At 61.9% G+C, this 55,010-nt stretch carries 46 protein-coding genes and 1 pseudogene; 26 read left to right on the forward strand and 21 right to left on the reverse strand.

Translation table 11 applies throughout. From position 1 onward, the window contains the following. Window positions 1–315: 315 nt before the first annotated feature. The gene (locus HX811_RS07230) at window positions 316–1,176 is read right to left on the reverse strand and encodes a Dyp-type peroxidase (protein ID WP_177045366.1); all 861 of its coding nucleotides are present in this window, start codon (window positions 1,174–1,176) and stop codon (window positions 316–318) included. 159 nt (window positions 1,177–1,335) lie between these two features. Here HX811_RS07230 and HX811_RS07235 point away from each other — a divergent pair, with 159 nt between their 5' ends. After that, a complete protein-coding gene (locus tag HX811_RS07235; RefSeq protein ID WP_102369501.1) occupies window positions 1,336–2,961 on the forward strand; it encodes an NADP-dependent glyceraldehyde-3-phosphate dehydrogenase in 1,626 nt (541 codons plus the stop codon). A gap of 154 nt (window positions 2,962–3,115) precedes the next feature. Next, window positions 3,116–4,177 carry an FUSC family protein gene (locus tag HX811_RS07240; RefSeq protein WP_003211716.1) on the forward strand — a complete coding sequence of 354 codons (1,062 nt, stop codon included), beginning with the start codon at window positions 3,116–3,118 and terminating at the stop codon, window positions 4,175–4,177. Here the strand turns inward: HX811_RS07240 and HX811_RS07245 are convergent, their stop codons facing one another. Then, window positions 4,178–5,041, reverse strand: a complete 864-nt coding sequence (locus tag HX811_RS07245) for a LysR family transcriptional regulator (protein ID WP_177045368.1) — start codon at window positions 5,039–5,041, stop codon at window positions 4,178–4,180. It abuts the gene before it with no gap. Window positions 5,042–5,146: 105 nt separating this feature from the next. Here HX811_RS07245 and HX811_RS07250 point away from each other — a divergent pair, with 105 nt between their 5' ends. Beyond that, complete coding sequence (locus HX811_RS07250) at window positions 5,147–5,992, forward strand: alpha/beta fold hydrolase (RefSeq protein WP_177045369.1); 846 nt, start codon at window positions 5,147–5,149, stop codon at window positions 5,990–5,992. A gap of 230 nt (window positions 5,993–6,222) precedes the next feature. On the opposite strand, the gene HX811_RS07255 is transcribed toward HX811_RS07250, so the two are convergent. Then, entirely contained in the window at window positions 6,223–6,975 is a 753-nt protein-coding gene (locus HX811_RS07255; protein ID WP_003211721.1) for a TetR/AcrR family transcriptional regulator, read from the reverse strand. A gap of 363 nt (window positions 6,976–7,338) precedes the next feature. Between HX811_RS07255 and HX811_RS07260 the strand changes: the two genes are divergently transcribed. Genes HX811_RS07260 through HX811_RS07275 form a run of 4 tightly spaced genes read left to right on the forward strand, consistent with a single transcriptional unit; the run spans window position 7,339 to window position 11,971 of the window. Then, entirely contained in the window at window positions 7,339–8,046 is a 708-nt protein-coding gene (locus tag HX811_RS07260) for an ABC transporter ATP-binding protein (protein ID WP_177045370.1), read from the forward strand. Continuing rightward, window positions 8,043–9,242, forward strand: coding sequence for an ABC transporter permease (locus tag HX811_RS07265; RefSeq protein ID WP_177045371.1), 1,200 nt, complete (start codon window positions 8,043–8,045; stop codon window positions 9,240–9,242). The genes HX811_RS07260 and HX811_RS07265 overlap by 4 nt, the downstream gene beginning before the upstream one ends. After that, window positions 9,235–10,716 carry a TolC family protein gene (locus HX811_RS07270; RefSeq protein WP_008432459.1) on the forward strand — a complete coding sequence of 494 codons (1,482 nt, stop codon included), beginning with the start codon at window positions 9,235–9,237 and terminating at the stop codon, window positions 10,714–10,716. Before HX811_RS07265 ends, HX811_RS07270 begins: the two co-directional genes overlap by 8 nt. After that, window positions 10,706–11,971, forward strand: a complete 1,266-nt coding sequence (locus HX811_RS07275; RefSeq protein WP_177045372.1) for an efflux RND transporter periplasmic adaptor subunit — start codon at window positions 10,706–10,708, stop codon at window positions 11,969–11,971. The genes HX811_RS07270 and HX811_RS07275 overlap by 11 nt, the downstream gene beginning before the upstream one ends. A gap of 103 nt (window positions 11,972–12,074) precedes the next feature. Here the strand turns inward: HX811_RS07275 and HX811_RS07280 are convergent, their stop codons facing one another. The 6 genes and pseudogenes from HX811_RS07280 to HX811_RS07305 form a co-directional block, all read right to left on the reverse strand. Continuing rightward, window positions 12,075–13,493 carry an FAD/NAD(P)-binding protein gene (locus tag HX811_RS07280; RefSeq protein WP_177045373.1) on the reverse strand — a complete coding sequence of 473 codons (1,419 nt, stop codon included), beginning with the start codon at window positions 13,491–13,493 and terminating at the stop codon, window positions 12,075–12,077. Window positions 13,494–13,585: 92 nt separating this feature from the next. Continuing rightward, window positions 13,586–14,167 (reverse strand): annotated as a pseudogene (locus tag HX811_RS07285) (AMP-binding protein); the annotation flags it as partial. 124 nt (window positions 14,168–14,291) lie between these two features. Next, window positions 14,292–15,707 (reverse strand): LLM class flavin-dependent oxidoreductase, encoded by a 1,416-nt coding sequence (locus HX811_RS07290; protein WP_003211735.1) that lies wholly within the window; start codon window positions 15,705–15,707, stop codon window positions 14,292–14,294. Beyond that, window positions 15,707–16,048 carry a hypothetical protein gene (locus HX811_RS07295; protein WP_003211737.1) on the reverse strand — a complete coding sequence of 114 codons (342 nt, stop codon included), beginning with the start codon at window positions 16,046–16,048 and terminating at the stop codon, window positions 15,707–15,709. The genes HX811_RS07290 and HX811_RS07295 overlap by 1 nt, the downstream gene beginning before the upstream one ends. 12 nt (window positions 16,049–16,060) lie before the next feature. After that, window positions 16,061–17,257 carry an SfnB family sulfur acquisition oxidoreductase gene (locus tag HX811_RS07300; RefSeq protein ID WP_177045376.1) on the reverse strand — a complete coding sequence of 399 codons (1,197 nt, stop codon included), beginning with the start codon at window positions 17,255–17,257 and terminating at the stop codon, window positions 16,061–16,063. 154 nt (window positions 17,258–17,411) lie between these two features. Continuing rightward, entirely contained in the window at window positions 17,412–17,975 is a 564-nt protein-coding gene (locus HX811_RS07305; RefSeq protein ID WP_177045379.1) for an XRE family transcriptional regulator, read from the reverse strand. A gap of 92 nt (window positions 17,976–18,067) precedes the next feature. Here HX811_RS07305 and HX811_RS07310 point away from each other — a divergent pair, with 92 nt between their 5' ends. After that, a complete protein-coding gene (locus HX811_RS07310; protein ID WP_008432448.1) occupies window positions 18,068–18,988 on the forward strand; it encodes a DMT family transporter in 921 nt (306 codons plus the stop codon). 6 nt (window positions 18,989–18,994) lie between these two features. On the opposite strand, the gene HX811_RS07315 is transcribed toward HX811_RS07310, so the two are convergent. Beyond that, the gene (locus HX811_RS07315; protein WP_177045381.1) at window positions 18,995–20,572 is read right to left on the reverse strand and encodes an ABC-F family ATP-binding cassette domain-containing protein; all 1,578 of its coding nucleotides are present in this window, start codon (window positions 20,570–20,572) and stop codon (window positions 18,995–18,997) included. 186 nt (window positions 20,573–20,758) lie between these two features. On the opposite strand from HX811_RS07315, the gene HX811_RS07320 reads away from it, so the two are divergent. The 10 genes from HX811_RS07320 (at window position 20,759) to HX811_RS07365 (ending at window position 30,420) form a co-directional block, all read left to right on the forward strand. Further along, window positions 20,759–23,680, forward strand: a complete 2,922-nt coding sequence (locus HX811_RS07320) for a monovalent cation/H+ antiporter subunit A (protein WP_003211746.1) — start codon at window positions 20,759–20,761, stop codon at window positions 23,678–23,680. Continuing rightward, entirely contained in the window at window positions 23,680–24,024 is a 345-nt protein-coding gene (locus HX811_RS07325; protein ID WP_003192163.1) for a Na+/H+ antiporter subunit C, read from the forward strand. Before HX811_RS07320 ends, HX811_RS07325 begins: the two co-directional genes overlap by 1 nt. After that, entirely contained in the window at window positions 24,021–25,703 is a 1,683-nt protein-coding gene (locus tag HX811_RS07330; RefSeq protein ID WP_177045383.1) for a monovalent cation/H+ antiporter subunit D, read from the forward strand. The genes HX811_RS07325 and HX811_RS07330 overlap by 4 nt, the downstream gene beginning before the upstream one ends. Beyond that, window positions 25,700–26,188 carry a Na+/H+ antiporter subunit E gene (locus HX811_RS07335; protein ID WP_003211750.1) on the forward strand — a complete coding sequence of 163 codons (489 nt, stop codon included), beginning with the start codon at window positions 25,700–25,702 and terminating at the stop codon, window positions 26,186–26,188. Before HX811_RS07330 ends, HX811_RS07335 begins: the two co-directional genes overlap by 4 nt. Further along, entirely contained in the window at window positions 26,185–26,463 is a 279-nt protein-coding gene (locus tag HX811_RS07340; RefSeq protein WP_003211751.1) for a K+/H+ antiporter subunit F, read from the forward strand. Before HX811_RS07335 ends, HX811_RS07340 begins: the two co-directional genes overlap by 4 nt. Next, complete coding sequence (locus HX811_RS07345; protein ID WP_177045385.1) at window positions 26,460–26,828, forward strand: Na+/H+ antiporter subunit G; 369 nt, start codon at window positions 26,460–26,462, stop codon at window positions 26,826–26,828. The genes HX811_RS07340 and HX811_RS07345 overlap by 4 nt, the downstream gene beginning before the upstream one ends. Before the next feature lie 106 nt (window positions 26,829–26,934). Beyond that, window positions 26,935–27,870 carry an alpha/beta hydrolase gene (locus tag HX811_RS07350; protein WP_177045387.1) on the forward strand — a complete coding sequence of 312 codons (936 nt, stop codon included), beginning with the start codon at window positions 26,935–26,937 and terminating at the stop codon, window positions 27,868–27,870. Between the two features lie 115 nt (window positions 27,871–27,985). Next, window positions 27,986–28,915 (forward strand): tetratricopeptide repeat protein, encoded by a 930-nt coding sequence (locus HX811_RS07355; protein ID WP_177045389.1) that lies wholly within the window; start codon window positions 27,986–27,988, stop codon window positions 28,913–28,915. Between the two features lie 133 nt (window positions 28,916–29,048). Continuing rightward, complete coding sequence (locus HX811_RS07360; RefSeq protein WP_177045391.1) at window positions 29,049–29,801, forward strand: 3-oxoacyl-ACP reductase family protein; 753 nt, start codon at window positions 29,049–29,051, stop codon at window positions 29,799–29,801. Window positions 29,802–29,832: 31 nt separating this feature from the next. Next, window positions 29,833–30,420, forward strand: coding sequence for a TetR/AcrR family transcriptional regulator (locus tag HX811_RS07365; protein ID WP_177045393.1), 588 nt, complete (start codon window positions 29,833–29,835; stop codon window positions 30,418–30,420). 8 nt (window positions 30,421–30,428) lie between these two features. Here the strand turns inward: HX811_RS07365 and lepB are convergent, their stop codons facing one another. Beyond that, window positions 30,429–31,097: a signal peptidase I gene (gene lepB, locus HX811_RS07370; RefSeq protein ID WP_177045395.1), complete on the reverse strand. Its 669-nt coding sequence runs from the start codon at window positions 31,095–31,097 to the stop codon at window positions 30,429–30,431. A 159-nt stretch (window positions 31,098–31,256) separates the two neighbouring features. Here lepB and HX811_RS07375 point away from each other — a divergent pair, with 159 nt between their 5' ends. Beyond that, a complete protein-coding gene (locus HX811_RS07375) occupies window positions 31,257–31,808 on the forward strand; it encodes a dihydrofolate reductase family protein (protein ID WP_177045397.1) in 552 nt (183 codons plus the stop codon). A 450-nt stretch (window positions 31,809–32,258) separates the two neighbouring features. Here the strand turns inward: HX811_RS07375 and cysS are convergent, their stop codons facing one another. Further along, window positions 32,259–33,647 (reverse strand): cysteine--tRNA ligase, encoded by a 1,389-nt coding sequence (gene cysS, locus HX811_RS07380; protein ID WP_177045399.1) that lies wholly within the window; start codon window positions 33,645–33,647, stop codon window positions 32,259–32,261. A gap of 20 nt (window positions 33,648–33,667) precedes the next feature. Next, entirely contained in the window at window positions 33,668–35,368 is a 1,701-nt protein-coding gene (locus HX811_RS07385; protein ID WP_008432425.1) for a glutamine--tRNA ligase/YqeY domain fusion protein, read from the reverse strand. Window positions 35,369–35,614: 246 nt separating this feature from the next. Between HX811_RS07385 and HX811_RS07390 the strand changes: the two genes are divergently transcribed. Both HX811_RS07390 and lpxH read left to right on the forward strand, forming a co-directional pair. Then, the gene (locus tag HX811_RS07390; RefSeq protein WP_003211783.1) at window positions 35,615–36,118 is read left to right on the forward strand and encodes a peptidylprolyl isomerase; all 504 of its coding nucleotides are present in this window, start codon (window positions 35,615–35,617) and stop codon (window positions 36,116–36,118) included. Next, on the forward strand, window positions 36,115–36,864 hold the full coding sequence (gene lpxH, locus HX811_RS07395; protein WP_003211785.1) for a UDP-2,3-diacylglucosamine diphosphatase: 750 nt from the start codon (window positions 36,115–36,117) through the stop codon (window positions 36,862–36,864). Before HX811_RS07390 ends, lpxH begins: the two co-directional genes overlap by 4 nt. Before the next feature lie 133 nt (window positions 36,865–36,997). On the opposite strand, the gene HX811_RS07400 is transcribed toward lpxH, so the two are convergent. The 7 genes from HX811_RS07400 to HX811_RS07430 all read right to left on the reverse strand — a co-directional run bounded on the left by HX811_RS07400 (window position 36,998) and on the right by HX811_RS07430 (window position 48,032). Continuing rightward, the gene (locus HX811_RS07400) at window positions 36,998–38,530 is read right to left on the reverse strand and encodes a DHA2 family efflux MFS transporter permease subunit (protein WP_003211786.1); all 1,533 of its coding nucleotides are present in this window, start codon (window positions 38,528–38,530) and stop codon (window positions 36,998–37,000) included. Window positions 38,531–38,594: 64 nt separating this feature from the next. Beyond that, on the reverse strand, window positions 38,595–39,812 hold the full coding sequence (locus HX811_RS07405) for an efflux RND transporter periplasmic adaptor subunit (protein ID WP_003211788.1): 1,218 nt from the start codon (window positions 39,810–39,812) through the stop codon (window positions 38,595–38,597). A gap of 15 nt (window positions 39,813–39,827) precedes the next feature. Beyond that, window positions 39,828–41,291, reverse strand: coding sequence for an efflux transporter outer membrane subunit (locus HX811_RS07410; protein ID WP_008432421.1), 1,464 nt, complete (start codon window positions 41,289–41,291; stop codon window positions 39,828–39,830). Then, entirely contained in the window at window positions 41,288–41,761 is a 474-nt protein-coding gene (locus tag HX811_RS07415; protein WP_003211792.1) for a MarR family winged helix-turn-helix transcriptional regulator, read from the reverse strand. Before HX811_RS07415 ends, HX811_RS07410 begins: the two co-directional genes overlap by 4 nt. A 145-nt stretch (window positions 41,762–41,906) precedes the next feature. Next, window positions 41,907–45,590 carry a translocation/assembly module TamB domain-containing protein gene (locus tag HX811_RS07420; RefSeq protein WP_177045401.1) on the reverse strand — a complete coding sequence of 1,228 codons (3,684 nt, stop codon included), beginning with the start codon at window positions 45,588–45,590 and terminating at the stop codon, window positions 41,907–41,909. Then, window positions 45,590–47,317 carry an autotransporter assembly complex family protein gene (locus HX811_RS07425; RefSeq protein ID WP_008432416.1) on the reverse strand — a complete coding sequence of 576 codons (1,728 nt, stop codon included), beginning with the start codon at window positions 47,315–47,317 and terminating at the stop codon, window positions 45,590–45,592. Before HX811_RS07425 ends, HX811_RS07420 begins: the two co-directional genes overlap by 1 nt. A 64-nt stretch (window positions 47,318–47,381) precedes the next feature. Beyond that, window positions 47,382–48,032: an N-acetyltransferase gene (locus HX811_RS07430; RefSeq protein WP_076014194.1), complete on the reverse strand. Its 651-nt coding sequence runs from the start codon at window positions 48,030–48,032 to the stop codon at window positions 47,382–47,384. A 203-nt stretch (window positions 48,033–48,235) separates the two neighbouring features. On the opposite strand from HX811_RS07430, the gene xthA reads away from it, so the two are divergent. After that, a complete protein-coding gene (gene xthA, locus HX811_RS07435; RefSeq protein WP_003211800.1) occupies window positions 48,236–49,048 on the forward strand; it encodes an exodeoxyribonuclease III in 813 nt (270 codons plus the stop codon). A gap of 201 nt (window positions 49,049–49,249) precedes the next feature. Next, complete coding sequence (locus HX811_RS07440) at window positions 49,250–50,590, forward strand: substrate-binding domain-containing protein (protein ID WP_177045403.1); 1,341 nt, start codon at window positions 49,250–49,252, stop codon at window positions 50,588–50,590. Between the two features lie 140 nt (window positions 50,591–50,730). On the opposite strand, the gene HX811_RS07445 is transcribed toward HX811_RS07440, so the two are convergent. Next, window positions 50,731–51,960: an acyl-CoA dehydrogenase gene (locus HX811_RS07445; RefSeq protein WP_177045406.1), complete on the reverse strand. Its 1,230-nt coding sequence runs from the start codon at window positions 51,958–51,960 to the stop codon at window positions 50,731–50,733. Between the two features lie 150 nt (window positions 51,961–52,110). Between HX811_RS07445 and HX811_RS07450 the strand changes: the two genes are divergently transcribed. The 3 genes from HX811_RS07450 to HX811_RS07460 all read left to right on the forward strand — a co-directional run bounded on the left by HX811_RS07450 (window position 52,111) and on the right by HX811_RS07460 (window position 54,418). Beyond that, window positions 52,111–53,040: a LysR family transcriptional regulator gene (locus HX811_RS07450; RefSeq protein ID WP_003211805.1), complete on the forward strand. Its 930-nt coding sequence runs from the start codon at window positions 52,111–52,113 to the stop codon at window positions 53,038–53,040. A gap of 67 nt (window positions 53,041–53,107) precedes the next feature. Then, complete coding sequence (locus HX811_RS07455; RefSeq protein WP_003211806.1) at window positions 53,108–53,506, forward strand: MerR family DNA-binding transcriptional regulator; 399 nt, start codon at window positions 53,108–53,110, stop codon at window positions 53,504–53,506. A gap of 12 nt (window positions 53,507–53,518) precedes the next feature. Next, window positions 53,519–54,418, forward strand: a complete 900-nt coding sequence (locus HX811_RS07460) for a hydroxymethylglutaryl-CoA lyase (protein WP_177045408.1) — start codon at window positions 53,519–53,521, stop codon at window positions 54,416–54,418. Window positions 54,419–55,010: the final 592 nt, after the last annotated feature.

Here is a 55,010-nt window from a genome sequence, read left to right on the forward strand (position 1 = left end):
TGTTTTCGCTCTGGTCTTTGCTGTAGCTCTTAACACTCAAGCCGGCCGGGAGGCCGCTGTGCTCTTGCTTTTGATTTTGATCTTGCTCTGACTGCCCCAATAAGCCCGAGGCCGAACGCAGGTGGTGCGGAGCGGGTAAACCGGCAGGACGCCGGTTTAGCCGCCGGAGTGAGGGAACACCGAGCCTAAGCGAGGTGCCGACAGGCGGGGCAGAGCCCTTTGGTTACTTTGGGGCTTTTCCAAAGTGACTCGCTGTAAGAGCGAAACCATAGGCAGCCGTTACCCAAATAACGGATATGTACTCCGTAAAAAACCTCAGCGCACCAAGCTCAAATCCAACCGCCCATCACGCACCGGCGGACACCAGTAATACCCCCCAGTCAACGGCTTGCTAATGCGATACAACCCATCAACAATCCCATCCTCAAGCCCACTCATCCGCCGCAGTTGCGCTTCAAACGCATCAAACGAATGCCCAAACGCCAGGAACATCAACCCCGCCTGACCATTCTCGGCCCAAGGCATCGACCGCCGCACCACAAACGCCTCAGGGGTAAAACTCTCCTGAGCCGTACGCTTGGTGTGCGCCGACTCCGGCGCGTCCTCCAGCTCCTCGTTATCACCATGGCGCCGACCAATAATGTGGTCCCGCTCCAGAGCCGGCAACGCCGCAAACCCATCCAGATCATGCTGCCACTGCTGGATCGCCGCAAAGCTCGCACCACCCTGCGCCACCGCCGCATCCACCGCCGCATCATCATGCGGATTCTCAGTGCCATCCTCATAGTCGGTCAGATCAAACCCGGTCTTGTAGCGAAACCCCTCGGTCATCTGCACCAGACCAAACCCCGGCGCCAGGGCCTTCTCGAACGCCCGGCTGCGCAACAGCAACTCACCGCGATCCACACCGTGCAACCAGACCCACAGCGCCTGCTGGGTCGACGGATTCTCCGCCCCCGGCCCGCTCACATGAGGGAACGCCCGCAACCCGTCAATCCGGGCGCCAAGGGCATTGACCAGCGGCTCACCAAAACCGACCACCGCACTGGCGTCCACCAACTGCACCAGCGCATCCAGTGCGGCAGGCACGGCATCCAGCGACTCAATGGCAAAAAACAGATGGCGTGCCTGCAACGGCACCGGTGCGGCAAGAATGCCCGGCTGGTACTGACTCATGTGAACTCCTTCAAGAAAGCCGCGCAGTTTACCCGGCGAGCTCAAGGTTGTGCTCAAGGTTTTCCAAGGTTCGCGGGTTAATGCGTCTAGCCCTTGCCACACGGGGCGTTGATGGGTGAATCTCTAGTCACGTTTTGCAACCATTCCAGGGGTAGCGACATGACCACCGACAACCTGCTCGCCCAGCTGTTTCCCACTGCCGCCGAGATTCCCGAGCAATTCCGGCTCGCGGCGCCCATCGAACAACGTGATTACCTGGTCGGCGGCCAGTTGCATGTGTGGAACGGCCCTTTGGCCGAAGTACGCAGCCCGGTGCAGTTGCGCGGCACCGACGGTGACACGCCGGTGATCATCGGCAGCACCCCGCTGCTGGACGCCGACACCGCCTTGACCGCCCTCGACGCTGCCGTGGCCGCCTACGACCGTGGCCAGGGCGCGTGGCCGACCATGCGCGTGGTGGATCGCATCCAGCATGTCGAAGCGTTTTTGCGGCGTATGCGCGAACAGCGTGACGCAGTGGTCAAGCTGCTGATGTGGGAGATTGGCAAGAACCTCAAGGACTCGCAGAAAGAGTTCGACCGCACTTGCGACTACATCACCGACACCATCAACGCCCTCAAGGAACTCGACCGCCGCTCCAGCCGCTTCGAGCTGGAACAGGACACCCTGGGGCAGATCCGCCGGGTGCCGCTGGGCGTGGCACTGTGCATGGGCCCCTACAACTACCCGCTGAACGAGACCTTCACCACGCTGATCCCGGCGCTGATCATGGGCAACACCGTGGTGTTCAAGCCGGCCAAGCTCGGCGTGCTGCTGATTCGCCCGTTGCTGGAGGCGTTCCGCGACAGCTTCCCAGCCGGCGTGATCAACGTGATCTACGGTAGCGGTCGCGAGACGGTCAGCGCGCTGATGGCCAGCGGCAAGATCGATATCTTTGCGTTTATCGGCACCAACAAGGCCGCCAGCGATTTGAAGAAACTGCACCCGAAACCGCACCGGCTACGCGCGGCGTTGGGCCTGGATGCAAAGAATCCCGGGATCGTGCTGCCGCAGGTCGACCTGGACAATGCGGTCAACGAAGCTGTCACCGGTTCGCTCTCGTTCAACGGCCAGCGTTGCACCGCGTTGAAAATCCTGTTTGTGCATGAGGATGTGGTCGACAGCTTTATCGAGAAATTCAACCGCAAGCTGGCGACCCTCAAGCCTGGCATGCCGTGGGAAGACGGTGTGTCGCTGACGCCACTGCCCGAGCAGGGCAAGGTGGATTACCTCGGCGGCCTGGTGACCGACGCACTGGCCCACGGCGCCAAGGTGGTGAACGAGAATGGCGGCGCCAGCCGTGGCTCGTTTTTCTACCCGGCGGTGCTGTACCCGGTGAACCCGCAGATGCGCGTGTACCACGAGGAGCAGTTCGGTCCGGTGGTGCCGATCGTGCCTTACCGCGACCTGGAGACGGTGATCGACTACGTGCTGGAGTCGGACTTCGGCCAGCAACTGAGTATCTTCGGCACCAGCCCGAGGGAAGTCGGGCGCCTGGTGGACGCGTTCGCCAACCAGGTGGGCCGGATCAACATCAATGCCCAGTGCCAGCGCGGGCCGGACAGTTTCCCGTTCAACGGGCGCAAGAACTCGGCCGAGGGCACGCTGTCGGTACATGATGCGTTGCGGGTGTTTTCGATCCGTACCCTGGTGGCGACCAAGTTCCAGGCGAGCAACAAGGAACTGGTCAGTGACATCCTGCAGGAACGCACGTCGAGCTTTCTGACCACTGACTATATTTTCTGAGCCCGACACCGATCTAAAAATGTGGGAGCGGGCTTGCTCGCGAAAGCGGTGGTTCAGTCGCCGGATGTATTGACTGACACGCCGCCTTCGCGAGCAAGCCCGCTCCCACATTGGAACTGAGTGAAGCCTGAACAACGAGGTTACCCTGATACCAATGAATCTCCCTCTCTTCGCCCGCCGCTTGCTGCGTCCGTTGCTGGACCCGTATCGGCGCTACCGTCACGCCAAGTTGATCCACGCGGTGCGGGTTTCCATTGGGTTGCTCGCAACGATCCTGCTCACCACCGGCATCAACCTGCCCCATGGTGAGTGGGCCTCGGTGACGATGCTGATCGTGATCGGCGGTTTGCAGCACCACGGCAATATCGGCAAGAAAGCCGTCGAGCGCGCCTACGGCACGTTGATCGGCGCCAGCGTCGGTTTGCTGCTGGTGCTGCAACAGGCGTATCTGGGGCAGCCACTTTTGACCTATTTGCTGATGTCGGTGGTGTGCGGGTTCTTTTCCTATCACGCCATCGGCAAGGGCGGATACATCGCGTTGCTGTCAGCCATCACCGTATTTATCGTTGCGGGCCATGGCGATAATCCGATATCGGACGGGTTGTGGCGCACGGTCGACATCCTGATCGGCATCGTCCTGGCCCTGGCGTTTTCCTTCGCCCTGCCGCTGTATGCGGTGTATTCCTGGCGCTACAACCTGGCCAGTGCCTTGCGCGATTGCGCGGCGATTTATAGCCGGATCATCAGCGGCCAATCGGTCACCGATGATGAACACCTCAAGCTGCTGAATCGCCTGAACGCCGCGATGCTGCAACTACGCTCGCTGATGCCATCGGTGTCCAAGGAAGTGCGGATTTCCATGACCGAGCTGGACACCCTGCAGCGCCATTTGCGGATGTGCATCAGCACCCTGGAGATCCTCGGCAACACCCGCCCCGACCCACGGGACAAGGAAGCCCTGGCGCGCATGCAGGTGGCGTTGAAAGCCGAGCACCGGCAGATTCGGGTGCAGTTGATCGGGATGGCGCGGGCGTTGCAATCCGGGGCCACCGACCGGCTGGAACGTCCGAGCACCACGCCGACCCACGAACAGACCTTTGAAGTGCCGGTGGTCAACGCGTTGGACGGTTACCGGTTATTGACTCTGCAACTGGCAGCCAATATTGACGCCATGCGCCAGCGCCTGGCCAAGAGCGCCAGCCACTGGAAAATCTGATCAGCCCCGGTGCAGCGCCTGTATCAACAGCTGCTGCAACGCCTGTAACCGGGGCTCGGGGCTGTCCTCGGCAAAGCGCAACACGTTCGCCACTTCGGGCAGCGGCATCCGCTGGTCGAAGGGGCGATACACTTCCACGCGCTTGTCGAGATGGTCACTGCTGAGCAGGCCGATGCCCAACCCGGCGGCGATGGCCGATACCACACCCTCCACCGACCCGCATTCCACCACCACCTGCCAGCGAATGCCCAAGGCGCTCAGGCGTTCCTGGGCCAGTTGCCGGTAAAAACAGCCGGGGCCGAAGGTGATCAGCCGCACGCATTCGTCAGGCGCAGGCTGCCAGCCGCGCCGGGCGCACCAGTGCACCTGTTCGGTCCACAGCAATTGGTCCCGCGCTTCGATACGCGGGATGAAATCCTGGTGCAGCGCCAGGTCCAACTCACGGTCCACCAGGGCCTGGCGAAGCACGTGGCTCTGCTCCACCACAATTCGCACATCCAGCTGGCGGTGTTGCCGGGAAAACTGGCCGAGCAAGTTCGACAACTCGGCCATCGGCACCTGTTCGGTGGCGCCCAGGCGGATGGAGCCTTGTAACTGCACCGGGTTGAAATGCGCCAGCGCCGCGTCGTGGGCCTCGATGATGCGCCGGGCGTGGACGAGCAACTGCGCGCCATCATCACTGGCCACCAGGCGCTGGCCCTCGCGCTGGATCAACGGCCGCTCGAGTTGTTTCTCCAGGCGCTTGATCTTCCAGCTGACCGCCGACTGGCTGAGGTTCAAACGCTCGGCCGCCCGGGTGACACTACCGGTTTCGACCACAGTTTGCAGGGCACGCAGCACATCGATGGGCAGTCGCTGGTTCATGATCAGACCTATGACAAAAACAGGATTAGCAGAGATTAAGTTGTCATTGGCGTCATGACCAGCCGGGCTTTAGGGTAAAGCCTTAATCAACCGCGAGGACCTGTCATGACTGCCCTGCTTAACGAAACCGCACTGATCAACGGTTGGCGCATCGCCACTGGCCGCCATGGCGAGGGGCTGCCGGTGCTGTTGCTGCACGGCACGCCCGCCCATTCCATCATCTGGCGCAAGGTGGTGCCGCGTCTGACTGCCGCCGGCATGCAGGTCCATTTGTTTGACCTGTTGGGTTTCGGCGCTTCGGAGCGTCCACTCCAGGGGGATACTTCGGTGGCAGTGCAAAGCCGCTTGATCGGCGATTTGCTGGACCACTGGGGGCTCGAGCGCGTGCACCTGGTGGGCCATGACATCGGCGGCGTCAACGCGCTGCTGTTTGCCCTTGACCACCCGCAGCGGGTGCACTCATTGACGGTCGCCGACGCCCCCAGCTATGACTCGTGGCCATCGCCCACTTGGCGCGGGATTCATCAGCGGTTTGCCGAACATGCACGCATGGCACCGGATGAACACCGCGCGTTGATGATCCGACAACTGGCCATGGCGGTGTTCGACAAGAGCGTGATGCAGGGCGCGCTGCTGGAGGAATACCTGGCGCCGATCAGTGGCGTGATCGGTCAGCCAGCGTTCTACCAGCATCAGGTGGCGCATTACGACTCGCGGTATACCGCCGATTTTGCGCAGCGCCTGCCGGGCATGGATTTGCCGGTGCAGATTTTATGGGGCGCTGAAGATGAATGGCAGCCGCTGGCTTATGCACATCGCCTGCGAAACGACATTCATGGGGCCGTGCTGCAGGTGGTGGAAAACGCCGGGCACTTTCTGATGGAGGATGCGCCGGAACGGGTGAGTGAGTACCTTGTAGACTTTATCGGCCAGGTTCACAGTAAACGCTGACTGCCATTTGTCGGGATTACACAAGCCAATAGACTTCACACTTTCTCTTACATATTTTTCACGTTTTATTCACATCCAGAGACGTAGGGTAAAGCCTCATCCGTTACAAACGTTGTAGTTAAAAACCCGCCGCCCCAGCGGGTTTTTTTTGCCCGGGATTTGAGTGGCCACACGGTTTCTGGAGAGAGGAGTCGAAGCAAACCGGCTCATTGCGAGCCGGTCTTGATGGGTCAACGAGCCACCTTGTTGACAGGCGACGCCGCTTGCTCACGTATCGCGCGCTGGGTATCGAGCACCCGCGCCAGGGCCGTTTCGGCTTCAGGACTTTGCTGCGGCACACGAATCGCCGCCGACACCAGGGTAATCAGCTTGGCCATGACCTCGGCATCCGTGGCCGGGCGTCCCAGGCTCATGGAGTTCATCAGCAAACGCAGCTCGGTACCGGCCATCACCCCGGAGATCGCCTTGAGGGCAAATTGCAGGCGTACCCCCAGCTCGTTGCGCGGCAAGTCCGGAAGCGCCAGTGCGAAGGCTTCGAAGAAGCGCTGGAACACCGGCTGGTAATGCACCTTGAGGTATTCCTGGATAAACGGCGACGTGTCGCTGTACACCCGCCCCAGGAACCGGATGAATGAACGCCCTTCCCCGCTGGCCGGGTCGCTGCGTTCCAGGCCCATGGCCGGGGCGAACAGCACCCCGAGCAGGGTGTCGCAATCCAGCGGGCCGTCGGACTCGGCTTCGCACCGGGCGAGCAACTCCAGGCGCTGCTCGTTGAGTGGCTCCAGGCGCTGCATCAGCAGGGTTTTCATCAGGGAGTCCTTGTCCCCGAAGTGGTAATTCACCGCAGCGAGATTGACCTGGGCCCTCTCGGTTATCTGCCGCAACAAAACAGCGTCATAGCCGTATTTGATGAAAAGAGCCTCTGTCGCATCCAGCAATCGGGTCTTGGTAACGTTTGGAGCGCTGAGTTTCTTCGCGACCATAAGGATTGGAGTTCCACTGCGGAAATATTGTTTTAAAAATTAATTTGATTTTTTATACCGGGGCCGCTGCCTGAAAGCAAGTAGTGACACTGCGCCATACTATTCAAAGCCAACAGCAACGGGCTCGTTGAGGGTAGCTGATGGATTTTTCCGGCGCCTGAAACGCCCCTTTGAAGAATCGTTTCAAAGGGTAAAACCGCTCTATATCCATGGCTGGCGGAACGGCTGGATCGCGGTTAGTATTCAAACAATATTTTAAAAACAAGAAATAAAACCAGTCCGTGACGTGTACCAGGCAGCTCCTGAACTTGTTACAAGGATTTTCGGGGGAAGCACGGCGCTGTCGAGGCTGCAGGCGTAGTCATGATGACAGATACCCCCGCGCACCCAGGCTTTATCTCCTTGCAAGGCATCGGCAAAAGCTATCAGCTGGCCGGTCAACACCTGTCGATTCTCAATGATGTATGCCTGGCCATCGAAACCGGTGACAGCTGCGGCATCCTCGGCGCCTCCGGCTCCGGCAAAAGTACCCTGCTCAATATTCTCGGCCTGCTGGATTTGCCCGACTGCGGCCAGTACCGCTTTGCCGGCCATGACATCTTCAGCGCCAGCCCCGATCAACTGGCCGCGATCCGCAATCAGCAGATCGGTTTCGTCTTCCAGAGTTTCAACCTGCTGCCACGCCTCAGTGCCCTGGACAACGTCGCCCTGCCCCTGAGCTACCGCGGCGTGTCACGCCACGACTCGGTGGAACAGGCCCTTTGCATGCTCGACCAGGTGGGCCTGGCCGAGCGCGCCCACCATCGCCCGGCCGACCTTTCCGGCGGCCAGCGCCAACGGGTCGCCATCGCCCGGGCATTGGTCGGCAACCCGTCGGTGATCCTCGCCGACGAACCCACCGGCAACCTCGACAGCACCACCGCCCAGGAGATCATGGACCTGTTGCTGGCGCTCAACCGCGAGCAGCAGGTGACGCTGATCATCGTCACCCACGACCCGCACATTGCCGAACGCCTGAATCGCAAGATCCTGGTGCGCAATGGCGTGGTGCAAGAGGCCGGGCGCCTATGAGCCTGCGGGTCGAACAAAGCCTGAGCCAATTGCTGCACGAGGCGTTTGTCAGCCTGCGCACCCTGGGCAAGCGCTCGATCCTGGCCTTGCTGGGCATCGTCATCGGCAGTTCCTCGGTGGTGGCGCTGATCAATATCGGGCACAACGCCGCCGAAGACGCGGCGATGATTTTCAAGGACATGGGCACCGACACCCTGGTGGCGCAATTCCCGCCCAGGGGGGCCAGCACTGCGCAAATGCCCGCCAGCCTGGACCTGGAAGCCGTGCGCCGCAGCGTTCCCGGCATTGCCCATATCGGTACGGTCTCGCTGTTCAGCGGGCCGGTGGTGTTCCATGGCCGTACCTGGAACGCAAGCCTCGTTGGCAGTACGCCGGACCTCAAGGATGCCATGCGCCTGTCGGTGCGCGACGGGCGCTTCCTGTCGAGTTTCGATGCTGGGGAAACCTATGCGGTCGTCGGTGACCAGGTCGTCCAGGCCTTGAGCGTGCCCGGCGACCCGCTGCAACTGGGCGACCGGGTACGTATCAACGATTACCTGTTCCTGATCGTGGGCATTCTGCACAGCCAGCCCCGGGCAATGCTGATTCCCGTACAGGCCAACGAATCGCTGTTCGTCCCCGCCCCGGGCATGCGCCGGATCTACGCCAGCCCGCAAATCGGCAACGTGATCATCCGTGCCACCCCCGGCCAGGATATGGAACGCCTCGCCCAGGACTCAGCCGTGGCACTGCGAGCCCAGCTCACCGACCACGATGTCGACATTCAGGTACCCCAGCAAATGATCGATGGCATGACCCGCCAAAGCCGGACCTTCGCCTACCTGCTGCTGGCCCTGGGCGCGATCTCCCTGGTGGGCGGCGGCGTCGGCGTGATGAACGTGATGCTGATGAACGTCTCGGAACGGCGCCGGGAAATCGGGATTCGCATGGCCCTCGGGGCGCGCCAGCGCGACATTCGCAACCTGTTCCTGCTGGAAGCCGTGACCCTGACCGCCGTGGGTGCGGTATGCGGCGCGGTACTGGGCATGACCGCCGCGTACCTGTATGCCAGGCTGTCCGGCTGGCAGTTTTCCCTGGCGGTAGCCGCGCTGCCGCTCGGGGTCGGCAGCACGTTGCTGGTGGGGCTGTTTTTCGGAATCTATCCGGCGGTGTCGGCCTCGCGGCTGCAGCCGGTGGAGGCCCTGCGCGATGAATAAACGGCTGCTGTTGTTGACCGCCTTGGTAAGCCTGCACAGCGTGGCCGCCGACGTGGTGATTCGCCCCTCCGCACCCAGTACCACCCGCAGTGGCTATGAACGCAGCGTGTCGCTGAATGCCCAGTCCACCACCCTGACCCTGGGGGATGCGGTGTACCTGGGCCTGCGCAACAACCCGGCGATTCGCAGCGCGTACCTGCAACGGGTGGCGCAGAAATTCGACCTGCGGGTGGCTGAAGACACGTTCAACCCCAAGCTGACCCTGAACAGCTACTACCGCACGACCAAAGGCACTGAAGACAGCTCCCGCAACGCTAACCTCGCGCCCAATGCCACCTTGCTCGGTGAGTACGGCACGCGCCTGAGCATGAACTGGACCCAACAACTGAACAACGCCGATCGCGCCGGACGCTACCGCAGCGACGGCCTCGACCTGTCGCTGATCCAACCGCTGATGCGCGGTGCCGGCTGGGACGCCACCACCGCCCCGCTGCGCCTGTCACGCCTGTCGGAACAGGCCAACCGCCTGAACCTCAAGGCCAACGTGGCGCAAACCATCAGCAACATCATCGCCACCTACCGCGAGTTGCTGCGGGCCCAGGAACAACTGAGCATCGTGCAGGACGCCCTCAAGCGCTCCGGCACTTTGCTTGAAGTGAACAAGGCACTGATCAGTGCCGGGCGCATGGCCGAGTTCGAGATTGTGCAGACCGAAGCCGATATCGCCACCCAGCAACTGGGGGTGGAAGAAGCCCAGAACCAACTGGACACCAGCCGCCTGGCCCTGCTGCGCCTGCTGGCCCTCGACCTGTCGACACCGATCCGCGCCACCGAGGCCCTTGAAGCCAGGCCCATGGACATCGATAAACGCCAGGCTTTCGTGCTGGCGCAGAACCAGCAGCCGGAATACCTCGCCACCCTGCTCGGCAGCCAGCAGGCCGACCTCAACCTGGTGATCGCCAAGGACTCCGGCCGCTGGCAAGTGGACCTGGTGGCCGGTGCCAACCAGATTCGGGCCGCCACCAATGACGATAACGGCTACAACAGCAACCGGCGCTGGGACAGCTACGCGGGCGTGCAGGTGCAGATTCCCATCGGCGACATCAGCACTCGCCAGGCCGAGGTGCACGCGCGGGTCGATGTGGAAAACCAGGAGATCATCATCGCCGACGCCCGCCAGCAACTGGAGCGCGACGTCAACGATGTGGTGCGCGACCTGGGCACTCGCTGGCGCCAGTATGAAATTTCCCAGCGGGCGGTAGAGTTGTCCAAGCGCAAGATCGAAATCGAACGGGAAAAACTCAGCGCCGGGCGCTCCACGAACTTCCAGGTATTGAGTTTCGAAACCGACCTGCGCAACGCCGAGAACTCGCGGCTCAACGCGCTGATTGCCTATTTGAACGCCCAGACTCAGCTCGACTTGACCTTGGGCATGACGCTGGAAAGTTGGGAAATCGCCCTCAATGACTACTAATAAGAAGCGCCTGTTGGGCGCCGTGTTGATTGTGCTGGTGGCTGGCGTCGGCATTTCGCTGCTCAGCCGTCAAAGCCCGGCCGCCAACCAGCCCGGCAACGCCGAGCAGTGGCTGGCGGTGAAGGTCGACCCGCTGGTGCATCAGATCGGCCTGGTGGGCAAGATCGAGCCTGACACCACCATCACCCTCACCGCGCCGTTCGACGGTAATGTGCAGGCCAACCTGGTGGAACAGGGCCAGCGGGTCGAGGCCGGGCAGGTGCTGCTGCGCATGGACCCGGCCACCCTCGAAGTGCAACTGCGCGACGCCCTCTCCGCCCAGCTCAAGGCCCGGCGCACGGTGCAGGAAATGCAGGACTGGGACAGCGGCCAGCAAGTCGGGCGCGCCCGCCGCACCCTGCGCACTGCCGAAATGACCGCCAGCAACACCCAGCGCAAACTCACCGAAAGCGAAAACCTGTTCAAGCGCGGCATCATCCCGCGCAACGAACTCGACGACCTGAAACAGCAGGCCACCCAGCAACAACTCGACCTGACGGCCGCCCGCGCTGAGCTGCAACAGACAGTTGAACAAGGCAAGGGCGAATACCGGCAGATCGCCGATATGGAGCTGACCAACGCCACCGTGAAATATGACGCCCTGCATACCCTGCTCGACGGCAAGGAAGTCAAGGCCCCGTTCTCCGGCATTGTGGTGCCGGCGCCGGGCAGTAACTCATCGACCCAGGGCAGCGGGAGCAATAACGCGCCGGTGCAGGCCGGGAGCAAGGTCAACCAGGGCCAGGTGCTGTTTGGACTGGCGAACATCGAGAAACTGAAAATCGTCGCCAAGGTGTCGGAACTGGACATCAACCAGTTGCACCAGGGGCAGGCGGTGGAGGTGATGGGCGACGGGTTTGATGGGGAACGGCTGACGGGGTCGGTCAGCGTGGTCAGTGGCCTGGCGATTACCAGCGACAGCCAGGGTAGCGCGCAGTTTCCGGTGACCCTGTCGATTCCCAAGCTGACCCCGCAACAGTTGCAGCGGGTAAGGTTGGGGATGAGCGCGCGGTTGACCATTGTGACGTACAACAATGACCAGGCGATTGTCGTACCGGCCCAGGCGATCAGTCGCGGGGATGGGGTGATGACGGTGGAATATCGGGCAGCGATGGATAAACCGGTGGAGCGGGTGACGGTGACCACCGGGCAGTCGACGGCCCAGGGGGTTGAAGTGTTTGGGTTGAAGCCCGGGTTTGTGAAGGTCGGTCCATGAACCCGACCTGTAGGCGCTGGCTTGCCTGCGATAGCAATCTCTCAGTTGATAAAGATGCAGCTGACCCACCGCTATCGCAGGCAAGCCAGCTCCCACATTAGATTCAGAGGTGTGCCAACCTCGCGGCCAGCGCCTTGGCCTGAATCGCGACATCCGTCACTGCGGTACTTTCCCACCACATCCCGCGCAACGGCGGGCCCATGGCAAACAGCCGCTGGCTGACATTCCCGTGGGCATCCAGCACCGCCCCCGACACATCCGCCGCAATCCCCAACGCCAACGGCCCGGGCTGAATCAGCCCGCGCTTGAGCAACTGCCGGGGCAACGGCCGGGCCACGCGCCGCCAGTCATATTCAATCCCGCTGGAGTTGATCAGCGCCGCCCCCGACACCTGCACCACGTCCTGCTCTCCACGATGACGCAGGCGGATCGTCACCTCACCTTGCGAAGGCACCAGCCCCTTGTACGAAGCCGCCCGGATCCGCAGCCGCCCTTCCCCATGCAACCGCGCCACCAACTCGGCACTCAACGGCGGCGAACGGTGGTGGTGGCTTTCCCACCAGGGCCGCACATGCCGCACGAACTGACGTTTCTCGCCCTCGCTGGCCTGGCTCCACAACCGCCCGATGTTGGCACGCACGGTGTCCAGCGGCGCTTGCCAGTCAATCCCCTCCGCCAGCGCGAGCCGGCATTGGCGCCGCACCTCCCGCAGCAATTGCCGGGGGCTGCGAAGGCTGTGGTCTTCTCCCAGGAAGTCGACCCAGCCCGGCGGCTGCCGACGGACATGGGGCAACAGGCCGTGGCGCGAAAAAATCTCGATGGGCCCGCGATGACCGGCCTGTTCCAGGGACACCACGGCGTCCACCATGGTCAGCCCGGAACCGATGATCAGCACGGTGGATTGCGGGTCCAGTTGGGTCATGGCCGGTACATCCCACGGGTCGACGGCAGCGGCATTCAAGCCGCTGGATTCGGTCTGTGGCGTGCGTGCCGCCGGGAACATGCCAGTGGCCAATACCGCACAGGCACCGCGCAGTTGCTGGCCGTCGCTCAAGGTCAGCCGCGTGGCGTGTTCATCCACCTCAAGGTCTGTCACCTCGGCGCGAATGTGCTCGACGGTCGACGCGGAAATCGCCTTGGCCTCGGCCAGCCGCTGCTGCGCGTACAGGCCAAAAATCCCGCGGGGCGGAAACAGTTCGCTGATGGGCACGTGCTGCTGGTCCGACTCGGGCCAGCCGCCGCCGGCAATGTAGGCGGTCAGCCACTGGGTCAGGTCATCCGCGTTGTCCGGGTCGACGCTCATGCGCGCGGCATTGCCGTTCAAGGTGTGCCCAAGCTCTACCGCACTGTAGGCCTCGCCGCGCCCCAGTTCCTGGCGCGGCTCGATCACCAGGATCTGCCGCGTGCCCGGCAGGCGCAGCAACTGCACCGCCAGCATCGTCCCGCTGAGGCCGCCGCCGACAATCAGCACATCGGCGTTGCGAATGGCGCTCGTCGCCTGTCCGCGTTCGGTTTCACTCATGAAATTGCGCCCTTACTGTCTGCCTGAATGGTTGTGGTAAAAATCGCCCCGTGCAGTATCCAGCACATCCACCCGGGACGCCTAGTTCAGCCCGACTGCGGGAAGCCCAGGCTCTGGCCGCTAATCAGCCATTGCTCCAGCACCGTCGCCAGGCCGCCTTGCCAATGGGTGCTTTCCCCGCTCCACAATTCGGTCTTGCCCGAAGGCTGCCACCAGCGACAGAGCCGTTGTGAGGTGTCCACAGGGTCGATCCGTCGCACCATCGCCAACGGCTGGAGCCCAGGGACATACGCGTGGGTAGGCCGGATGCGCCACACTTGTTGCTGCAGGGCAGCGGCCTCGAGGTCATCCGCCAGGGTCAGGATCTGGCCACCGATCACCTGGGCGGCCAGGGCCAGCAGCAATAGGCCGGGTTCGAAGGCACCGCTGAGGGCCAGCCGCGACTGCTCGGTAAAGCCCTGCTGACGCAAGCCATCAGCCAGGCGCTCGACATCCCGCAACGCATCGATCCAGCGCCAGGCATACCACTGGCCGTCACGTTTGTGGCGCAGGGCGCTGTGCAACGGGGTCACTTGTGCCCAATGGCGCAACTGCGCCAACGCCTCGGGCAACACCGTGACCCGTTCGGCGGGCCATTCCACATCCAGCGCAAGTTCAAGTTCATGCACGCTCATAGGGTGATGCTCCTATTGGTGAAACAAGCATGCGGTGGTCCGCTGGCCGGATTTATGTGGGCGGCGGTGGGACGGCTCGACTCGCTCGCGAAAACGGTGCGTCAGGCAACATCAATGCTGAATGTCAGTCCGCATTCGCGAGCAAGCCCGCTCCCACATTTGTTTTATGTACACCCGACAAATCACGATAGCTGGCCCCCGGATGGTTGTCCGCCAACCGCGCGCCGTCCCCAAACAATTTCTCCCGCAGGGTGCCCTGGGCATATTCGGTCTTGTACACGCCGCGCTTCTGCAACTCGGGCACCAGCAACTCGACCGCGTCGATAAAGGTCTCGTGGGTCAGTGCATAGGCCAGGTTGAAGCCGTCCACATCGGTCTCTTCAACCCATTCCTGCAACAGATCGGCCACGGTTTCCGGGCCGCCGACGAACAACGGGCCGAAGCCGCCGATGCCGACCCAGTCTGCCAGTTCATTCGGGGTCCAGACCTTGTTCGGGTCGGCAGTGGAGAAGGCTTCCACCGCCGATTGAATGGCGTTGGTATGCACATGCTTGAGGGGTTCATCGGGCTTGAACTGGCTGAAGTCGATGCCGGTCCAGCCGGAGATCAGGGCCATCGCGCCTTCGTAGCTGACATAGGATTTGTATTCGTCGAATTTGGCCTTGGCCTTGGCATCGGTCTCGCCAACGATCACCGTCTGCAAGTTGAAGATCAGGATTTTCTTCGGGTCACGCCCCGCCTCGGCCGCACGGCGGCGGATATCGGCAACGGTTTTCTTCAGCAGCACTTTCGACGGTGCGGCAACGAACACGCATTCGGCCTGTTCGGCGGCGAACTGTTTGCCACGGCTCGACGCCCCGGCCTGGTACAGCACCGGCGTGCGTTGTGGCGACGGTTCGCACAGGTGAATGCCGGGCACCTGAAAGTGTTTGCCGACGTGGCGGATCTCGTGGATCTTGCTCGGGTCGCTGAAGATCCGCCGTTCGCGGTCGCGCAACACCGCGCCCTCTTCCCAGCTGCCTTCCCAGAGCTTGTAGCAAACCTCCAGGTATTCCTCGGCGTAGTCGTAGCGCGCATCGTGTTCGGTCTGGGCTTTCTGGCCGAGGTTCTTCGCGCCGCTTTCCAGGTACGAGGTGACGATGTTCCAGCCGACGCGGCCCTTGGTCAGGTGGTCGAGGGTGGAAAGGCGCCGGGCGAACGGGTACGGGTGTTCGAAGGACAGTGAAGCGGTGAGGCCAAAACCCAGGTGTTCGGTGACCAGCGCCATGGGGGCGATCAGCGACAGCGGGTCGTTGACCGGCACTTGGGTCGCCTGGCGAATCGCTGCGTCACCGTTGCCGTTATAGACGTCGTAGATGCCCAGCACGTCGGCGATGAACAGGCCGTCGAACTTGCCGCGCTCGAGAATTTTTGCCAGGTCGGTCCAGTATTCCAGGTCCTTGTACTGCCATGAGCGGTCACGCGGGTGGGCCCACAGGCCCGGCGACTGGTGGCCGACACAGTTCATGTCGAAGGCATTCAAACGGATTTCACGAGGCATTAAACGTTACTCCGGGGGGCGACACCGTTGAGGTGGTAGTTGCCGACAATCTGGTATTTCCAGCGCAGGGGATCATCAAGGGTCGGCGGCAGCGCAGTACGCTGGCCGGTGAGTTCGAATTCGGCGTTGCTGACAGCGATGAGGGCCTCGGCAGCCGCTATCTGGGCTTCTGTGAGGGCCACCGGGCCTGGGTGGGTTTCGGCACGTTCAAACAAAGCAGCCGCTACCTCCACGCGAATCTGCAAATCGCCAAAGCGGCTGATCACGTAGGGGTCATCACTTTTCTCGACAAAGCGCCGGGTGCTTTCCAGCAGTTGGCGCGCCTGATTCAGTGCGGTCATGGATGCAGCTCCTCAGTTCCAGGCATGGCGTGCGGGCTTGACGCCGTTGAGCACGAAGTTGCCGATCAGGTGGTATTTCCAGCGGGCCGGGTCGTGCAGGGTGTGGGTACGTGCGTTGCGCCAGAAGCGGTCGAGGTTGTGCTTGCCGGACACCGAGCGGGTGCCGGCCAGTTCGAAGAGTTTGCTGCTGGCGAGCAAGGCGGTTTCCGCCGACAGCACTTTGGCCTGGGCGACGACCAACGAGGCATTGGCCACGGTGTCTTCGTTGGGGTTGGCCAGGGCCTGGTCGACGGCAATGCCGGCCTTGGCGAGGATCGCTTCGGTGCCGTGGACCCGCCATTCCAGGTCGCCGATGGCGGCGATGGTGAACGGGTCTTGCCAGCCGTGATCCTGCTGGCTGTCGATCCAGGGCCGGGCCTGGCGTGCATGAATCTTGGCTTGTTCCAGGGCCCCGAGGGCGATGCCGGTGTCGACGGCCGCCTGGATGATCTGCGAAATCGGGCCGTTGGCGGTGGGTTGGTCGAAGGCCTGGTGCGCGGGGATCACCGCACTCAGCGGCACCTTCACCCCGTCGAGGGTCACGCCGCCGCTGGCGGTGGTGCGCTGGCCGAAGCCGTCCCAGCTGTCGATCACTTGCAGGCCCGGCGCGTCCCGTTCGACAAAGGCGATGAACGCCTGGTCCTTTTCGTTGACGCCCACCGTCGGCACGATATGGGCGAACAGTGCGCCGGTGCAGTAGAACTTCTCGCCGTTGATGTACGCACTGTCGCCGTCGAAGCGCACTTGTGTGTCAAACGTGCCGGCGTTCTTGCTCTTGGCTTCGGAGAAGGCATTGCCGAACCGATAGCCCTGCAGGACCTTGGCGAAGTAGTGCTGCTTTTGCTCCTCGCTGGCGGTTTGCAGGAGGATGTCGACGACGCCCAGGTGGTTCTGCGGAATCTGCCCCAGGGACGGGTCGGCGGCGGAGATCAGCTTGATCACCTCGGCCACCGTCACATAGGACACTCCCGCGCCGCCGTAGGCCTTGGGAATGGTGATGCCCCACAGGCCACTGGCAGAGAATTCGTCCAGCTCGGCCACCGGCAGGCGTCGCTCGCGGTCGCGCACGCCGGCGTCCACGGCAAAACGCTTGGCCAACTCGGTGGCAACCGCAATGGCCTCGGCGTCCGAACGGATGATGTGGGCAGGTTGTAGGGGTTGGGCTGACATGGGCCGACTCCAGGCTCCAGAGAGATACTGGAGTGATTGCAGGAGTCGTGCCCGAATGCAATGTGCAATGAAATCAGCGGGTTGCCGGTATATCAGGGAAATCGTTGGCGGGTCAAAACAGCAAAGTGTCCAACCACTGTTGCGCTGCCAACAGTTAAATCACCACGTTGCGCACAAACCGCACCGCCACGTCGCCGTCATTGCGATAGGCGTGAAGGTAGCGGCTGGCGAACATCAGGAACTCACCGGTGGCGACGTGTTTCTCCTCATCCCCCAGCACCAGCGTCAGCGTGCCTTCGAACACAAACAACTGCACGCTCCAACCCTCGGGGTCCGGTTCAGGCATGTAGCGATCGCCGGGCTCCAGGCGCATCTCCCATAGTTCCACCTCGCGACGCGCGGTGGCCTTGGCCAGCAGCACGGCTTTGCTGCCGGGGATGTCACCGGCCCAGGCCAGTTCGTTGATACGGCTGTGATCAGCGGCATCCGGGGCCTGGATCAAGTCGCTGAAGGCCACGTCCAGGGCTTCGGCCACCCGGTCGAGGGTCGACAGGCTGACGTTTTTCTCCCCCGCCTCGATTGCCACCAGCATGCGCCGGCTGACGCCGGATTTTTCGGACAGCGCCGTCTGGCTCAACTCAGCCGCATGGCGCAGGCGCCGAACGTTCTGGCTGACGTGTTGCAGGACCGAGGCCCGTTGCGGATTTTCTTTGTGCACTATATTGCTCACAGGGTGGGGTTGCGCAGTATACTGCCCAGCTTGCGGCGCATTGTGCGGTCCGCGCCCTTCCTGTGCAAGACCGAGCCGCCATGACCACCTCCCCATTGTTTTCCCGTTTCAGCAAAGCCGAATGTGTATTGGTGGTGATCACCATGTTTTGGGGCGGCACCTTTTTGCTGGTGCAGCACGCCATGGCGGTCAGCGGCCCGATGTTTTTCGTCGGCCTGCGTTTTGCTGCAGCGGCGCTCATCGTCGGGGCGTTCTCATTCCGCAGCCTGCGGAACCTGACGCTGTTTGAATTGAAGGCTGGCTGCTTTATCGGTGTGGCGATCATGTTCGGCTACGGTTTGCAGACCATTGGCTTGCAGACGATCCTGAGCAGCCAATCGGCATTTATTACTGCGCTGTATGTGCCATTCGTGCCGCTGCTGCAATGGCTGGTACTGGGACGGCGGCCGGGGTTGATGCCGAGCATCGGCATCATGCTCGCGTTTACCGGGCTGATGCTGCTGACCGGCCCGGCCGGGGCATCATTGAATTTCAGCCCCGGTGAAATCGCCACGTTGATCGGTGCGGTAGCAATTGCCGCCGAGATCATCCTGATCAGCGCCTTTGCCGGGCAGGTCGATGTACGCCGGGTAACGGTGGTGCAACTGGCCACGGCGTCGGTGCTGTCGTTCCTGATGGTGGTGCCGATGGGCGAGGCGCTGCCGGGGTTTTCCTGGTTGCTGCTGTTCAGCGCGGTGGGCCTGGGGCTGACCAGCGCGGTGATTCAGGTGGCGATGAACTGGGCGCAGAAAAGCGTCTCACCGACTCGCGCCACGCTGATTTATGCCGGGGAGCCGGTGTGGGCCGGCGTCGTCGGGCGGATTGCCGGGGAGCGGTTCCCACCGATTGCCATGGTGGGCGCGGCGTTGATCGTGGCGGCGGTGATTGTCAGTGAGATGAAAACCCGCCGGCAGCGGCTCGCCGAGCCCCAGGCCGAACTGGAACATGAAAACCAGGGTTGAACGGCCTCAGAGGCGCAACTCACCGTCCAGGTTGATGGCCTGCAAGAACGCCTCGTCATGGGACACCACGATCAGCGCGCCCTGGTACTGATTGAGCATTTGCTCCAGGGCAATCCGGCTGGGCAAATCCAGATGGTTGTCGGGTTCGTCCAGCAACAACAATTGTGGCGGATGCTCGGCGTAGAGCTGTGCGGCCAGGGCAATTTTCAGACGCTCGCCGCCGCTCAGTTGGCGCGTATCGAGGACCGCCCGGTCGGCATCGATGCCCATTTGCGCCAGCCGGGTACGCGCTTCGCTTTCCGCCAGTAGCGGATTACTTTCATAAAGCCATTGCACCGCCGTGCGCTCGGGGTGCTCCAGCCCGGCGTGTTGGTCCAGCCAGCCGATATGGCAACTGCGCGCCAACTCACCGGCAGCCACCGGCAACTGGCCGGCAATCACCCGCAGCAGGGTCGACTTGCCACTGCCATTGGCCCCCACGATTGCCATGCGCATCGGGCCGGTCAGGGTCAGATTGATCGGTGCCGGACTGCCAAACGGCAACACCACGTCGTTCAACTGCAGCACCAGCTTGCCCTGGGGCACCACGCTTTCCGGCGACAGCATCATGCGCTGGATCTCGGGCGCACACCGCGCACGCGCCTCGGCGATCCGCTGCTGTTGCTGCTCACGCGCCAGCTGCTGGTTGAGGCGCAACTTGCCCTGGCTGTTTTCACTGCGCTCTTTCTGGGCGTTGGTGATCAGTTTGGTCTGGTTGCCATCCCGGGCCTGGCGGTCGCCCCGGGCATTGCGGCGCTGCTGACGCTCCATCTGGATGACCGCTTCACGCTGCTCACGTTTGGCGTGCGCGCGCTCCCCCTGCAACGCCGACTGGAACGCCTGCTGCTCCTGCTCTCGTGTCGCCGCATAGTGGCTGTAATTACCGCCGTACACCGCCAAGCCCTTGGGCGACAGTTCGACAATCTCATCCATGTGCTCCAGCAACCCACGATCATGGCTGATCAGCACCAGGCCGCCGGGCCACCGATCAATCTGCTGGGCAAGCTTGTGCTGCTGATCAATGTCCAGGTGGTTGCTGGGCTCATCGAGGATCAACCAGTCTGCCCTCGACAACCAGGCGCCCAGCAAAGCGACGCGCTGGCGTTCGCCGCCACTGAGGGCCGCGGTTGGCGAGTCGGCAGTCAAGTGCCCCAGGCCGATTTGCTCCAGGGCCGCCGCCAGTCGAGGCGCGCAATCCCATTGATCAACAGCCAGTGCATGGTCGTGTTCGTCCACGCTGCCCTCGGCGATGCGCGCCAACGCTGCCAGCACTTGGTCGACACCCGCCAGCGCCGCCACGCTGGGATAGTGTTCGGGCTCCAGCAGTTGCGTCACCGCGTACACACTGCCCTCACGGCGTACATGCCCGCGGGTGGGCTGCAGGGTGCCCGCGAGCATTGCGCCCAGCAAGGACTTGCCAGTCCCGTTGGCCCCCACAAGGCCGGTCGCCCGGGCGCTGAAGGCATGGTTCAGGTTATCGAACAGGCTGCGTCCATCCGGCAGGCTGTAGGCGACATGGTCAAGGTGGAGCAATCGCTGGGTCATCACACGTCCTTATGCAACAGGCTGAAAAAAACCTTTGAACAGCATACCTTCCCTGGATACAGGCATTGAAACAATGCCAAACAGCCTTTTTCAGCCTACCTTGTAGGATCATGCCACATCTTGCCGTTTGGTGATCAAGATTCCGGCACGTATGATGCATCCCAAACTCCCGCAGATTAGAAGCCTATGTCCCTGATAGTTCTACTGCTTCTGCCTTTTATCGGCAGCTGTCTGGCGGCCTTGCTGCCGCACAACGCACGCAACACAGAGTCCCTGCTGGCCGGCCTTGTGGCCCTGGTCGGGACGGTTCAAGTCGCCCTGCTCTACCCCCAGATCGCCCACGGTGGCGTGATACGTGAAGAATTCATGTGGTTGCCCAGCCTCGGGCTGAACTTCGTATTGCGCATGGACGGTTTTGCCTGGTTGTTCTCGATGCTGGTGCTGGGCATCGGGACCCTGGTGTCGCTGTACGCCCGGTATTACATGTCGCCGGAAGACCCGGTGCCGCGCTTCTTCGCGTTTTTCCTGGCCTTCATGGGTGCGATGCTTGGCCTGGTGATCTCCGGCAACCTGATCCAGATCGTGTTTTTCTGGGAACTCACCAGCCTGTTCTCGTTCCTGCTGATCGGCTACTGGCACCACCGCGCCGATGCCCGGCGTGGCGCCTATATGGCGCTGATGGTCACCGGCGCGGGCGGCTTGTGCCTGCTGGCGGGGGTGATGCTGCTCGGGCATATCGTCGGCAGCTACGACCTGGACCAGGTCCTGGCTGCCGGTGATCAGATCCGTGCCCATTCGTTGTACCCGATCATGCTCGCCCTGGTGCTGATCGGCGCCCTGAGCAAAAGCGCGCAATTCCCCTTCCACTTCTGGCTGCCCCACGCCATGGCTGCACCGACGCCGGTGTCGGCCTACCTGCACTCGGCAACGATGGTGAAGGCCGGCGTGTTCCTGCTGGCCCGCCTGTGGCCGTCGCTGTCCGGCAGCGAAGAGTGGTTCTGGATTGTCGGCGGTGCCGGTGCCATTACCCTGCTGCTCGGCGCTTATTGCGCCATGTTCCAGAACGATCTCAAGGGCCTGCTGGCCTACTCCACCATCAGCCACCTCGGGCTGATCACCTTGCTGCTGGGCCTCAACAGCCCGCTGGCCGCTGTCGCCGCCGTATTCCATATCCTTAACCACGCCACTTTCAAGGCGTCGCTGTTCATGGCGGCGGGGATCATCGACCACGAAAGCGGCACCCGTGACATCCGCAAGCTCAGCGGCCTGTTCAAGCTGATTCCGTTTACCGCCACCCTGGCGATGGTCGCCAGTGCGTCCATGGCAGGCGTGCCGCTGCTCAACGGCTTCCTGTCCAAGGAAATGTTCTTCGCCGAGACCGTGTTCATCTCCGCCACCGCCTGGGTGGAAATCGCCCTGCCGGTCATCGCCACCATCGCCGGTACCTTCAGCGTGGCCTATGCCCTGCGCTTTACCGTGGATGTGTTCTTCGGCCCCAAGGCCACCAACCTGCCCCACACCCCGCACGAGCCGCCACGCTGGATGCGTGCGCCGGTGGAGTTGCTGGTGTTTACCTGCCTGCTGGTGGGGATTTTCCCGGCCCAGGTGGTCGGTTCGATCCTCGCCGCAGCGGCCCTGCCGGTGGTCGGCGGCGAACTGCCGGAATACAGCCTCGCCATCTGGCACGGCTGGAACGCGCCGATGATCATGAGCCTGGTGGCCATGTCCGGCGGCGTGGTGCTCTATCTGCTGCTGCGCAAGCAACTCAAGTTGGGCCGCTTCAAATACCCGCCGATCATCAGCTACTTCAATGGCAAGCGCGGCTTCGAGCGCTGCCTTGTGGTGATGATGCGCGGGGTGCGCAAGATCGAAAAACGCATCAGCACCAAACGCCTGCAAACCCAGCTGTTCCTGCTGGTGCTGGCGGCGGTGATCGCCGGGTTGATCCCGATGCTCTACAGCGGCATCAGTTGGGGCGACCGGCCGAAGATCCCGGGCTCCATCGTGTTCGTCACCCTGTGGCTGCTGGCAATCGCCTGCGCCCTGGGCGCCGCCTGGCAAGCCAAGTACCACCGGCTGGCAGCCCTGACCATGGTCAGCGTGTGCGGAATGGTGACCTGCGTGACCTTCGTCTGGTTCTCGGCGCCAGACCTGGCGCTGACGCAACTGGTGGTGGAAGTGGTCACCACCGTGCTGATCCTGCTGGGCCTGCGCTGGCTGCCACGGCGGATCGAAGAAGTTTCCCCACTGCCCAGCTCGCTGCGCAAGGCACGCATCCGCCGCCTGCGGGACTTCCTCCTGTCCACCGTGGTCGGTGGCGGCATGGCGCTGCTCTCCTACGCGATGCTGACCCGCCAGACCCCCAACGACATCTCCTCGTTCTACCTCAGCCGTGCCCTGCCCGAAGGCGGTGGCAGCAATGTGGTGAACGTGATGCTCGTGGACTTCCGGGGCTTCGACACCCTCGGGGAAATCACCGTGCTCGGCGCCGTGGCGCTGACCGTCTACGCCCTGCTGCGCCGCTTCCGCCCGTCGAAGGAAAGCATGGAATTGCCCGCGCAACAGCGCCAACTGGCACCCGACGTGGCCACCGACCTGATCAACCCGCGCCAGGCCAGCGACACCGCCCTGGGCTTCATGATGGTGCCGGCGGTGCTGGTGCGCCTGCTGCTGCCGATTGCCCTGGTTGTCTCGTTCTACCTGTTCATGCGTGGGCACAACCAACCGGGCGGCGGGTTTGTCGCCGGTCTGGTGATGTCCGTCGCGTTCATCCTGCAATACATGGTCGCCGGTACCCAGTGGGTCGAGGCGCAGATGAGCCTGCGGCCGATGCGCTGGATGGGTTTTGGCTTGTTGTCGGCAACCCTGACCGGGCTGGGCGCACTGCTCGCCGGCTACCCGTTCCTCACCACGCACACCTGGCACTTCAGCCTGCCGGTGCTGGGGGACATCCACGTCGCCAGCGCGCTGTTCTTCGACGTCGGTGTGTACGCCATGGTGGTCGGCTCGACCTTGCTGATGCTCACCGCCCTCGGCCACCAATCGGTGCGCGCCCATAAACCCAGTAACCAGGCGAAAGCCGTTGCCAGCCCAGGAGGAGCCGCCTGATGGAAGAAGTCATCGCAATTGCCATTGGGGTCCTGGCGGCCTCCGGCGTCTGGCTGATCCTGCGGCCACGGACGTTCCAGGTGGTGATGGGCCTGTGCCTGCTCTCCTACGGGGTCAACCTGTTCATCTTCAGCATGGGCAGCCTGTTTATCGGCAAGGAGCCGATCATCAAGGATGGCGTGCCGCAAGACTTGCTCAACTACACCGATCCGCTGCCCCAGGCCCTGGTGCTGACGGCAATCGTGATCAGCTTCGCCATGACCGCACTGTTCCTGGTGGTGCTGCTGGCATCCCGGGGCCTGACCGGCACTGACCATGTGGACGGCCGGGAGCCCAAGGAATGACCTGGATGAATCAACTGATCATCGCGCCGATCCTGCTGCCGTTGCTGACCGCCGCGCTGATGCTGATGCTCGGCGAGAAGCACCGCCCGCTCAAGGCGCGGATCAACCTGTTCTCCAGCATGGTGGGCCTGGGCATCGCCGTGCTGTTGCTGTACTGGACCCAGAAAGGCGGCCCCGGCTCCATCGGTGTGTACCTGCCGGGCAACTGGCAGGTGCCGTTCGGCATCGTGCTGGTGGTGGACCAACTCTCGGCGATGATGCTGGTGCTCACCGGGATCATTGGCGTCAGCGCCCTGCTGTTCGCCATGGCCCGTTGGGATCGGGCCGGCACCAGTTTCCATGCGCTGTTCCAGATTCAGTTGATGGGCCTGTATGGCGCCTTCCTGACCGCCGACCTGTTCAACCTGTTCGTGTTTTTCGAGGTGCTGCTGGCGGCGTCCTACGGCCTGATGCTCCACGGTTCCGGCCGGGCGCGGGTGTCGGCGGGGTTGCATTACATCTCGATCAACCTGCTGGCCTCGACCTTGTTCCTGATTGGCGCGGCGCTGATCTATGGCGTCACCGGTACCCTGAACTTTGCCGACCTGGCACTGAAAATCCCCCTGGTGCCGGAAGCCGATCGCGGCCTGCTGCATGCCGGTGCGGGCATCCTCGCCGTCGCCTTCCTGGCCAAGGCCGGGATGTGGCCGCTGAACTTCTGGCTGGCGCCTGCCTACTCCTCGGCCAGTGCGCCAGTGGCGGCGATGTTTGCGATCATGACCAAGGTCGGCGTGTACACCGTGCTGCGTCTGTGGAACCTGCTGTTCTCCGGCCAGGCGGGTGCCTCGGCACTGTTTGGCGGCGACTGGCTGATCTACGGCGGCATGGCAACCATCGTCTGCGCGGCGCTGGCGATGATCGCGGCGCAACGCCTGGAACGCATGGCCAGCCTGAGCATCCTGGTGTCCGCCGGGATCCTGCTGTCGGCGGTGGGTTTTGCCCAGCCAAGCCTGACCGCCGGGGCGCTGTTTTATCTGGTCAGCTCCACCCTGGCGCTGAGTGCGCTGTTCCTGCTGGCCGAATTGATCGAGCGTTCGCGCTCGGCCAACGACATGCCCCTGGACGATGAAATCGAGGCCCTGCCCAAGGCCATGGAATCCCTGCATCCACCGCCCGGCACCAACCTCGACGATGAACAGAAAGCCGTGGTCGGCCAGGTGATTCCCTGGACGGTCGCGTTCCTCGGCCTGAGTTTTATCGCCTGCGCCCTGCTGATCATCGGCATGCCGCCGCTGTCCGGGTTTATCGGCAAGCTCAGCCTGCTCAGCGCCTTGATCAACCCGTTGGGCCTGGGCAATGCCATCGACGAACCGGTGCGTCCGGCCGCCTGGGGCCTGGTGGCACTGCTGATCTTCTCCGGCCTGGCTTCGCTGATCGCCTTCGCCCGCCTCGGCATCCAGCGCTTCTGGACCCCGGAAGAACGTCCATCGCCGCTGCTGCGCCGCTTCGAATGCGTGCCGATTTTCTTCCTGCTGGGCCTGAGCATCGCCCTGACGTTCAAGGCCGAGCCGCTGATGCGCTATACCCAGGCGGCCGCCGAGAGCCTGAACAACCCGGAACACTATGTGATGGCGGTCATGGCGACGCGTCCGGTGCCGAGCCCTGAAGCCAAGGCCGCCGCCCTGGAGGTGCAGCCATGAAGCGCCTGTTCCCTGCCCCGTGGCTGTCACTGGCATTGTGGTTGTTGTGGCTGGTGCTGAACCTGTCCGTCAGCCCCGGCAATCTGCTGCTGGGGGCAATCCTCGGCTTTGCCGCACCGCTGATGATGGCGCCGCTGCGCCCGCTGCCGATTCGCATCCGCCGCCCGGGGGTGATCATCCGTTTGTTCTTCCTGGTGGGGCGTGACGTGATCATCTCCAACCTCGCCGTGGCCTGGGGCATCCTGACCTGCGGCTCTCGCCCACCGCGTTCGCGCTTTATCAAGATCCCCCTGGACCTGCGGGATGCCAACGGCCTGGCCGTGCTGGCGATGATCACCAGCGTGACGCCGGGCACCGTATGGTCGGAACTGGCCCTGGACCGCAGCGTCCTGCTGATCCACGTGTTCGACCTGGATGACGAAGCGCAGTTTATCGAGCACTTCAAACACGCCTACGAACGGCCCCTGATGGAGATCTTCGAATGAGCGCCCTGCTCTCCAATGCGATCCTGTTCAGCCTGTTCCTGTTCTCCCTGGCCATGGTGCTGACCCTGGTGCGCCTGTTCAAAGGCCCGTCGGCCCAGGACCGGGTGCTGGCGCTGGATTACCTGTACATCCTGGCCATGCTGATGATGCTGGTGCTGGGTATTCGGTATGCCAGTGACACGTATTTTGAAGCGGCGCTGTTGATTGCGCTGTTTGGCTTTGTGGGGTCGTTTGCCCTGGCGAAATTCCTGCTGCGTGGGGAGGTGATCGAATGATCAATGTCGATGTGTTGCCGCTGTGGGTTGAGGTGATCGTCGCAGTATTGCTGGTGCTGAGCAGCCTGTTTGCGCTGATTGGAGCGATTGGGTTGTTGCGGATGAAGAACTTTTTCCAGCGCATGCACCCGCCGGCGCTGGCCTCGACCTTGGGCGCCTGGTGTGTGGCGCTGGCCTCGATCATCTACTTTTCGGTGCTCAAGTCCGGGCCGGTGTTGCACGGTTGGTTGATCCCGATCTTGCTGTCGATCACAGTGCCGGTGACCACATTGCTGCTGGCACGCACCGCGTTGTTCCGCAAGCGCATGGCCGGGGATGATGTGCCGGCTGAAGTCAGCAGCCGTCGCACTGACAGCGGCAGCTGATCCCCACAGGCGCCGCAGTGGTGAAATTCGTTCTCCAATAGAATCCATAAAATAGAACCTCAATCGCTAATCCCGGTATCGGGATCACTTTATGAGGTTCTCCCCCATGGCATTCACTCCCATTGTCCAGGCCCATCTCGACGCGTGGGTTGCCTGCGCCGCTGACTTCGGCCCATTTCTCACGGGCCAGGAAACCACCCTCACCCTCAATGAGCAGCGCAAGGCTTATGAGCAGGTGCTTTGTTCCCATCCGATTCCCGCCGGTGTCAGCTTTTGTGACGTCGATATGGGTGGCGTACCGGGCATGATGGTCGTGCCGGATGGGTTTGAGGGTGACCGGGTGCTGCTTTACATCCACGGCGGTGGTTATGTCGGCGGCAGCCCGCGGGGCTACCTGGGTCTTGCCGGCCACTTCGCAAAATTGCTGGGTGCAAAAGTCTACCTGCCCGACTACCGCCTGGCGCCTGAGCATCCGTTCCCCGTACCTATTGATGACACGTTGCAGGCTTATCGCTGGCTGCTCGACCAGGGCAATGACCCCAGGTCCATCGTGTTCTCGGGCGATTCGGCCGGCGGCGCAATGGTGGTGTCGGTGATGGTCAAGGCCCGCAACGCAGGCCTGCCACTGCCCGCCGGGGGCGCCGCCTTGTCGCCGTGGGCCAACCTGGAACACACCGGCGCCTCCATCGACAACCGTGACGGCCTCGACCCGCAAGCCTCCCGACTGGGGCTGACGCTGCTTGCAAAAGCGTTTCTCAATGGCGCGCTGCCGAATGATCCCGATGCGTCGCCGGTGTTCGCGGACGTCCGGGGATTGCCGCCCATTCTGGTGCAGATCGGCGAAAACGAAGTCATGCTCAGCGACGCCATGCGCCTGGCCACCCACCTGGGGGAAAACCGGGTACGCGTATCGCTGGAGGTTTGGCCCGGGATGTTTCATGTCTGGCATTTGTTTGCGGCAATCTTGCCCGAAGGCATGCAGGCCGTGGCGAATGCGGCGTTGTTTCTGGACCAGGCAATACGTGGCAGCCGTAGCGTTTGAGGGGTTGCCCAGAGCGCGGGAAAGGCAGCGCTCCTGCCGATAACTATCTGTCACCTGGGGCCCCACCGCCCCACCTACCTTTATCGGACAACGTATCCCGATACAGGTAATGATCATGTATACCCATTCCGATGCACTGACCACGCTGTTTGATTTGCTCAACTCGCTGAATGCGCTGATTTCACATTTGACGAGCCAGCAACAGGCAGCCAAGCAGCGGGGTCTCGAGTTGTATCAACTCGGTGAATTCGAAGAGTGTGAAACCCATTTGACCATCTCCGCCTCGGCCGGCGATGCGCCGTCCCAATACGCCCTGGGCGAAGCCATTCGGCGCCGGGTCGGCAGTGTCGGCCCCGAGGCCCAGCCATGGTACCGCCTGGCCGCCGCCCAGGATCATGTGTACGCCCTGATGCGCCTGGGTGGCGAAACCAACCTGGCCAAGGCCAAGACCCTCGCCCAGGCAGGTGCCGATGCTGGGGACGGCGAGGCGATGCTGCAGCTGTATGAACTGACCAAAGACCGCTCGTGGCTGAGAAAGGCAGGTGATGCCGGCTGCGCCGAGGCCTATTACATTGCAGCGCTGCTGTATAACAAAAACCCGGAGGCCAGTGATAACCGCGACTCCATGCTCAGGTACGCGGCCTTCAAGGGCTTCCCGCCAGCGATGAAGTGGCTGGCCAACATGCAGACCTACTACCGCAACCTCTCGTACCAGCGGATACACCTGGAAAAACGGCTTGCGCTGAACGACCTCGATGGCGTCCTGAGCTATGCGGGTGCACTCGGCGGGTTCGATATAGATGAAAGTGGCACCAACCGCTATCACTACCCCGAGAACAAAATCCACGCCTATGGGCTCTACTGGCTGGTCATGGACAGTACCCGGCAAAACCCGCGGCACGGCGAAGCCGCAGATTATCTGCGCCAACTGGGCAGCGCGCTGAATACCGAAGAAATAGAAACGGCCAAGGCGTATGGCCACCAGTGGAAAACCGATCACCCGGCACTGTCGGAATTCAGATTGACCTACAGCGATTTGAAATGACCAGCGGCTGATGACGAATTCGCGAGCACGCCCGGCAGTTAAAGATTAATTAATCCAAAAACAGCTTGGCTAAGTATTTCCAGGCTGGTACGGTTTAGTGGATTATTTAATCCACTAAACCTCAGGCCCCCCCATGACAGCTCACACCCCTCGCTTTAACCAAAAATTCGCCTTGGTCACCGGCGGTTCCCGCGGTATCGGCGAAGCCATCGTCCGTCGGCTTTCTGCTGAAGGTGCAGCGGTCGCGTTTACTTATTCCTCCTCTGCCGACAAGGCACAAGCGCTGGTTGGCCTGATCGAAAGCAAGGGCGGAAAAGCCTTGGCGATTCAGGCCGACAGCGCCGATGTGGCGGCGATAGAACGGGCGGTCGCGGCCACTGTCGAGCATTTCGGCGCGTTGAATATCCTGGTCAACAACGCCGGGATCCTGCTGATGGGCACCGTCGACACCTTCAGCCTGGAAGACTTCGACCGAATGTTTGCGGTCAATGTGCGGGCCACGTTTGCGGCGGCCAAGGCCAGCTCGGCGGTGATGCACGAGGGTGACCGGATCATCACCGTCGGCAGCGTGGTCGCCCAACGTTCGGGCTTCCCGGGCTCCAGCGTCTATAGCATGACGAAGTCGGCGATCGCCGGTATGATCCGCGGCCTGGCGATTGATTTCGCGCCGCGCGGCATCACCGTCAACAACGTGCAGCCGGGCCCGACCAGCACCGACATGAACCCGGCAGACGGGCCCCATGCGGACATGATCAAAAGCCTGATCCCCTTGGGCCGCGTGGGCACCGCCGATGATGTTGCCGGTATGGTTGCTTATCTTGCATCCGAAGACGCGGCATTTGTCACCGGCGCAAGCATGACCATCGACGGTGGTTACCTGGCCTGATCCTTCACCTGCAGTTTTCCCCGAGGTAACCATGGCAAGACCCAGAGCATTCGACCGCGACCAGGTGCTGCGCGAGGCCATTCGGGTTTTCTGCGACAAGGGGTTTGCCGCGGCCTCGACTGAAGAACTGATGCAGGCCATGGGACTGAGCCGCCAGAGCATGTACAACACCTTTGGCGACAAACGCCAGTTGTACCTGCTGGCGATGGCCGAGTATCAGCGCGCCGGCGTCGACGACTTGATCGAGCGCCTGAACCAGGGCCCGACCCCGCTGCAGGCACTGCACGACACCCTGCAATCCTTCGCCACCCGCGCCCTGCGGGAAGGGACGGCGGGTTGCATGGGCGTCAATGCCATCTGCGAGTTCGGCCTGGAAGATGATGAGATCAATCAACTCACCGCCCACAGCGCCGAACGCTTGCGCAATGCATTCGAACAGACGCTGGAGCGTGCGCAGGAACAAGGCGAATTGACCGTCGGCACCGATCGCTCGGGCGCGTGTGATTTTCTGATGGCCACCCTCAGCGGCATGAAAGTCGCCAGCAAGGGCGGCGCCACCACTGAGCAGCTGGAGCGCATTGCGGGTTTTGCACTGCGGGCGCTGAGCGCAAACGCGTGATCAGCCCACTACAGGATCGGCGCGCCAAATCGGCCCAGTCGTGGCATCCAGTGGTCCAGGATCTGCGCTGACGCCAGGATATGGTGGGCGAGCCCGATCAACAGCCGACGCGGCACAAACCCGATATAGCGGGAGTCATCGCTGTTATCGCGATTGTCGCCCAGCATGAAGTAACTGTCGGCAGGCACCACCACCGGGCCGAAATCGCGCAGCGCCCGTACTGTCGGCATGAACTGCACCGTGCGCTGGCTACTGTTCGCACGCTCCGTCACCTTGATCCCCGGAACTGTTTGGCCAGGCGCGATGGGCTCGCTGATGTCCTGCCCATTACTGTAGGTGGCCGGCGTACCGTTGACCCACAACACCTCGTCGCGCATTTCCAGGGTATCGCCGGGGATACCGACAATGCGTTTGATCAAGCGCGTGCCGTCCTTGGGCGAAGAGAACGTGACGACATCTCCGCGCTGGGGGTTATCCAGTCTCGCCAGGGAAATATCGGTGAGGGGCAACTTGAGGTCGTATGCGACTCGGTTGACCAGCACCACGTCACCCTCAAGTAACGTCGGGCGCATGGAACCGGACGGGATGGGATTCCAGTCAGCCAGGGAGGTGCGGAAAACCCCGAAGCACAGCCAGAAAATGATCGCGTAACGGTAGCGGATTAACCAACGGCGCATAGATCCTCGCAATACGAAAAGGCACACCGGCCTGCGCCGGGACCCACGGTGATTTTTGGCAATGCTCGCTTATTGCATCGGAAGATTAAATTAACATTAGCGTTGCCGACCCATGACAGTCGATATTTTCAAGCACACAGAAAAGGAGTTTCACGCCCCATGGATAGCAAATGTTCGGTCTTTATCGCAGCCAGCGTCGACGGCTTTATTGCCCGGCCAGACGGTGATATCGAGTGGCTTCATCGCCCAGAGTATGAAGGCTCCGAATTGAACGGCGTGACCTATGAACACTTCATCGCCACCGTGGATGCGCTGGTGATGGGCCGCAAGACTCTGGAAAAAGTGTTGTCCTTTCCGGAGTGGCCCTATGAGGGTTTTCCGGTGTTTGCGCTCTCTCATCAGTCGCTTGAGCTACCTGAGCATTTGAAGGGCAAGGTTGAGGTCGTGAGCCAGGACGTGACCGCCCTCGTGGCCGAGTTGGCCGAGCGCGGGATGAAACACCTGTATATCGACGGAGGCCAGACGATTCAGCAGTTTCTTGAGGCGGGTTTGATCGACGAGATGATCATCACGCGTATTCCGGTTGTGCTGGGCCAGGGGATCCCCTTGTTCAGCCAGTCGGGCAGTGGGCATGAACTTCGGCATATCGGCACGTATGCATCGGATAACGGGTTTGTTCAAAGCCGGTATGAGGTGAGTGGCAAGCGCTGATGGTCATTGAGCGATTGGGTTGAATCGAAAAGCGCAAAAGTAAGCAAAACGCTCTTGCCCACCACTCGGCTCCTCGCCTAGGCTCGGAGTGGTTTAACGGGGCGCCTAAGATNNCCGGCCGGCTTGAGTGTGGTGAAGCAACAGCAAAATCTGAAGCGGGCACGGTTTAAATGTGGGAGCGGGCTTGCTCGCGAAGGTCGTTAACGATGATGTGGGCGTCCTGATTCAACGCGGCGCCCTCATGTTATTCGCGAGCAAGCCCGCTCCCACATTAAGCAGCTCTGCGTTTGATCTTGAGATGGCTTGCTCGCCCCTCGATGTGTCAACCATGTCCCCGCACAGGTGTCCCGTCCAAGACATGCTGTAAGAATCGCCACCCGAATAACGGATAGATAGGCCAAAAAAAACGCCCCGAACCAGTCGGGGCGTTTTTTATTCAGCAATCACCGATCAAGCCTGATCAGCCAACCGCCACGTCGTCCCGCCCTTCCCGTCTTCCAACACCACACCCATCGCGGTCAGTTGGTCACGGATACGGTCAGACTCCGCCCAGTCCTTGTTGGTCCGGGCAGTCAAGCGTGCCTGGATCAGCGCATCAACTTCAGCGGCATCCACACGCCCTTCAGCGCCCGCCTGCAGGAAGTCATCGGCTTCCATCTGCAATACGCCCAGCACGCTCGCCAGCTCTTTCAAACGTGCGGCAAGCCCCGCCGCTGCGTCGAGATCGCTCTCGCGCAGGCGGTTGATCTCGCGCACCATTTCAAACAGCACCGCGCAGGCTTCAGGCGTGCCGAAGTCGTCGTTCATCACTTCGGTGAACCGCGCGACAAACGCTTCGCCGCCCGCAGGCGCCACGGAGGGCAGGCCTTTCAACGCGTGGTAGAAACGCTCCAGGGCGCCCTTGGCATCCTTGAGGTTGTCTTCCGAGTAGTTGATCGCGCTGCGGTAATGGCTCGACACCAACAGGTAGCGCACCACTTCCGGGTGGTACTTTTCCAGCACGTCGCGAATGGTGAAGAAGTTGTTCAAGGACTTGGACATCTTCTCGCCATTGATGCGAATCATGCCGCAGTGCATCCACGCGTTGGCGTAGGTCTTGCCGGTGGCCGCTTCGCTTTGGGCGATTTCGTTTTCGTGGTGCGGGAACTCAAGGTCGCTGCCGCCGCCATGAATGTCGAAGGTCTCGCCCAGGCAGCAGGTGGACATCACCGAGCATTCGATGTGCCAGCCCGGGCGCCCGGCGCCCCATGGCGACTCCCAGCTCGGCTCGCCGGGCTTGGTGCCTTTCCACAGCACGAAGTCCAGCGGGTCTTGCTTGGCTTCGTCGACTTCGATCCGCGCACCGATGCGCAGGTCTTCGATTTTCTTGCGCGACAGCTTGCCGTAGCCCATGAACTTGGCGACGCGGTAGTACACGTCGCCATTGCCCGGGGCGTAGGCGTAACCCTTGTCGATCAGGGTCTGGATCATCGCGTGCATGCCCGGGATATGGTCCGTGGCGCGCGGTTCCATGTCCGGCTTGAGGATGTTGAGGCGTGCCTCGTCCTCGTGCATCGCAGCAATCATGCGCTCGGTCAGCGCGTCGAACGACTCGCCGTTTTCGTTGGCGCGATTGATGATCTTGTCGTCGATGTCGGTGATGTTGCGCACATACGTCAGGTCATAACCGCTGAAACGCAACCAGCGGGTCACCAGGTCGAAGGCAACCATGCTGCGGCCGTGGCCGATGTGGCAGTAGTCATACACGGTCATGCCGCACACGTACATGCGCACCTTGTTGCCATCCAGCGGCTTGAAGACTTCTTTGGTCTTGCTGAGTGTGTTGTAGATCGTTAGCACGACAGTTCCTTAAAACAGAATCACTGGCCCCACGAATCACGCAAGGTCACGGTACGGTTGAATACCGGAGCACCGGGTTTCGAGTCCTTGATATCCGCGCAGAAGTAACCTTCGCGCTCGAACTGGAAACGGTCTTCCGGCTGTGCGTCGCCAAGCGATGGCTCGGCACGACAACCCGTGAGAACTTGCAGCGAGTCAGGGTTGATGTTGTCCAGGAAACTGGCGCTGTCTTCGGCCTTCTCGGGATTCGGCGAGCGGAACAGGCGATCGTACAGGCGCACTTCGCACTCGACGCTGGCCGCCGCCGGCACCCAGTGCACCACACCTTTGACCTTGCGGCCTTCCGGGTTCTTGCCCAGGGTGTCCGGGTCGTAGGAGCAACGCAGTTCGACGATGTTGCCATCGGCGTCCTTGATCGCTTCGTCGGCACGGATCACGTAGCTGCCACGCAGGCGCACTTCGCCGTTCGGCTCAAGGCGCTTGTAGCCTTTTGGCGGCTCTTCCATGAAGTCATCGCGGTCGATGTAGATTTCACGGGCGAACGGCAGCTTGCGCACGCCGAGTTCTTCTTTCTGCGGATGACGTGGCAGTTCGAGGTTTTCGACCTGGCCTTCCGGGTAGTTGGTGATCACCACCTTCAACGGACGCAGCACGCACATGGCGCGCGGGGCGTTCGCGTCGAGGTCCTGACGGATGCTGAATTCGAGCATGCCGTAATCGACCACGCCGTCGGAGCGGTTGGTGCCGACCATTTCGCAGAAATTGCGGATCGATGCCGGGGTGTAGCCACGGCGGCGGAAGCCCGACAGCGTCGACATGCGCGGGTCGTCCCAGCCAAACACGTGCTTTTCATCGACCAGTTGCTTGAGCTTGCGCTTGCTGGTGATGGTGTAGTTCAGGTTCAGGCGGCTGAACTCGTACTGACGCGGGTGCGCCGGTACCGGCAGGCTGTCGAGGAACCATTCGTACAGAGGACGGTGGCTTTCGAACTCCAGGGTGCAGATGGAGTGGGTGATGCCTTCGATGGCGTCCGACTGACCGTGGGTGAAGTCGTAGTTCGGGTAGATGCACCACTTGTCACCGGTCTGGTGGTGATGGGCGTGGCGGATGCGGTACATGATCGGGTCGCGCAGGTTCATGTTCGGCGAGGCCATGTCGATCTTGGCACGAAGTACGCGGGCGCCGTCCGGGAACTCGCCGGCGCGCATGCGGTTGAACCAGTCCAGGTTCTCTTCCACCGAACGGTCGCGGAACGGGCTGTTTTTGCCCGGCTCGGTCAGGGTGCCACGGTATTCCTTGGCTTGCTCCGGGGTCAGGTCGTCAACGTAGGCCTTGCCGGCCTTGATCAACTCGACGGCCCAGTCGAACAGCTGGTCGAAATACTTGGAGGCATAGCGCACTTCACCGGACCATTCGAAGCCCAGCCACTTGATGTCGCTCTCGATGGCGTCGATGTATTCCTGGTCTTCCTTGGCCGGGTTGGTGTCGTCGAAACGCAGGTGCGTGACGCCACCGAACTCCTGGGCCAGGCCGAAGTTCACACAGATCGACTTGGCGTGGCCGATGTGCAGGTAACCGTTGGGCTCAGGCGGGAAGCGGGTGACGATCTGCGTGTGCTTGCCCGAATCCAGGTCCGCCTGGATGATCGGGCGCAGGAAATTGACCGGGACGGCAGGTCCGGCCTTGGAATTCGAGGTAGGGTCGACAGTGGGCTTGCTCATAGGATCCTTGAACAGACGAAGTACTTGGCCGGGTGAGGCCGACAAACAAAGGGCTTATCATAGCCGATGCTGTCAAGGCCCTGACAGAGCGTGGCCAAAAACTGCTGCATTTATTGCACGGGCGGTAAAAAACCACCTCGAAATTCCCGCAGGTCACGCTAAACTGCGCGCCTTGGCTGCCGTTTTTGCCAAGCAGGTAAGGCGCAAAACGCCCAAACCCACGAATTCCTTGAAAGAGTAGTGAACATGACTCAAGTCAAACTGACCACCAACCACGGTGACATCGTCATCGAGCTGAACGCCGAGAAAGCGCCGATCACCGTCGCCAACTTCATCGAGTACGTTAAAGCGGGCCACTACGAAAACACTGTTTTCCACCGTGTCATCGGCAACTTCATGGTCCAGGGCGGCGGTTTCGAGCCGGGCATGAAAGAAAAGAAAGACAAGCGTCCCAGCATCCAGAACGAAGCGGACAACGGCCTTTCCAACGACAAGTACACCGTCGCCATGGCCCGTACCATGGAGCCGCATTCGGCCTCCGCGCAGTTCTTCATCAACGTCGCCGACAACACCTTCCTGAACCACAGCGGCAAGAACGTGCAGGGCTGGGGCTACGCGGTATTCGGTAAAGTCACCGAAGGCCAGGACGTTGTCGACAAGATCAAGGGTGTGCAAACCACCGGCAAGGCAGGTCACCAGGACGTACCGGTAGAAGACGTTATCGTCGAGAAAGCCGAGATCGTTGAGTGATATTGCTGATTTCAGATTTGCATCTGGAAGAGGAGCGCCCGGACATAACCCGGGCGTTTCTGGATTTACTGCACGGCCGCGCCCGTTCTGCCCAGGCGTTGTACATTCTGGGGGACTTCTTTGAAGCCTGGATTGGCGACGATGGGATGACGCCCTTCCAGCGTTCGATTTGCCAGGCTCTGCGCGAGCTGAGCGACAGCGGCACCCAGATTTTCATCATGCATGGCAACCGGGATTTCCTGATCGGCAAGGCGTTCTGCAAAGCCGCAGGCGCAACCTTGCTCAAGGACCCGAGTGTGGTGCAACTCGCAGGCGAGCCCGTGCTGTTGATGCACGGCGACAGCCTGTGTACCCGCGACCTTGGCTATATGAAGCTGCGGCGCATCCTGCGTAACCCCATCACGCTGTTCATCCTGCGCCACCTGCCCTTGCGCACGCGGCACAAGCTGGCGCGCAAGCTGCGCAGTGAAAGCCGCGCGCAGACGCGGATGAAGACCAACGACATTGTCGATGTAACGCCCGAGGAAGTGCCGAGGGTGATGCAGCAGTTCGGCGTGCGTACGCTGGTGCATGGCCACACCCACCGCCCGGCGATTCACAAGTTGCAGATTGGCGAGCAAGCGGCCAAGCGCATTGTGCTGGGGGATTGGGACAAGCAAGGGTGGGCATTGCAAGTGGATGAGCAAGGGTTTCAACTGGCGGCGTTTGACTTCGTCAACCCGCAACTGGCCTTGCCTGGCGCCTGATCCTCAGACACAACACCCATCAAATGTGGGAGCTGGCTTGCCTGCGATAGCATCACCTCGATGCATCTGATGTACCGAGGTGCCTGCATCGCAGGCAAGCCAGCTCCCACATTGACCGAGTTCGGTCTTTCGATCAGTGGCCCGAAGCCTCCGGCCCCGCCTTCGCTGCAAACGGCGGTTTCGCCAGCCATACAATCACGATCAACGCCATGAACATCCACCCCAGCAACGTGAAGTAATCCACGGTGGACATCATGTACGCCTGGCTCGTCAGTATCTGGTCCAGTTGCGCGTACGCCTTGTGCCCTGCCCCGCCGAGCGCCTGCAAGGCGTCCCGGGTGGCCGAGTCGTAGGTGGTCATGTTTTCGCTCATGTAGGCATGGTGCTGGTCCGCCCGGCGAATCCAGATCCAGGTGGTCAATGAGGCCGCAAAGCTGCCGCCCAGGGTCCGCAGGAAGGTCGCCAGGCCAGCACCGTCGGCGATTTGCGCCGGCGGCAGGTCGGACATCAGGATGCTCAAGGTCGGCATGAAGAACAGCGCTACGCCGATCCCCATGAACAACTGCACCAGGGCGATGTGCGTGAAGTCCACTTCATTGGTAAACCCGGCGCGCATGAAGCAACTCAAGCCAATCGCCAGGAACGCCAGCCCGGCCAGCAGACGCAGGTCGAACTTGTGCGCATATTTGCCCACGAACGGCGACATCAACACCGGCAGGATCCCGATCGGCGCCACCGCCAGGCCCGCCCAGGTGGCGGTGTAGCCCATCTGGGTTTGCAGCCATTGCGGCAGGATCAGGTTGATCCCGAAGAAACCCGCGTACCCGAGTACCAACACAATCGTGCCGATGCGGAAGTTGCGGTAGGCAAACAGCCGCAGGTTGACCACCGGGTGCTCATCGGTCATTTCCCAGATCACGAACACCGCCAGGGCGACAGCCGAGATCACCGCGCCGATGATGATGAAATTCGACTCGAACCAGTCCAGGTCGTTGCCCTTGTCGAGGATGATCTGCAAGGCGCCGACGCCGACGATCAGGCTCAGCAAGCCGACGTAGTCCATCGGTTGGTAGCTGGTGACCACCGGGCGTTTCTTCAGTTGCGAGCGCACCACCATCACGGCAAAGATGCCGATGGGTACGTTGATAAAGAAGATCCACGGCCAGCTGTAGCTGTCGGTAATCCAGCCGCCGAGGATCGGCCCGGCAATCGGCGCCACCACCGTGACCATCGCCAGCAACGCCAGGGCCATGCCACGCCTGGCGGGGGGATAGACCGCGATCAGCAGCGTCTGGGTCATCGGGTACAACGGGCCGGCAACCAGGCCTTGCAATACCCGAAAGCCGATCAACTCGGGCATCGAGGTGGAAATACCGCAGAGAAACGAGGCCAGCACAAACAGGATGGTGGCCCACAGAAACAGCTTCACCTCGCCGAAGCGACGGCTCAGCCAGCCGGTGAGCGGCAGCGCGATGGCGTTGCTCACGGCAAACGAGGTGATGACCCAGGTGCCCTGCTCCGAACTCACGCCGAGGTTGCCGGAAATCGTCGGCAACGCCACGTTGGCGATGGTGGTGTCGAGCACCTGCATGAAGGTCGCCAGGGACAGGCCGATGGTGGCCATCAGCAAGCTGGGCGGCGTGAAGGAGGCGTTAGCGTTACTCATCGCGAATCCTGTGCAACATGATTGGCGCTACGGCCGCCGGGGCCGCAGCTGATGGATTGGCGAATCAGCGCTGGGCAGCCTTGGGAGCGGCGACGCTGTTGTCATGGATCAATTGGGTGATCATCGCATCGGCTTCGGCCAACTGGCGGTCGTAAACGTTGGTGGTGAACGACGCCTTCTGCGGCGCCTGCTGGGCCAGTACCGGGCCGCTCTGGTCGTGCAGGTCGACGTCGACCACGGTGGACAGGCCCACCCGCAGCGGGTGCTTGGCCAACTCATCGGCGTTCACATGGATACGCACCGGCACCCGTTGCACGATCTTGATCCAGTTACCGGTGGCGTTCTGCGCCGGCAGCAAGGCAAATGCACTGCCGGTCCCCGCGCCGAGGCTGTCGACGGTGCCGCTGAATTTCACGTCGCTGCCGTAGATGTCGGATTCGATATCCACCGGCTGGCCGATACGCATATTGCGCAGCTGGGTTTCCTTGAAGTTGGCGTCGATCCACAGTTGATCCAGCGGAATCACGGCCATCAGTGCAGTACCCGGCTGGACCCGCTGGCCCAGTTGCACGGTACGCTTGGCCACATAGCCGGTCACCGGTGCGATCAGGGTGCTGCGGGCGTTGGTCAGGTAAGCCTGGCGCAACTGTGCGGCGGCAGCCTGCACGTCCGGGTGGGACGAAATCACCGTGTCATCCACCAGCGCGCTGCTGGTCTTGAACTGTTGCTGCACGTTGGCCAAGGCGTTTTGCGCCGAGGTCAGGTCGTCACGGGCGTGGGACAGTTCTTCCTGGGAAATCGCCCCGCCGGCAGCGAGGTTCTTGCGTCGGTTGTAGTTGTCCTGGGCCTTTTGCACGTTGGCTTGTTGCGCCAGCACCTGGGCTTTCATGCCATCGACGTTGCTGTACAAGCCACGCACCTGGCGCACGGTGCGGGCCAGGTTGGCCTGGGCACTTTGCAGGCCGACGGCCGCGTCGTTGGGGTCGAAGTTGATCAACACCTGGCCTTCATGCACCAGGTCGCCGTCGTCGGCGCCGATGCTCACCACGGTGCCGGTCACCAGCGGGGTGATTTCCACCACGTTGCCATTGACGTAGGCGTCGTCGGTGCTTTCGCTGAAGCGACCATACAATTCGTACCAACCCCATACGCCCAAGGCGCCGAGGATGACGATCAGCGCCAGCACAAACAGCATGACTTTGCGTTTGCGCGGGTTGCTGGTGTTGGGTTGTTCAGCCTTGTTTGTTTCAGGAGCGTTGTTGCTGGTTTCGGCAGTGGCCATGACAAGTACCTTGAATTATTCAGTGCGCGTGGCTGGGGTGGTCGAGGCCACGTTATCGGCGTGGAAACCGCCGCCCAGGGCCTGCATCAGTTGAATCGAAAGATCGATTTGCTCGGCATTCAGGGTGGCCAACTGACGCTGGGCCTGGAGCAGTTGCTGTTCGATGCTGAGCACGTCCAGGTAATTGCCGATACCTGAGCTGTAACGCTGGACGCCGGTGTCGTAGGACTGCTGGGCAATGTCAGCGGCGTGTTGCTGGGCCTGGATCTGGCGGCCGGTCTCGCGCAATTGCGAGAGTGTGTTGCCGATATCGCCCAAGGCTTGCACCAGGGTTTTGTTGTACTGGGCCACGGCCAGGTCGTAGTCGGCGTCGCGAGCGTCGAGGTCGGCGCGCAGGCGGCCGCCGTCGAAGATCGGCAGCGAGACGGTCGGCGCAATGCTGAAGAAGCGGCTGGCCGAACCAAACATCGCATCCCCCAGCAACGACTCGGCCCCGGCGCTCGCGCTCAGGTTGAGGTTGGGGTAGAAACGGGTCTTGCTGGCCGCGATGTTCTTGCTCGCCGCCTCCACCCGCCAGCGTGCGGCGATCAGGTCCGGGCGACGGCCCACCAGCTCGGCAGGCAACACCGAAGGCACCGCAACCGCGCTCGGCTTGAGCACGTTGGGGCGTACCAGTTCGCTGCCACGGTCCGGGCCTTTGCCGAGCAACACCGCTAGGGCGATCTTCGCGCTCTGCAGTTGCTTTTCCGCATCGATCAGTTGCGACTGGGAGCTGGCTTCCAGGCTTTCGGTTTGCTGGTACTGGTACTGGCTGTCGATCCCGGAGTTCAGGCGACGCTGGCCCAGGTCGAGCATCTGCCGGGTGCGCTTGAGGTCATCATTGGCCAGGTCACGCACGATATGGGCCTGGCCCAGGTCGCTGTAGGCCTTGGCGACGTTGGCTGCCAGGGTCAGGCGCGCGGCCTGTTGGTCGACTTCGGCAGCGCGGGCCTGGCCCAGTGCCGCTTCCCAGGCGGCGCGCTGGCCACCCCACAGGTCGAAGTTGTAATTGAAGCTGGCACCGATGTTGCGCACGGTGGCGTAGGCATCGCCCTGGCCCAACGGGTCCTGGTCCTTGGCCAGGCGCGAACGGCTGACACCGGCGCTGGCATCCAGGGTCGGCATGCGCTCGGCGTCGGCGGCATAGGCAGCGGCTTCGGCCTGGTGGGCACGGGCGCTGGCCACTTGCATGTCGGGGCTGTTCTGCAGGGCTTCCTGGATCAGGCCGTCGAGCTGTGGATCGCCAAGGCCTTTCCACCAGTCGGCGGTGGGCCAGGCAGCGGTGGACAGGGTCACGCCGCTGAGGGATTTGCCGGTTTGCAGGTTATTGGCTTCGAGGCGTTTGCCTTCTGTGTCCAAGCCGCTGAAATTGGCACAACCGGCCATAGTCATGGCCACCAGCACAAGGCTGAGGCCGGCACGCAAGGAGCGATTGTTCATGCACTACCTACCCGCTGGATGGTGATGGGGTCACCCGCAGCTATCAGAATTTTCTTCAGGATTTTTTCCAGGGTTTGCAATTCACCCGGCTCCAGGGCGCCCGCCAACTGGTTCAGGGCCTGGGCACCGATGTGCGGCAGCATGTCGGCCACGCGCTGGCCTTCGGCGGTCAGCACCAACTGCACCTGGCGCCGGTCCTGCTCGGAACGCTTGCGCGCCAGCAGGTCCTTTTGTTCCAGGCGGTCGAGCATGCGGGTCATGGAGCCGCTGTCCAACGACAGGTTGCGACACAGCTCGGCCGGGGTGTCGACGCCGTACTGGGCCATGATGATCAACACCTTGAACTGCGCGGCGGTGATGCCGTGGGGTTCCATGTGGGTGTCGATGATCTTGTCTTTGAGCAGCGCAGCCCGGCCCAGCAGCAGGCCGAGGTGGCAGTTGTGGAAGTTTTCGGGGGTGAAGTGCTTCATCGTGACCAGCCTATTAACTGCCTAAGCAGTGAATGTGTGACACGATGTTACTGCCTAGGCAGCGAATGTCAAACGAATAGTTAGGTTGCTTGGTAATTAGCCGATAAAGGGTGGGAGCCGGGCTCCCACCCTTAAGGTGTACGGATCAAAAATCGCGCTTGTAGAAAATATCCAGGGAGCTGGCCACGCCGCTGGCCACTTCCAGGTACACCTTCTTGCTCAGCAAATAGCGCAAGGCGATGGTGTTGGCCGGCTCGAACACCCCCACGCCATAACGCAGGCTGAGCTTCTCGGAGATCTTGCCGCTGGCCACCACGGCGGTGTTGTTGCCACTGCCCTGGGTGTCCAGTTCAAAGTCCTGGATGCCCAGGTTCTTGGCGATGTCCGACGTGACCCCGGCACTGCCCATCAACCCAAGACCCAGTGCCGCTTCGGCCAGCATGTTGTTGTCCTCACCGTTGGTGGTGCGCGAACGCCCCAACACCAGGTACGACAATGCATCCTCTTGGGCCATGGCCGGCTCCGAGAAAATTTGCGTAGTCGGCTGCTCGGCACTGCCGCTCAGACGAATACCGGCGGTGACGGTCCGGGACGGCTCGGTGGTGATCCGCACCGCTTCGATATCCAGGAACGGCTGGTCAATCGGCCCGGCAAACAACAATCGCGCGCGGCGCACAGTCAAGCGTTGGCCGTAGGCCCGGTAGCGGCCGTCGTTGAGCCACAGTTCACCACGGGTGTCCATGTTGTCGCCGATGTGCACATGGCCTTGCAGGTTGGCGGTAAGGCCAAACCCGGCGAAGCTCAGCTTGTCCTTGCCTACCTCCACATCGATGTCCATCGCCATGGCCATCGGCGGCTTGCCCTCTTCGGTCTGGCTGCCGACGATCACCGTGTCATCCGAGACCTTGACCGTCGATGGGGGCAATTCCCGCACGGTGATCTCGCCCTTGGGAATCTGCACCTTGCCGGAGATCGCCAGCTTGTCGTTCTTCATGCTGATCTTCAGGTCAGGCGCCACCTCCAGGGCCGCGTACGGTTCCACGGTGACCGGCAGTTGCGTGCCTTGCAGCGCGATATCCACCGCCAGGGCCTGGCCCCAGTCGATCTGCCCCTTGATAGTGCCCTGCCCGGCCTTGCCGCTGCGCCAGCCGCCATTGAGCTGCACGCTTTCGCCGGCAATCAACGCCTGGATATTCAGGCCTTCAATGCTGGTGGGCAGTTCCGGGCCGGAGATTTCACCCCCCACCAGGTTGATGCTGCCGTTGACCTGAGGCGCCAGCAGGCTGCCGCCAATTCGCCCGTTACCGTTGAGCTTGCCGTTGAGCTTCTCGACCATGGGTACAAAGGGGCGGGCCACCGCGAGGTCGAGGCCGGTCAGGGTGAAGTTGCCGGTGATCGGCTTGTTCTTTGCCAGCGGATTGAGCTGCGCCTGCAACAGCAACTCGCCGAGCTTGCCGCCACGGAAATTGAGCTGGGTGTCGATGCGCGTGGGGTTGAGGGTGGTTTCCAGCTTCAGCGTGTCGTAGGGGAAATCCAGCCACTGGTCCTTGTCCTTGACCCGCAGGGTACCGCCGCTGGCGTCCACCGAGACCACGCCTTTGGGGCCGCTGGCCGGCAGGTCGAGCTGCACGTCGGCATTGAGCTTGCCCTGCCAGGCGAAATCCTTGGGCAACCACTGCGCCAGGCTGTCGATTGGGAACTGCTTGAGGTGGTAACGCAGCTTCGGCTCGGGCATCAGGCGCTGGTCTTCGCCGCACAGGCTCGCCGGGCCGGAGACCCAGCAGTGCGCCGCAAAGGTCAGCTTGCCGTCGGCCAGGCGCTCGATTTTAGCCGGCGCTTGCAGCTTCCAGTCCTGGCCACCGGCTTGCACATCGCCGCTGGCCAGGCGCCCGCGCCAGTTGCCTTTGTCGAGGTTGCCGTCCAGCGCCAGGGCCAGCTTGAGCAACGGGCCGGCCAGGTCGAGCTGGACTTTCTGGCTTTTGATATCGCCCTGGACGCTGGCAGTGAAGGTGCCGAGCTGGGTTTCACCGGCCTGGATGCCACTGCCTTTCAGGTCGACTTTGGCGCGCTGGGCATTATCCAGGTTCGCGTCCAGGGTCAGGTTTTGCAGGCGGTTATCTTCAAACGCCAGTTGCTGGCCAACCAGGTTGAGCTTGCCTTGCGGCGCTTTCAGGGTGCCGGCGACGTCGAGGCGACCATTCATCTGCCCGCGCAGTTGCGGCCAGAGCTGGGCGAGGCGCGTCAGCTTGATGTCGATCTGCCCGGCGAGGCGCTGTTGCAGGCTGCCGCTGCCATAGATGCGGTTGTCGCCGAGGCGAATGTCGAGGGTGCCGAGGGTCCATTGCTCGCCTGCGCCTTCGGCCTTGGCCTGGAGCACGGCAGGTTGGCCACGCAGACGACCCTTGAGGTCGAGGTCGGCATTGAGCTTGAGTTGCTCGTTCTTCATTTCGCCCTTGCTGCGCAACGGGCCCGCGAGGGTGCCGGGCAACTCCGCGACCCAATACGCCGGGTTGATCGCCGACAGGTCCAGCGCCGTGTCCCAGGCGATGCCATCGGCAAATTGCAGGTTCAGGTGGCCTTCGGCCTTGCCCTGACCAGCCGCGAGTTTCAACTCGGGGAGGAACACTTGCTTGAGGTCGCCACTGAACGGGCTGGCCAGGCTGAACTTGCCCGCAGGGCCGTCGAGGTCGGCCTTGAAGTTGCCCAGATAGTTGCCGTCCTTGTAGGAAACTTCACCATTGAAGGTACGCAAGGCCACCTGGGGTTCGTCGATCACGGGGTACAGGCGATGCCACGGGAAATCCAGCCAGTCGATTTTCGCGTCGGCGCTGAAGCCTTGCTGCCAGTCCAGGTTGGCACTGAGCTTGAGGCTTTGCTTGTCACCGGCATTCAAATCCAGCCCGGCGATCTGCGCGCCCTTGGCGTCGACCTTGCCTTGCAGCAGCAGGTCCACCGGGCCTTTTTCCGCGGGCAGTACGGCTTTGCCCAGCAACTGGTAACCGTTGCTCAGGTCGCCCTTGGCGGTCAGGTCCAGCTGATTGAGTTGCAGGGTATCGGGCAAATCGGCGCTGGGTTTGAAGCCGTCGGCGGTGATGTGCAATTGCGCCGGCAGGTTTTCCACCAGCGGTTGCAGTTCGCCGCTGAGCTTGGCCGGCAGGTAGCCGCTGCTGTCGGCGTCGAGCTTGAGGGTCTTGAGCAAATCGCCATCGACCTTCAGCGCCAGCATCCAGGGCGCGCCGCCCGGCGCGTAAGGCAGGCTCAGGTTGCCGCTGGCGGCCAGCGGCCAGTTGCCGGTGGGTTGCAGCAGGCCGGACAGGTCAAGGACCAAACCGTCCCGTTGCAGGTGCACCGAATCGATCTGCATCCCGGCGGCAGTCCAATGCGCCGCGAGCTGCAGGCCCTGGAGCTCTTCGCTGCCATTGAACAGCAGGCTGCCAACGCGGATGTCACCCAACTGAAGGGCGACCGGCAGTTTCAGGTCCGGCAGGGTAATCGGGCCGCTGCTTTCTTCGGTGCCGGGTGGAAATTGCAGGCTCACCTGCTCCACATCCAGTTGGTTGATGCATAAGGTCATGCGCATCAAACAGGCCGGCGACCAGTCGAACTTTGGCGACTGAAGCTCCACGCGGCTGCTGTCCTGCTGCCATAACAGATGGTCGGCACTCCACTGCCCGCCCAGGCGACCCTGGAAATTCTCCACGGTCAAACCCGGCACCTGGCCCAGCACCCACCGGCTGCCGACCTGGGTACCCAGCACCGCCCACAGTGCCAGCACTATCACCGCGAGGACCGCCAGAATGGCCAGCCCCGCTATTTTCAAACCACGCATCACAGCTCAGGCCCCATGGAAAAGTGCAAACGAATGCCGCCCGGATCTTCGAGGGCATGGGCCAGGTCGAGGCGGATCGGGCCAACCGGCGACACCCAGCGCACACCCACACCCACGCCGGTTTTCAGGCTTGGCATTTCCAGGGTGTTGAACGAGTTGCCTTGGTCGATAAAGGTCGCGATCCGCCATTTTTCGGCGATGGAATATTGGTACTCGGCGCTCAGGGCCACCATGTAGCGGCCGCCGATGCGGTCGCCACGATCGTTTTCCGGGGACAGGGTCTGGTACTCGTAACCCCGTACGCTCTGGTCGCCACCGGCAAAAAAGCGTAACGACGGTGGCACGGATTTGTAGCCGTTGGTGGCACTGCCACCAAACTGCGCCCGCGCCAGGAAACGATGGTTATCCCACAGGGTGGTCAGGCCCTTGATCGTCGCCGTGCCGTAAAGCAGGTTGGTGTCGGAACCCAGGCCTTCCTTGGCGACCTTGGCGTCGAACAGCAGGCGATAGCCGTTGTGCGGGTCGATGCGGTTGTCGCTGCGCAGGTAGGAATAACTGATGCCGGGCATCAGCAGCGTACTCAGGCCCGAGTCGTTGCCCAGGCGATATTCTTCGCGCTGCCATTTGAGCGAGATCACCCGCGTCCAGCCGCTGGGCAACTTGCTGTGCCACTCGGGGCCGAGGGTGAGCAGTTTACTCAGGGTGTCGGTGTTGGCGATTTCTTCATTCTGGTAGCCGCCGGCAAAGCGCAATTTGTCGGTCAGTGGCGGGTCCATGGGAATGTCGTACCACAACCCGACGTTCTGCCGAGGCGCGGAAAGCTCGGCTTCCCAGCCATAACTGTGGCCCTGGGGGTTGACCCAGTGGCGCGTCCAGTTGGCCTTGCCCCGCGGGCCGACATCGGTCGAGTAACCGAGGCCCAGGCCCATGGTGCGCGGCTTGCGGGTTTCCAGTTGCACGGCCACCGGGATCACGTCATTGGTCGAGGCCGCCGGGGCGGCGTCCACGCGCACGCCCTCGAAAAAGCCGCTGGATTGCAGGTTCTGGTTGAGTTCGGCGATCAGTTCGGAGTCGTAAGGCGTGCCGCTCTTGAACGGCACCATGCGTTGCAGCAGGTCTTCATCAAACGGCGTATCGCCGGCAAAGCTGACCTTGCCCAAGGTGTAGCGTGGGCCACTGTCATAAATCAGTTCGATATCGGCCACACCCGCCTTGGGGTCGACCGAGAGTTTCTGGCTGGTAAAGCGCCCGCTGAAAAAGCCGTAGCGTGACGCCTGGTTCTGGATGACGCGCTTGGCGTCTTCGTAGTTGCCGTGGTTGAGCACGGCGCCGGATTTGAGTTGGTCGCTGGCGGGCACGCGAAAGGCCTTGAGGTCGGCGGCCTGGCCGTCGACCCGAATGGTCACATTGCGCAAATGCACCGGTTCGCCGGGGTCGATGGTGAGGATCAGGCGCGGGTTCTTGCCGCCCTTCACATCGCTGGCAATCTGCGGTTGGTAGTAGCCCAGCGCCTGGGCGGCCTTGCGGGCCTGCTCCTCGGCGCCACGGCTGAACCGCAGCAGGGCTTCTTCGTCACGATCGCCGACCCCGCCGATATAGCCTTCGATGTTGGCTTTCAACGCGTCGTTTGAAGGCTTGATACGCACATCCAATTCGCTTTGCGCCAAGGCGCCGCAGCTCGTGAACAGCAGAATCAAGCCGCTGGTAAATCTTCCTGGAAACTTCATAGGCCGGGATGCTACACGAGCTTGGGAGCGTCTTAGAACCCTGATTTGTCTGAACAATTCTGTCTTAAAGCGTTGCAGCTTGTAACACCTGCGGATTTGCGTGAAAGAACACGTGCTCCAGAACAGGTCCTACAGCCACCTCGCCAATCTCTTCATACCCCTGGCGCTTATAGAACTCCAGATAGCGAGAATTCCCCGTGTCCAATACTACGCCAGAGGAATGCGGGTCTTCGGCGCACCAGTTATGCACCGCTTCCAGCAGTTGCTCACCGTAGTGCTTGCCCTGGAATTGCGGGTGAATCCCCAGCAATGGCAGCACATGCACCGAATCCGAGGGCAGGCATGCCAGCACCGCCTGATGGTATTCCAGGTACCGCCGGGTGCCGCGCACACCGGTACTCAGCCACATGCGCAACTGCCAGGCCCAGCTTTCGGTGATGCCCAGGCGGCGGGTCGGTGGCGCGATCAGGGCGATGCCGATCAGCCGGTCGTTGACCAACAGGCCAATGGCCGGGAGTTTCTGGAAGAAGTGCTGCTTGACCAGTTCACGCACCGTGGCGCGCACCCGCTGTTCGTAGCCGGGACGTTCGGCTTCGAAGATGTAGGCGAACGTCGGCTCATGGCGATAGGCCTGGTACAACAGCGAACGGGCTTCGCGGGAATAGCCGCTGTCGAGCATGTGGATCTGGGCGATGGCAGTCGAGGTGTCAGGCATAACAGTGAATCTCCCCTGGGCGCTGACTCAAAAGGTCGCGCTCTTGTTATTACGAACGTCTGCGGCACTGTTTCGTTCAGTGTAGCCACCGGACGCCGCTTCGTAGCCCAACGCAGCCTTGTGCCTCGGCAGCTGCTACAAGGCTGGCTCCCGTCCTGCATTGTCGGCTAGCATCGCCCTTTTGCCAGACTGGACCGCCGACCATGAAAATCGTGTCTTTCAATATCAACGGGCTGCGCGCCCGCCCTCATCAGCTGGCGGCACTGATCGAGAAACACCAGCCGGACGTGATCGGCCTGCAGGAAACCAAGGTCCACGACGACCAGTTCCCGCTGGATGAGATCAAGGCCCTCGGCTATCACGTGTATTACCACGGGCAGAAAGGCCACTACGGTGTTGCCCTGCTCTCGCGCCAGGAACCGCTGGCGCTGCACAAAGGCTTTGCCAGTGACGAAGAAGACGCCCAGCGCCGGTTTATCTGGGGCACCTTCGCCGACGCCAACGGCAACCCGATTACCATCATGAACGGCTATTTCCCACAGGGCGAAAGCCGCGACCACCCCACCAAGTTCCCGGCCAAGCAGCGCTTCTACGAGGACCTGCAAACCCTCCTGGAGTCGCAGTTCAGCAATGACCAGGCCGTGGTGGTGATGGGTGATGTGAATATTTCCCCGGAAGACTGCGACATCGGCATCGGTGCCGACAACGCCAAGCGCTGGCTGAAGACCGGCAAGTGCAGCTTCCTGCCGGAAGAACGCGAGTGGATGGCCCGCCTGAAGAACTGGGGCCTGGTGGACAGCTTCCGCCACCTCAACCCGGATGTGGCAGACCGCTTCAGCTGGTTCGATTACCGCAGCCGTGGTTTTGAAGACGAGCCAAAGCGCGGGCTGCGGATCGACGTGATCCTGGCTTCCCAGGGCTTGCTGCCCCGGGTAAAGGATGCCGGTGTGGACTATGACCTGCGCGGCATGGAAAAACCCTCCGATCATGCACCGATCTGGCTGGAATTGAGCTGATTTCTTAACAGCAGCGCCGTTAAATGTGGGAGCGGGCTTGCTCGCGAATACGGTGTGTCAGTCACCGGATACGTCGACTGACACACCGTATTCGCGAGCAAGCCCGCTCCCACACTTTTTGACGGCGTGATGCCGGTCATATTGCTGAAACCTCTCTGACTTAATCTTGCGGCACTCCCTTTGGCTTGAGAAGGTGCCGGCATGATGCTGCGCGTTCTATCCCTGCTGGCCCTGCTCAGCGCATTTCCCCTCGCCGCTTTTTCCACCCCTCTGCCCTTCCCCGAACATGGCCCGGCCTTGCGCATCCAGGGTTCCAATACCATCGGCGCGGCACTTGGCCCGGCGCTGGTCAAGGGGCTGATGGAGCAACAGGGGTTGCAAGCGGTGCACAGCGAGCCATCTGACCAGGCCAACGAACAGCACATCGTCGGCAAGACTGGCCAGGGCCAGAAGGTGACGGTGGAAGTGGCGGCCCATGGCTCCAGCACCGGGTTCGCAGCCCTGAAAAACGCCAGCGCCGACCTCGCGGCGTCTTCCCGGCCGATCAAGGACAGCGAACTGGTGGACCTCGAAGCCCTCGGCGACCTGAAAAGCCCCGACGCCGAACAGGTCATCGCCATTGACGGGCTGGCGATCATACTCAACCCACGCAACCCGTTGGGGACGCTGAACACCGCGCAACTGGCGCAGATCTTCAGCGGCGAAGTCTCGACCTGGGAACAACTGGGCGGCATCGGTGGCCAGATCCACCTGTACGCGCGGGATGATCAATCCGGCACCTATGACACCTTCAAGGAACTGGTGCTCAGCCGGCGCGGCAAGTCGTTGGATGGCAGCGCCAAGCGCTTCGAATCCAGCGAGCAGTTGTCGGATGCTGTCAGCCATGACCCCCAGGGCATCGGTTTTATCGGATTGCCCTATGTGCGCCAGGCCAAGGCAGTGGCCATCGTCGATGGCGACTCGCAGCCGATGCTGCCGCTGAACAGTTTGATCGCCACCGAGGACTACCCGCTGTCACGCCGGTTGTTCTTCTACCTGCCACCTGTTGCACAAAACCCCTGGGCCAAGGCCCTGGTGGACTTTGCACAAAGCAGCAAGGGCCAGGCGATCGTCGCCGCCAACGGTTTTATCGCACAGCAGGTGCAGGCCATGGCGGTGGAACCACGGGCGCCGATGCCCGGGGATTACCAGGCGATTGCCCGACAAGCGCAGCGCCTGACGGTGAATTTCCGGTTTGAGGAAGGCAGTGCCAGCCTCGACAACAAGGCGCGCCAGGACCTGATGCGGGTAGTGGCTTATATAAAGAGCCACGGCAAGCTGGACAAGCAGGTGACGCTGGTGGGGTTTGGGGATGCCAAGAGTGATGCGCAGCGGGCGGCGCTATTGTCGAAGTTGCGGGCGATGGCGGTGCGCCGGGAACTGGTTAAAAGCGGCGTGGTGCTGAGGGACATTCAGGGGTTCGGTGCCGAGATGCCGGTGGCGGCAAATACGGCGGATGAGGGACGGATCAAGAACCGGCGGGTGGAGGTCTGGGTGTATTGAGGACGCGGAGCGTCCGGGGCAGCATTCCCACGCAGAGCGTGGGAACGATCAACTGGACTCATCGCGGGCAAGCCCGGCTCCCACAGTTGACTGCATTCCCCTGTGGGAGCTGGCTTGCCTGCGATGAAGACACCTCGGTGTTACTGCCCGCTGCGCATCATTTCCCGCGGCACATACTTGCCGATCTCAAACTTGCCGATTGCCGCGCGGTGCACTTCGTCCGGGCCATCGGCCAGGCGCAGGGTGCGCTGCATGGCGTACATGTAGGCCAGCGGGAAGTCATTGGATACGCCGGCGCCACCGTGGATCTGGATGGCTCGGTCGATCACCCTCAACGCCACGTTCGGCGCCACCACCTTGATCTGGGCGATTTCGCTTTTCGCGACCTTGTTACCCACGGTGTCCATCATGTAGGCAGCTTTCAGGGTCAGCAGGCGCGCCATGTCGATTTCCATCCGCGAGTCGGCGATCTTGTCGATATTGCCACCCAGGCGGGCCAGCGGCTTGCCGAAGGCGGTACGGCTGACGGAACGCTTGCACATCAGTTCCAGCGCGCGCTCGGCCATGCCGATGGAACGCATGCAGTGGTGAATACGGCCCGGACCAAGGCGCCCCTGGGCAATTTCAAAGCCCCGGCCTTCGCCCAGCAGGACGTTTTCGTACGGCACGCGGACGTTTTCAAACAGCACTTCGGCGTGGCCATGGGGTGCGTCGTCGTAGCCGAACACCGGCAGCGGGCGCACGATCTTCACACCGGGCGCATCCACTGGTACCAGGATCATCGAGTGCTGCTGGTGACGCGGCGCATCCGGGTTGCTCAGGCCCATGAAGATCAGGATCTTGCAGCGCGGGTCACAGGCGCCGGAGGTCCACCATTTTTTACCGTTGATCACCCACTCGTCGCCGTCGCGTTCTGCACGGGCGGCCATGTTGGTGGCGTCGGAGGAAGCCACGTCCGGCTCGGTCATGGCAAATGCCGAGCGGATTTCGCCGCGCAGCAGCGGTTCGAGCCAGCGCTGTTTTTGCTCTTCGTTGGCGTAGCGCACCAGCACTTCCATGTTGCCGGTATCCGGTGCCGAGCAGTTGAACGGCTCCGGCCCCAGCAAGGAGCGGCCCATGATTTCGGCCAGGGGTGCGTATTCCAGGTTGGAGAGGCCGGCGCCCAATTCGGATTCCGGCAGGAACAGGTTCCACAGGCCTTCGGCTTTAGCCTTGAGCTTCAACTCTTCCATGATGGCGGTGGGCTGCCAGCGGTCACCTTCGGCAACCTGGCGTTCGAACACAGGCTCGGCCGGGTAGACGTAGGCATCCATGAACGCGGTGACGCGTTCACGCAGTTCCTGAACCTTGGGCGAATAGGCGAAATCCATGGGCAGCACCTTCTCAATGGAGGTTGTTGAGGTCATGAATCGATGCTAGAACAGCGTTGATAATTTACCTAGCCTATTCTCGGCGTGTATTAACATTCATCACCGATATATGATCGGCGTATGGACACCTAACAATAAGAGCGCAGCGAAATGAATCTGAGCAAGGTCGACCTCAACCTCTTCATCGTCTTTGACGCGATCTACACCGAAGCCAACCTGACCCGCGCCGGGCAGATTGTCGGGATTACTCAACCTGCGGTGTCGAACGCTCTGGCCCGCCTGCGGGAGACCTTCAACGACCCGCTGTTCGTGCGCACAGCCCAAGGCATGGTGCCCACGCCCATGGCCCAGAACATCATTGGCCCGGTGCGTAACGCGCTGTCGCTGCTGCGGGTGTCGGTACAGGAAAGCCGGATCTTCAACCCGCAACAGGCGGCCAAGACCTACCGCATCAGCATGACCGACCTCACCGAAGCGGTGATTCTGCCGCCGCTGTTCCAGCGCCTGCGCCGCCTGGCACCGACGGTGGTAATCGAGAGCTTCCTGTCCAAGCGCCGGGAAACCACCAAGGAACTGGCGGCCGGTCGCCTGGACTTTGCCGTGGACGCGCCGCTCAACACCGACCCGCAAGTGCGCCACGTCAAGCTCATGGAAGACCGCTACGTGTGCGCCATGCGCAAGGGCCATCCGATGGCGGGCAAGGACAAACTGACGCTGGATGACTACCTGTCGCTGACCCACATTCATATCTCCAGCCGGCGCAACGGCCTGGGCCATGTCGACCTGGCGCTGGGCAAGATGGGCCTGCAACGCAAGATCGCCCTGCGCTCCCAGCACTACCTGATGGCCTCGCAGGTGCTGCAGCAAACCGACATGGTAATGACCGTGCCGGAGCGCTTCGCACGGCGCCATGAACTGCACTGGTTCAACCTGCCGGTGAATGATGTGCCGATGGTGGAAACCCATCTGTACTGGCATGAAAGCACCGACCAGGATCCGGCCAACCGCTGGATGCGCGAGCAGATGATCGAGTTGTGCCAGCAGGTGACGGCCCATGAGAAGAAGCTGGACAAACTGTAGGAGCGAGCTTGACGTTAACGTCAACCAGCCATTAGCTTAACGCTCAAGACACTCCTTGAGCGCCCTCATGAGCACGACCTACAGCATCTCCGACCTCGCCCGCGAGCTCGACATCACCACCCGCGCCATTCGCTTCTATGAAGAACAAGGCCTGCTGTCCCCGGAACGCCGGGGCCAGGAGCGCATTTATTCGCCCCGCGACAAAGTCAGCCTGAAGCTGATCCTGCGGGGCAAGCGCATCGGTTTTTCCCTGGCCGAGTGCCGGGAACTGATCGAACTCTACGACCCTACCAGCGGCAACCAGAAACAGCTGCACAGCATGCTGGCGAAAATCGCCGAGCGCCGCGAGCAGCTGGAACAACAGTTGCTCGACATCGAACAGATGAAGCTCGAACTGGACACCGCCGAAGAGCGTTGCACCCAGGCGCTGGAACAGACCATTCAGGGCCAGGTTGGCCATTCATAAAAGGTAGCTGCCATGTCCCTCCCCTCTCATGTGCGCCTGGTGGAAGTGGGCCCCCGCGACGGCCTGCAGAATGAAGCGCAACCCATCAGCGTCGCCGACAAGGTGCAATTGGTGGACGCCCTGAGTGCCGCCGGCCTGGGTTACATCGAAGTCGGCAGTTTTGTGTCGCCCAAATGGGTACCGCAGATGGCCGGGTCGGCCGAGGTGTTTGCGCAGATCCAGCGCAAGCCGGGCGTGACCTATGGCGCGCTGGCGCCAAACCTGCGGGGTTTTGAAGATGCACTGGCGGCGGGCGTGAAAGAAGTGGCCGTATTTGCGGCGGCTTCCGAGGCGTTTTCCCAGCGCAATATCAACTGCTCCATCAGCGAAAGCCTGGAACGCTTCGTGCCGATCATCGACGCGGCCAGGCAGCATGGTGTGAGTGTGCGGGGTTATGTGTCGTGTGTGTTGGGTTGCCCTTATGAAGGTCAGGTCGCGCCGGAACAGGTCGCGGCAGTCGCTCGCGAGCTGTTCGCCATGGGCTGCTATGAGGTGTCCCTGGGCGACACGATTGGCACCGGCACTGCAGGCGCAACACGCCGGATGTTCGAGGTGGTCGGCGCGCAGGTGCCACGGGACAAGCTGGCCGGGCACTTCCATGACACCTATGGCCAGGCCATCGCCAATATCTACGCCAGCCTTGAGGAAGGTATCCAGGTGTTCGACAGCTCTATTGCGGGCCTCGGCGGGTGCCCCTATGCCAAGGGGGCCAGCGGTAACGTTGCCACTGAAGATGTGTTGTACCTGCTCAATGGCTTGGGCATCGAGACGGGTATCGACATGGACAAGCTGATTCTGGCGGGTCAGCAGATCTGTACGGTACTCGGCCGCCCCACCGGTTCGCGCGTGGCGAAGGCTCGCAGTGCCGGTTGAGTAGTGCGCTTGTGACGATGTGTTACCTCGCGGCTACACATCGGGTAACACGGGAACATATTTTGTCGTATTTCCTGAAGGAAATTTCTCGCCAAAAAATCAAGACATTGATTTTAAAGGACTTTATAAAGTTGGCACGGCTTCTGCTATCTCTATTGCATAACAAGAATAAAAAGCACCAAACCTAATAAAAATAAGACGTAACGACTCTGACATAACAAAAACAACACGGCAGAGACGCAGCTAACAGATTTTTTTGGAGAAGATGTGCTTCGCAGGGTACGGCTTGCCGAAACCCGCAACCGGATAGAGAAGAACAAAAACTACCTCAAGGTAGCTACCCACTGGTTGGATCGCGTGAGAAGAAGCAGATCAGCGCTCAAAAAAATACGTTTGCTCTTGACCCCGGATGGGGGTCGCCAAAAACAGCGGTAAAGGGCCACGGTTGCCAAAAACAACAATAGACCGCCCCTCAATAATAAAAAAAGAGCACGCAACGACAAATTAAAGGGGACCTTCGGGTCCCCTTTGTGCTTTCTCGGGGAGGGTGATTTGCGTGTATATCCGTTTTTTGGGTGATGGCTGAGATTGG

This window comes from Pseudomonas sp. F8002, assembly GCF_013385495.1.
Classification (GTDB): domain Bacteria; phylum Pseudomonadota; class Gammaproteobacteria; order Pseudomonadales; family Pseudomonadaceae; genus Aquipseudomonas.

Bases quoted from the DNA above. Each gene is read 5' to 3' on its own strand.
- HX811_RS07230 (WP_177045366.1), bottom strand. From the start codon at position 1,176: ATGAGTCAGTACCAGCCGGGCATTCTTGCCGCACCGGTGCCGTTGCAG.
- HX811_RS07235 (WP_102369501.1), top strand. From the start codon at position 1,336: ATGACCACCGACAACCTGCTCGCCCAGCTGTTTCCCACTGCCGCCGAG.
- HX811_RS07240 (WP_003211716.1), top strand. From the start codon at position 3,116: ATGAATCTCCCTCTCTTCGCCCGCCGCTTGCTGCGTCCGTTGCTGGAC.
- HX811_RS07245 (WP_177045368.1), bottom strand. From the start codon at position 5,041: ATGAACCAGCGACTGCCCATCGATGTGCTGCGTGCCCTGCAAACTGTG.
- HX811_RS07250 (WP_177045369.1), top strand. From the start codon at position 5,147: ATGACTGCCCTGCTTAACGAAACCGCACTGATCAACGGTTGGCGCATC.
- HX811_RS07255 (WP_003211721.1), bottom strand. From the start codon at position 6,975: ATGGTCGCGAAGAAACTCAGCGCTCCAAACGTTACCAAGACCCGATTG.
- HX811_RS07260 (WP_177045370.1), top strand. From the start codon at position 7,339: ATGATGACAGATACCCCCGCGCACCCAGGCTTTATCTCCTTGCAAGGC.
- HX811_RS07265 (WP_177045371.1), top strand. From the start codon at position 8,043: ATGAGCCTGCGGGTCGAACAAAGCCTGAGCCAATTGCTGCACGAGGCG.
- HX811_RS07270 (WP_008432459.1), top strand. From the start codon at position 9,235: ATGAATAAACGGCTGCTGTTGTTGACCGCCTTGGTAAGCCTGCACAGC.
- HX811_RS07275 (WP_177045372.1), top strand. From the start codon at position 10,706: ATGACTACTAATAAGAAGCGCCTGTTGGGCGCCGTGTTGATTGTGCTG.
- HX811_RS07280 (WP_177045373.1), bottom strand. From the start codon at position 13,493: ATGAGTGAAACCGAACGCGGACAGGCGACGAGCGCCATTCGCAACGCC.
- HX811_RS07290 (WP_003211735.1), bottom strand. From the start codon at position 15,707: ATGCCTCGTGAAATCCGTTTGAATGCCTTCGACATGAACTGTGTCGGC.
- HX811_RS07295 (WP_003211737.1), bottom strand. From the start codon at position 16,048: ATGACCGCACTGAATCAGGCGCGCCAACTGCTGGAAAGCACCCGGCGC.
- HX811_RS07300 (WP_177045376.1), bottom strand. From the start codon at position 17,257: ATGTCAGCCCAACCCCTACAACCTGCCCACATCATCCGTTCGGACGCC.
- HX811_RS07310 (WP_008432448.1), top strand. From the start codon at position 18,068: ATGACCACCTCCCCATTGTTTTCCCGTTTCAGCAAAGCCGAATGTGTA.
- HX811_RS07315 (WP_177045381.1), bottom strand. From the start codon at position 20,572: ATGACCCAGCGATTGCTCCACCTTGACCATGTCGCCTACAGCCTGCCG.
- HX811_RS07320 (WP_003211746.1), top strand. From the start codon at position 20,759: ATGTCCCTGATAGTTCTACTGCTTCTGCCTTTTATCGGCAGCTGTCTG.
- HX811_RS07325 (WP_003192163.1), top strand. From the start codon at position 23,680: ATGGAAGAAGTCATCGCAATTGCCATTGGGGTCCTGGCGGCCTCCGGC.
- HX811_RS07330 (WP_177045383.1), top strand. From the start codon at position 24,021: ATGACCTGGATGAATCAACTGATCATCGCGCCGATCCTGCTGCCGTTG.
- HX811_RS07335 (WP_003211750.1), top strand. From the start codon at position 25,700: ATGAAGCGCCTGTTCCCTGCCCCGTGGCTGTCACTGGCATTGTGGTTG.
- HX811_RS07340 (WP_003211751.1), top strand. From the start codon at position 26,185: ATGAGCGCCCTGCTCTCCAATGCGATCCTGTTCAGCCTGTTCCTGTTC.
- HX811_RS07345 (WP_177045385.1), top strand. From the start codon at position 26,460: ATGATCAATGTCGATGTGTTGCCGCTGTGGGTTGAGGTGATCGTCGCA.
- HX811_RS07350 (WP_177045387.1), top strand. From the start codon at position 26,935: ATGGCATTCACTCCCATTGTCCAGGCCCATCTCGACGCGTGGGTTGCC.
- HX811_RS07355 (WP_177045389.1), top strand. From the start codon at position 27,986: ATGTATACCCATTCCGATGCACTGACCACGCTGTTTGATTTGCTCAAC.
- HX811_RS07360 (WP_177045391.1), top strand. From the start codon at position 29,049: ATGACAGCTCACACCCCTCGCTTTAACCAAAAATTCGCCTTGGTCACC.
- HX811_RS07365 (WP_177045393.1), top strand. From the start codon at position 29,833: ATGGCAAGACCCAGAGCATTCGACCGCGACCAGGTGCTGCGCGAGGCC.
- lepB (WP_177045395.1), bottom strand. From the start codon at position 31,097: ATGCGCCGTTGGTTAATCCGCTACCGTTACGCGATCATTTTCTGGCTG.
- HX811_RS07375 (WP_177045397.1), top strand. From the start codon at position 31,257: ATGGATAGCAAATGTTCGGTCTTTATCGCAGCCAGCGTCGACGGCTTT.
- HX811_RS07385 (WP_008432425.1), bottom strand. From the start codon at position 35,368: ATGAGCAAGCCCACTGTCGACCCTACCTCGAATTCCAAGGCCGGACCT.
- HX811_RS07390 (WP_003211783.1), top strand. From the start codon at position 35,615: ATGACTCAAGTCAAACTGACCACCAACCACGGTGACATCGTCATCGAG.
- HX811_RS07400 (WP_003211786.1), bottom strand. From the start codon at position 38,530: ATGAGTAACGCTAACGCCTCCTTCACGCCGCCCAGCTTGCTGATGGCC.
- HX811_RS07405 (WP_003211788.1), bottom strand. From the start codon at position 39,812: ATGGCCACTGCCGAAACCAGCAACAACGCTCCTGAAACAAACAAGGCT.
- HX811_RS07410 (WP_008432421.1), bottom strand. From the start codon at position 41,291: ATGAACAATCGCTCCTTGCGTGCCGGCCTCAGCCTTGTGCTGGTGGCC.
- HX811_RS07415 (WP_003211792.1), bottom strand. From the start codon at position 41,761: ATGAAGCACTTCACCCCCGAAAACTTCCACAACTGCCACCTCGGCCTG.
- HX811_RS07420 (WP_177045401.1), bottom strand. From the start codon at position 45,590: ATGCGTGGTTTGAAAATAGCGGGGCTGGCCATTCTGGCGGTCCTCGCG.
- HX811_RS07425 (WP_008432416.1), bottom strand. From the start codon at position 47,317: ATGAAGTTTCCAGGAAGATTTACCAGCGGCTTGATTCTGCTGTTCACG.
- HX811_RS07430 (WP_076014194.1), bottom strand. From the start codon at position 48,032: ATGCCTGACACCTCGACTGCCATCGCCCAGATCCACATGCTCGACAGC.
- xthA (WP_003211800.1), top strand. From the start codon at position 48,236: ATGAAAATCGTGTCTTTCAATATCAACGGGCTGCGCGCCCGCCCTCAT.
- HX811_RS07440 (WP_177045403.1), top strand. From the start codon at position 49,250: ATGATGCTGCGCGTTCTATCCCTGCTGGCCCTGCTCAGCGCATTTCCC.
- HX811_RS07445 (WP_177045406.1), bottom strand. From the start codon at position 51,960: ATGGATTTCGCCTATTCGCCCAAGGTTCAGGAACTGCGTGAACGCGTC.
- HX811_RS07450 (WP_003211805.1), top strand. From the start codon at position 52,111: ATGAATCTGAGCAAGGTCGACCTCAACCTCTTCATCGTCTTTGACGCG.
- HX811_RS07455 (WP_003211806.1), top strand. From the start codon at position 53,108: ATGAGCACGACCTACAGCATCTCCGACCTCGCCCGCGAGCTCGACATC.
- HX811_RS07460 (WP_177045408.1), top strand. From the start codon at position 53,519: ATGTCCCTCCCCTCTCATGTGCGCCTGGTGGAAGTGGGCCCCCGCGAC.